This is a genomic window from Streptomyces lacaronensis (assembly GCF_047337785.1).
GTDB lineage: Bacteria > Actinomycetota > Actinomycetes > Streptomycetales > Streptomycetaceae > Streptomyces > Streptomyces lycopersici.
The window spans coordinates 4,897,008-4,954,678 of the sequence record NZ_JBLHDK010000003.1; the positions used below are offsets into that span (position 1 = coordinate 4,897,008).

A 57,671-nucleotide genomic window follows, 5' to 3' on the forward strand; every position below is an offset into this window, starting at 1 on the left:
CGCCCGTCGAGCGATTTCATCGAGGGGGATGTGCGCCCCGCACTCGACGATCACCTCTCGGGCGGCCGCGACAATGCGCTCCCGGTTGCGCAGGGCGTCCGCGCGCAGCCGGGGCTGCGCGGACTTCGCGGTCATCGTGTCGGCGGCCATCACAGCACTCCCTTCTGCGTACGGCTTCCACGCGTACGGTTCTCCGTGGCCGGTGCCGGCGGCTTGGCGGCGGCGCCACGCCCCGGCCTTGACGTTCGAGCTTCAACTTTTCCGGGGAGTGAGTCCCCGTTTATGCGGTCACTCGGTTTAAACGGGGAATGAGTCCCCGGAATTTCTGCGTCCGCAGGTGACCTGCCTCACACTTGCCCGGCATCCCCGCCGCCCGGACGGAGCAGGCCATTCCACCGTTCGGCGGCACCCCACGGGCGCCCCGGTCCGCGCCGTCACACCGTGGTCGGCAATGGACCAGACGCATGGGACCACCCGCCCCCGGATACGAATACGCCGGCCCCGCAGAGGCAGCGCGTTCGCCACCGCCGCCGTGCTCACGGTGGCGGTGGTCGCCCCGGCGGCGGCCCCGCGTCCCGAGCCCCCCGCACCCCCCGGGCTGGCCCCGGCGCCCTCCGCGCGCCCGGCCTTCGGCTCGCTGGCACCCTGCGCCCTCGCCTCAGGATCCGGGCTCCAGATGGCCGAGGGCATACCCACCGGCCGCGGCTACAGCCGCAGCACCGGCACCGTCCATGCCCTCAACCTCATGATCGACTTCCCCGATGTCCGTGGCCAGGGCACCGCCCGCCAGCGCTTCGAGGAGTTCTTCCCGCAGACCTCCCGGTGGTTCGCGCAGAGCTCGTACGGGCGGCTGGACTACCGCCCCGAGATGCCGATCACCCACTGGCTGCGGATGCCGCGCCCGTTCCACGCGTACGGCATCAAGCGCGGCAGCCCCTTCGACCCGGGCTATCGCAAACTCGTCGCCGACATCGCAAAGTCCGCCGACCCCAAGGTGGACTTCCGCCGCTACGACCTGGTGAACGTCCTGGTCACCCCGAACGCCGGGCCGCCGGCCGCGCATGCCGTGCTGTCCGTCACCTACGCCGACAACCAGCACGCCCCGACCGCCGACGGCGTTCCGCTGGCCAATGTCTCCTTCGTCTACAGCCGCCAGGACGACGGCTCCGGCTCGCTGCGCCGCACCGGCTTCCGCGTCCTGCCCCATGAGAACGGCCATGTCTTCGGGCTGCCCGACCTCTATACCCATGGCGGCGGCGACAAGGCGGGCCACTGGGATGTGATGTCCGAGGACTGGGGGCCCGGCAACGACCTGCTGGCCTGGCACAAGTGGAAGCTGGGCTGGCTCGGCCCGCGGCAGATCGCGTGCGCCGCCCGCTCCGGGGTCTTCGCCCACACCCTGTCCCCGCTGAGCCGCACGGAGGGGACCAAGCTGGTCTTCGTCCCCGTCTCGCCGTCCACCGGCTACGCGATCGAGGCGCGGGCGACCGGCGGCAACGACGAGGCCATATGCAAGCCCGGGGTCCTGATCTCCTGGGTGGACACCGGTGTCGACTCCGGCGGTGGCCCCGTCACCATCGTGGACTCCACCCCCCACGGCCGCGGCTGCACCCGGGAGCGCAATGTCCACCCCGGACTCAGCGACGCGGCCTACGCGCCCGGCGAGACCTTCGACACCGCGGCGAACGGCATACGGATCCGCGTCCGGGTCACCGGCCGGGACGCGGCCGGTGACTACGGCGTCGAGATCACACGTCGTGCCAGTGGCGGCGCCCGAGGCTGATCAGCAGCAGCTGTTTGCGCGCGGTGGCGGCCACCCGCCGCTCGTCCGCGGCCTCGGGATGATCGGCCTGTGCCTCCAGGAACGCCGTCGCCGTCATCACCATGTGGTCCACATACATCTCCGCAAGCATCCGGACATCTTCCGGTGGCCAGGATTCCGCCGGGAGCTGCCGGCAGAACGCGGTGGCCACCTCGTCCGCGAATCGGTCCAGCTCGGCGGCTATGGCCTGGCGCACCGGGCGCACCCCGCCATGCCGCTCACGTGCGATGAAGCGGATATGCGCGGGGTAGCGGCGGACATGCTCGGCGACCGCGCCGACGGTGGCCTCGATCCGCTCCTCGTCACCGTCCTGACCGGCGAGGATGGCGCCGATCATGTGGTGCAGGCTGCTCAGGCACTCCTCGACCAGCGCGACTCCGAGATCGCTCAGATCCCGGAAGTGCCGGTAGAACGCGGCCGGTGCCACCCCCACCGCCCGCGTGACCTCGCGCAGCCCCAAGCTGCTCAGGCTCTGGTCCTCCAGCAGCCCCAACGCGGCGTCCATCAGCGCGCGCCGGGTCTTCTCCTTTTGGGCCTGCCGGACCCCGGACGTGTGACTCATATCATTCAGTAAACAGCCGTTCGCTGAATTTTTCCAGGGCCCTGCGGGGTACTCTAGATCTCAGTGAACAGTTGTGATTCCAACTGTTCACCCAACAATTACCATCCGCACGCCAACCGCATCCGGATCGTCACTTCGAGAGAGGCACACATGCTCTTCATCGTCGCGGCACTCGCCCTGATGGGGGTTCTTCTGGGGGCGGCGGCGCACACTCCGCTCCCCCTGTTCCTCGCCGCCGCGGGCGCCATCGGCGCCTGGCTGCTGATCTTCTTCATCCGCGAACGCACCGGGCAGAAGGGGAGCTGAGACCCATGGCACTCACCGCACCGTCCCGCACCTCACCGGTCCGGGCGCGCCGGGACGCCGACGGCATGGCCGTCGCCTCCTTCGTGCTCGGTCTGATCGGTCTGCTGCTGTTCAACGCGGTCTTCGGGCCCTGCGCGATCGTCCTCGGGACGCTCGCCATCGCCCGGGACACCCGCCGCAGGGGCCGCGCGCTGCTCGGACTCACCCTCGGCATCGCCGATGTGGTCCTGCTGATCGTCCTGCTGACGCTGAATCACTCCGTCTTCTGGCAGTTCGGCGGCTGACCCGCCCGGCGGTCCACCGGCAGCACACCGCCGGCGGCCCACCACGGCACACCTCCCCGCGCGGCCCTTCCACTCAGTGGAAGGGCCGTTGCCCGTGCGTGACGGGCGTCACCACGCTGGCACGCATGACCGCCTTCGCGAAAAACCAGTGGTACGTCGCCGCCTACGGCCGCGAAATCGGCCGCGAGCTGCTGGGGCGCACCATCCTCGACGAGCCCATCGCCTTCTACCGCGCCGAGTCCGACGACAAGGTCATCGCGCTCGCCGACCGCTGTGTGCACCGGCGCTATCCGCTCACCGCCGGCCGTCTCGACGGCGACACGGTCGTCTGCGGCTACCACGGCTTCACCTACGACACCGGCGGCACCTGTGTGTTCGTACCGGGCCAGAAACGCGTCCCGCGCACCGCCCGGGTCCGCTCCTACCCCGTCGTCGAGCAGGACTCGCTGGTGTGGGTGTGGATCGGGGACCCGGCGCTCGCCGACCCCGGCGCGGTGCCGCGCGCCCCCTGGCTGGCCGATCCGCGCTGGACGACGGTGGGCGGCATGGAGCCGATCGACGCCGACTACGGCCTGCTCGTGGACAATCTGCTGGACCTCTCCCACGAGACGTATCTGCACGGCGGCTACATCGGCACCCCCGAGGTCGCCGAGACCCCGATCACCACGGAGGTCGACGAGGGCGCGGGCGTCGTGCGGGTCAGCCGGCACATGGACGACGCCGAGTGCCCGCCCTTCTACGCCCGCTCCACCGGCATCGAGGGCCGCATCACCCGCTGGCAGGACATCGAGTACCACGCGCCCTGTCTGTATCTGCTGCACAGCCGGATCGCCCCGGTCGGGGTACTGCCGGAGCCGGACGGCTCCGATCCGAACGCCTTCCATGTGGAGATCACCTACGCCATCACCCCGTCCACCGACCGCCATGTGTACGACTTCTGGGCCGTCTCACGGGACTTCGCACAGGACGACGAGGAGGTGTCCACCTTCCTCCACGACCTCAACCGGACCGTGGTGCTCCAGGACGTGGCGGCGCTGAACGTGCTCCAGAAGGCGCTGGACACCGAGCGCGAGGGCTACCAGGAGCTCAGTATCAACATCGACACCGGCGGACTGGCCGCGCGCCGCATCCTCGCCCGCCTCGCCGCCGAAGGGGAGAAGACCGCGCCGGTGGTGGCTGCGAAATGAAGCGCGAGCAGCGCGCAGCGCCTCCGTCAGCGCCTCCGTTGAGGGTGGCGGCGGGCGACGGTTGGGCGGCGGGCGACGGGCGGGCGAGCGGCACGCCCACGGCCGAGGTGTACCGGATCGACTGGCTGCCCGGCACCGATGTGCTGCACGGGGTCTGCCACTGCGGCGCCGAGCGCAGCGCGGAGGACCCGGTCGAGCTGTGGGAGTGGATGCTCGCCCATCCCAGTGGACATCACCCGAGCGGACACCGTCCCAGCGGGCACCATCCCACCGGTCCCCCTGAACACCAGCCCAACGGCCACGGTAAGGAGCCCCGTTCATGAACCCCGGCGGCGAGTACGAGGACACCCTGCTCGTGGCCCGCAGGGAGGAGGTGGCCTCGGACGTGGTGGCGCTGACACTGCGCCACCCGGCGGGCCGTGACCTCCCCGCCTGGGAGCCCGGCGCCCATCTCGACCTCGTCCTCGACGCGGGCCCGACCCGGCGGTACTCGCGGCAGTACTCGCTGTGCGGCGACCCCGCCGACCGCGCCTCCTGGCGCATCGCGGTGCTCCGCGCCCCCGCCGGGCGCGGCGGCTCCGCCCACGTGCACGACACCCTCGCCGAGGGCAGCACGGTGCGGGTGCGCGGGCCGCGCAACCACTTCGCGCTGCGCCCGGCGGCCCGCTATCTCTTCGTCGCGGGCGGCATCGGCATCACGCCCCTCCTCCCCATGACGGCCGCCGCCGAGGCCGCGGGCGCCGACTGGCGGCTCCTCTACGGCGGGCGCACCCGCGCCTCGATGGCCTTCGCGGACGAGCTCGCCTCCGCCTACGGCGACAAGGTGCGCCTGGTGCCTCAGGACGAGGAGGGGCTGCTCGACCTCGCGCCGTACCTCACCGCGCCGTATCTCACCGCCCCGGCCGGTCCCGGCACCCTGGTCTACTGCTGCGGCCCCGAGCCACTGCTCCAGGCCGCCGAGGAGGCGTGCCGCGACTGGCCGGAGGGGTCCCTGCGCACCGAGCGGTTCCAGCCCCGTACGGACGACGCGGGCACCGAATCGGGCGGCCGGGCCTTCGAGTTGGTGCTCACCCGCTCCGGGCTGACCCTCACCGTGGAGCCGGAGCGCAGCGTGCTGCGCACGGTCGAGGCGGCGGGGGTACCGGTTTTGTACTCCTGTGAAGAGGGCACCTGTGGGACGTGTGAGACGGACGTCGTCGAGGGGGAGGTGGACCATCACGACTCCGTGCTCACCGACGAGGAGCGGGCCTCGGGCGAGACGATGATGATCTGCGTCTCACGCTGCCATGGCCCGCGATTGGTGCTGGACCTGTGAATCCGCCCTGAACGGCCGTATGAGCCCCTCGATGTGAGGTTCGGAACGACCCCACCCACTGGACAAACAGGTTGGTTAGGCTAACCTAACTACGTCCTCGGGTTGCCGTCCCGTGACCACGCCCCTGTATGCATCGAGAGAGAGCACCTTCATGCGCCAGGCCAGAGCACTCCCCCTCTCCCGCCGCGGTCTGCTCACCGCTGGCGGCGCCCTCGGACTCGGAGCCCTGGTCACCGCCTGCGGGGACAACGGCGGTTCGGGCTCCGGCGGCCACGACGGCGGCGGCTCCTGGTCGTTCACCGATGACCGCAAGAAGAAGATCAGCCTCGACAGCCGGCCGCAGCACATCGTCGCCTACATCGCCGCGGCGGCCGCGCTCTACGACTTCGGCATCGAGAAGCAGATCACGGGCGTCTTCGGCCCGACCACACTGAAGAACGGCAAGCCGGACGTCCAGGCGGGCGACTTCCCCGTGGACCAGGCCACGTCCCTGGGCAACACCTGGGGGCAGTTCAACGTCGAGAAGTACGCCTCGCTCAGCCCCGATCTGCTGATCACCAACATGTACGACCCGGGCGCGCTCTTCTACATCCCGGACGACAGCAAGAAGAAGATCCTGCAACTGGCCCCCTGCGCCGCCATCTCCACCGGCCGGATCTCCATGCTCGAGCCCATCAAGCGCTACGCCGCACTGGCCGAGGCACTCGGCGCCGATCCGAAGGCCAAGAAGGTCACCGACGCCAAGGCGCGGTTCGAGAAGGCCGCCGAGACCCTGCGCAAAACCGTCAAATCGCACAAGATCAAGGTCATGGCCTGCTCCGCCAGCGCCGATCTCTTCTATGTCTCCGACCCGAAGGTCAATGCCGACCTGATCTACTTCAGCGAGCTCGGCGTCGACTTCGTCATCCCGGAAAAGCCCGACAAGGGCGGCTACTTCGAGAGCCTCAGCTGGGAGAACGCCGACAAGTACGACGCCGATGTGCTCTTCCTCGACAACCGCACCGCGACCCTCCAGCCCAAGGCCCTGGCCTCCAAGCCGACCTGGTCCAAGCTGACCGCGGTCAAGGCAGGTCAGATCACCCCCTGGAGCAGCGAGCCGCGCTTCTCGTACGCCGGCGCCGCCCCCCTCGTGGAATCCCTCACCAAGGCCATCCAGGACGCGAAGAAGGTCAGCTGACGGTCAGTCGACCGGCTGGCCCCGGCCTCCCCACGGCAAGCGAAGGGAAGACCCCCCTCCCATGACCACCGCAGCCATCAAAACCGCCACCACCACCGCCATCCCGTTCCGGTTCTTCGACGCGCGGGTCGTACGGACCCGCTCGCTCGGGCCCTCCATGGCGCGGATCACCTTCGGCGGCACCTGTCTGAAGGACTTCACCAGCGGAGGCCGCGACCAGCGCTTCAAACTCTTCCTGCCGCACCCCGGCCAGACCGCCCCGGTGGTGCCGGTCGAGGCCGGGGACGGCTGGTTCACCACCTGGCGGGCGATGGACCCGGCCGAACGCGGCATCATGCGCTCGTACACGGTGCGCCAACAGCGCCGCGACCCCGACGAGATCGACGTGGACTTCGCGCTCCACCACGACAGCGGCCCGGCCGCCCGCTGGGCCGCGCGCGCCGAGGCCGGCGACCGCGTCACCCTGCTGGGCCCGGTCGTGGAGGACAACGGCGGGGTGGACTTCCGGCCGCCGTCCGGGACCGACTGGGTGCTGATCACCGGCGACGAGACCGCGCTGCCCGCCATCGCGGGCATCCTCGAATGGCTGCCCGCCGCCTTCCCCGTCAAGGTGTGGCTCGAGGTCCAGCACGCCGAGGACATCCAGGAACTGCGCACCGAGGCGAAAGCCGAGATCACCTGGCTGGTCCGGGACGCCGTGGCCCCCGGCACCCCGCGCTCCGCCCTGCTGCTCAACGCGGTGGGCGCCGCCGAGCTGCCCCACGGCACGCCGTACGCCTGGATCGCGGGCGAGGCGGGAACGGTCAAGGCGCTGCGCCGCCACCTGGTGCGCGAGCGCGACTTCGACCGTAAGGCCGTCACCTTCACCGGCTACTGGCGCTTGGGCGCCTGTGAGGAGCAGCTCGTCGAGGAGGCCGTGTCGGGCACCGGCCCCGCGACCGACGACTGACCCCCGTCGCCGTGCCCGCTCGCCATCCCCACAGCCGCGACCCACAGCTGAATCCACGACCGTGTCGCACAGCTGAACCCACAACCGTGTCGCACAACTGAATCCATTTGAAGGACCGCAGAGAACCGACCGCTGGACGCCAGGCGGCCGACCTCTCGGCGCGCCCCCGCGCGCCCTGCCGCCACGTCCAGCGCCCCCGCACGCCCACCAGGCCATCAGGCCGTCAGGCCACGGGCCGCCCCTCCCCCACCCAGCCGCATGCCCGCGCCTTCCGCACGCCCGCATGCTCGTTCCAGAAGGGACTGACCGTGAGTTTCCTCGCGCAGACCGCTGAGGACCCGTCGCCGGAGCCGATACCCGGGGCGGCGGATGGCAGGGCCCACCTCTTCAACGGCCGTACGGCGGAACGCTATCGGCGCTCCGTGACCGACGGCGTCGGCCTGGTGGCCGCCACCGTCGCCCGCGCCGAGCGCCCCTTCACCGGCATCACCCCCGCCGAACTCGCCCCCGAGATCTCCGGAATCGACCTGGAGCGCCCGCTCGGCGACCCGGACGCCGCACTAGAGGAGCTGGAGAGGGTCTACCTCAAGGACGCCGTCTACTTCCACCACCCGCGCTATCTCGCCCACCTCAACTGCCCCGTGGTGATCCCCGCGCTGCTGGGCGAGGCCGTCCTCTCCGCCGTCAACTCCTCGCTCGACACCTGGGACCAGAGCGCCGGCGGCACCCTGATCGAGCGCCGGCTGATCGACTGGACCGCCGAGCGCATCGGCCTCGGAGAGGCCGCGGACGGCATCTTCACCAGCGGCGGCACCCAGTCCAATCTCCAGGCGATGCTGCTCGCCCGCGACGAGGCGTGCACCCTGGTCGAGAAGGAGGCCACCGCCGCCGGCGAGACGATCGCCAAATCCGCGATCCTGCCCCGGCTGCGCATCCTCACCTCCCAGGTCAGCCACTTCTCCGTCCAGAAGGCCGCCGCCATCCTGGGGCTCGGCTACGAGGCCGTCATCCCGGTCCCCTGCGACCAGGACCGCCGGATGCGGACCGTCTCCCTCGCCCATGAGCTGGACCGCTGCCGCCGCGAGGGTCTGATCGTCATGGCCGTCGTGGCCACCGCGGGCACCACCGACTTCGGCTCCATCGACCCGCTGCCCGAGATCGCCGAGTTGTGCGCCCGGCACGGCACCTGGCTGCACGTGGACGCCGCGTACGGCTGCGGACTGCTGGCCTCCCCCACCCGCCGCCACCTCCTGGACGGCATCGAGCGCGCCGACTCGGTGACCGTGGACTACCACAAGTCCTTCTTCCAGCCGGTCAGCTCCAGCGCCGTCCTGGTCCGCGACCGCGACACGCTGAGCCACGCCACGTACCACGCGGACTATCTCAACCCCGAGCGCAGCGCCCGGAACCTGATCCCCAACCAGGTGGACAAGTCCCTCCAGACCACCCGCCGCTTCGACGCGCTCAAGCTCTGGCTGACGCTGCGGATCATGGGCGCGGACGCCATCGGGGCGCTCTTCGACGAGGTGGTGGAGCGGGCCGCCGAGGCATGGGCCCTGCTCGACACCGATCCGCGCTACGAGGTGGTCACCGAGCCCCAGCTGTCCACGCTGGTCTTCCGCTACGTACCGCCGTCCGACGGGCGGTGCGACCCGGACCTCGTCGACCGCGCCAATCTGCACGCCCGGGACGCGCTGGCCGCCTCCGGTGCGGCGGTCGTCGCCGGAACCGTCGTCGACGGCCGTCACCACCTCAAGTTCACCCTGCTCAACCCCGAGACCTCGCTGAGCGACATCGCGTATGTCCTCGAGCTGCTGGCCGAACACGCCGGTCAGTACCTGGCCCTCCATATCGAGCCCGAGTTCGGCGGCCCCCGCCACTCGCGCGCCAGTTGAGCCCCTTCACCCCGCCGGAGACCCTCGTGCCCACCCCGCACACCCACGACTTCATCGCGGTCGGGCTCGGCCCCTACAACCTGGGCCTTGCCTGCCTCACCGAGCCGATCGACGAACTCCACGGACTGTTCCTGGAGAGCAAGCCCGACTTCGACTGGCATCCGGGCATGCTGCTGGACGGCGTCACCCTCCAGACCCCGTTCATGGCCGACCTGGTGACCCTGGCCGACCCCACCTCCCCGTACTCCTTCCTCAGCTACCTCAAGGAATCGGGGCGGCTGTACTCCTTCTACATCCGCGAGATCTTCTATCCGCTGCGCGCCGAGTACAACGACTACTGCCGCTGGGCCGCCGCGAAACTCCCGTCCGTCCGCTTCGGCCACCAGGTGACGAGCGTCGAGTACGACGAGGCCGACGGCCTCTACACGGTGCGCGCCCTGCGTGCCGCAAGCGGCGAGACCACCACCCACCGCGCCCGCCATCTGGTGCTGGGCACCGGCACCCCGCCGTATCTGCCCGAGGTGTGCCGGGGCCTGGGCGGCGATCTGCTGCACAACACGGACTACCTGGAGAACAAGCAGGCACTCCAGTCCAAGGAGTCCATCACCGTCGTCGGCAGCGGCCAGAGCGCCGCCGAGATCTACCAGGACCTGCTCTCCGATATCGACACTCACGGCTACCGGCTGAACTGGGTGACCCGCTCCCCGCGCTTCTTCCCGCTGGAGTACACCAAACTCACCCTGGAGATGACCTCGCCCGAGTACGTGGACTACTTCCACGCGCTCCCCGAGGACACCCGCTACCGGCTGGAAGGCGAGCAGAAGGGCCTGTTCAAGGGGATCGACGCCGACCTCATCAACGGCATCTTCGACCTCCTGTACCAGAAGAGCGTCAGCGGCCCGGTGCCCACACGGCTGCTGACCAACACCGCGCTCACCGACGCGGCGTACGACGAGCAGTCCGCCACGTACACCCTCGGGCTGCGCCATACGGAGCAGGAGCGGAACTTCTCGCTCACCACCCAGGGGCTCGTCCTGGCCACCGGCTACCGCTACCAGGTGCCCGCCTTCCTGGACCCGGTGCGCGACCGCATCCGCTGGGACCGCCACGGCCGCTTCGACGTCGCCCGCAACTACAGCATCGACACCACCGGGCGCGGCATCTTCCTCCAGAACGGCGCCACCCACGCCCACAGCCTGACCTCCCCGGACCTGGGCATGGGCCCGTACCGCAACTCGTGGATCATCCGTGAGCTGCTGGGACGGGAACATTATCCGGTGGAGAAGTCCATCGCCTTCCAGGAGTTCGGCGCACCGGAAGGAGCCGTGTCATGACGCCTCCGCCGATCTTCGAGCACAAGGACGCGCGCCTGGGCGCCTTCGCGCTGCGCGCCCTGGACCCGGCGGCCGACGCCGAGCTGCTGCACGGCTGGGTGACCCACCCCAAGGCGTCCTACTGGATGATGCTGGAGGCGGACGTGGCGGAGGTCGCCGCCGAGTACCGCAGGATCCACGAGCATCCGCACCACGAGGCGTTCATCGGCCTGCACGAGGGGCGCCCGGCGTTCCTGGCCGAGCGCTACGACCCGTCGCGGGTGGAACTCGCCGGTCTCTACCCCGCCCGGCCCGGCGACGTCGGCATGCACTTCCTGTGCGCGCCGACCGGCACCCCGGTGCACGGTTTCACCCTCGCCGTGATCAACGCCGTCATGGAGTTCTGCTTCTCCGATCCGCACGTCCGGCGCGTCGTCGTCGAGCCCGATGTGCGCAACGACGCGGTACACGCGCTCAACGCGGCCGTCGGCTTCGAGATCGTCGAGCAGATCGCCAAACCCGAGAAGGACGCGTACCTCAGCATCTGCACCCGAGAGCGGTTCGAGGCCGCGCGCACCGCACTGGCCGCCGATGCGGCACGGACCGCGCGGACCGACCGAGCTGACCGCGACGCCCGCACCGACGACGACCGGAACGACGACGACCGGAACGACGACGACCGGAACAAACGGACCGCCCGCGACGCCCAAGGAGTGACCCGATGAGCCCCCGCGACGCCGTCGCCCACCTCACCCCCGACCTGTGGGACCGGGCAGGCCGCCTCCTCATCCGCAAGGCGCTCGCCGAGTTCACCCATGAGCGCCTGCTCGCGCCCGAGCTCGGCCCCGACGGCCGCTACGCCGTGACCAGCGACGACGGGGCGGTGACCTACCGCTTCGCCGCCCGGGTCCTCTCGCTGGACCACTGGCTGGTCGAGGCGGACAGCATCACCCGCCACGACCGGACCGGCGCCGAACTCCCCCTGGACGCGCTGGACTTCTTCATCGAGCTGCGCGGGCGGCTCGGCCTGAGCGAGGACATCCTCCCCGTCTACCTCGAGGAGATCAGCTCCACCCTCTCCGGGACGGCCTTCAAACTGGCCGGCCGGCCGGAGGCCGCCGCCCAGCTGGCCAAATCCGGCTTCCAGGAGATCGAGACGGGGATGACCGAGGGCCACCCCTGCTTCGTCGCCAACAACGGCCGCCTCGGCTTCGGCATCCACGAATACCTCTCGTACGCCCCCGAGACCGCGAGCCCCGTCCACCTGATCTGGCTCGCCGCCCGCCGCGATCGCTCCACGTTCACCTCCTCCGCGGACCTGGACTACGACGCCCTGATCCACTCCGAACTGAGCGAGGAGACCCGGACCCGCTTCGCGCAGACCCTCACCGACCTCGGCCTGGACCCGGCCGACTACCACCTGCTGCCGGTGCACCCGTGGCAGTGGTGGAACAAGCTGTCGGTCAGCTTCGCCGCCGAGGTCGCCCGGCAGCACCTGGTGTGCCTGGGCCCCGGCGACGACGAGTACCTGGCCCAGCAGTCGATCCGGACGTTCTTCAACGCAAGCGACCCGTCCAAGCACTATGTGAAGACCGCGCTGTCGGTGCTGAACATGGGCTTCATGCGGGGCCTGTCGGCGGCGTACATGGAGGCGACACCGGCCATCAACGACTGGCTCGCGTCCCTGATCGCCTCGGACGAGACCTTCCAATCGAAGGGCTTCTCCATCATCCGAGAACGAGCCGCCATCGGCTACCACCACCGCCAGTACGAGACGGCCACGGCGAAGGGTTCGCCGTACCGCAAAATGCTGGCGGCCCTGTGGCGCGAGAGCCCCGTCCCGTCCCTGGAACCCGGCCAGCGCCTGGCCACCATGGCCTCCCTCCTCCACACCGACCCCGACGGCGCCTCCTTCGTCAGCGCCCTCATCGAGGAATCCGGCCTCACCCCAGCCACGTGGCTACGCCGCTACCTGGACGCCTACCTCACCCCGGTGCTGCACAGCTTCTACGCCTACGACCTGGTCTTCATGCCGCACGGCGAGAACGTCATCCTGGTGATCGAGGACGGCGCCGTCCAGCGCGTTATCTTCAAGGACATCGCCGAGGAGATCGCCGTCATGGACCCCACCGCGGTCCTCCCCCCGACCGTGGAACGCATCCGCGTCGACGTCCCCGAGGACAAGAAACTCCTCTCGATCTTCACGGACGTCTTCGACTGCTTCCTGCGCTTCCTCAACGGCATCCTCGTCAGCGAGGGCCTCCTGGAGGAAGACACCTTCTGGCAGACGGTCGCCGACTGCGTCCTGTCCTACCAGCACTCGGCCCCCCACCTCGCGGACAAATTCGCCCAGTACGACATGTTCGCCGAGGACTTCGCCCTCTCCTGCCTCAACCGCCTCCAGCTCCGCAACAACCGCGAAATGGTAGACCTCCAGGACCCGGCCGGCGCCCTCCAGCTGATCGGCACGCTGAAGAACCCGATCGCGGCGTTCGGGACGGGGGGCTGAAGCGGCCGGTGGCCCTTCGGACCAGGGCTCCGGGCCGGGCATCCCGGGGCCCGGGCCTTCGGCGGCCCGGGGCACCCGAAACGATCCAAGTGCACGACCCGCTACACTGTGGCGGTGCGACGCGGCGGCACCACCATGCCGCCCTGACGCCGGGCCTCCGTAGCTCAGGGGATAGAGCACCGCTCTCCTAAAGCGGGTGTCGCAGGTTCGAATCCTGCCGGGGGCACCAGCCAAAACGCCCCGAGCCGATCATGGCCCGGGGCGTTTGACATCCACTTCTGACATCAACGGCAGCGGTCAGCCAGAGCCGCCACCAGGGCCGGGACGCCGCTTGAGCAGCCGGTCCATGTGGCTGATGGCCTCCCGCTGGGTGTCCTGGACGACGTGCGTATACACGTCCATGGTGATGCTGATCTGGCTGTGCCCCAGGATCTCCATCACGACACGGGGAGCGACCCCGGCGGCTGTCAGCAAAGTGGCGCAGCCGTGCCGGGCGTCGTGCAGCCGGATCACCCGGAGCCCGGCGCTCTCAGCAACTCGGGTGAAGGAGCGGTAGATGTTGCGCGGCTCGACCGGGCGCCCGGTGCGGGTGCTGAAGACGTGCCCGCTGCCCTCCCACTTCTCCCCCGCACGTTCCCGGATCTGCGTCTGCCGCATCCGGTGCCAGCGCAGCGGAGCAACGCACATGGCGGGCAGCGGGACGGCTCGACAGCGCCGCCCTTTGGGGTCGTCGTACAGCACTCCGCGCCGCCGCTGCGTCTGCTGGCGGATGTAGAGCACGCGCTTCTCCAGCGTTGAACGTGGGAAAGGCAGCAGACCACTGGTCGCCAGGTTCGGCGGCATTCCGCTGCGACGGCAGAAAAACGCGGTCATCACCGACCGCCACCCGGGTCGGCTCACCTACCCCTGCCGGGAACTGATCGACCGGCTCCAACGGGGTAAATGCGAGCGCTGCCAGCACACGGGCGAGGTGGAAGTCCACCACACCCGTAACCTGAAGGAACTCGATCGGGCCGAACCCGCCCAGTGGAGACGCGTCATGGCCAAACGGCGCCGCAAGGCCATCGTGGTCTGCGCCGACTGCCACGACCACATCCACCACCGGGAATCCTCCCCACTCACGCAGTAGTCACCGGAGAGCCGGATGCCCGGAAAGCGGGCCCGTCCGGTTCGGAGGGAGGCCGCGCGGAAAAGGACCAGGACACCTGACACCTCGCCGCGCGGCCGACCCTACCCAGGCCGCCAAGGGCCAGGTCGGCCTCGACGATTACCAGGTCCGCAACTGGACCGCATGGCACCGGCACATCACGCTCGCCATGCTCGCCCTGGCTTTCCTGACTGCCGTCGCCGCCAGCGCGGCCCCGGACCGGCCCACCGACTCGCACCACCCCGCCCGCAGCAGCGATCCGATCCCGTTGACCGTCCCGGAGATCCGCCACCTGCTCGCCGCTGTCCTCAACCCACCGGCCGTGACCGCGACCAGACTGCTGCACTGGTCCAGCTGGCGCAGACGCCACCAGGCAACAGCTCGTCGCAGTCACTATCAACGGCGGTCCCTCGACGAACCTGCTGGGTAGATCACGAAACCGCACTGGAGTACTAGAGGGTGTCCGAGAAGCTCCGGTCAGAGCGTTCTTGCGGGTCAGAGCGGCCTTCCGACGGGGCGTGGCAGGAGCATCACGGCGGGCAGGTGGATCGCGGTCTCCCGGCCGGCGGAACCGGCGGCCGTACGAGCCGGGCTTCCGATTGAACCGCCGTCGGCACACGCCCGTTGGTACTGGAGACCGACTGTCCATCGCAAGTGGAGGACCTGGGCAATCCTGGCGTTCCCGTATCGCCGCCGGCTTCGCCATCGGTGCCGCCGTCGTCACCATTCCCCTGACCACGGGCACCGTCCGCCGATGACCCTGTTCCCCCGCTCCGCCCGGTCGCCGGCGGCTATGACTCGTATGCGGAGTGCATGGCGGACGGGGCGTCGTGGGATCCGGAGTGGGACTACTTCGAGTGCGCCAAGCAGCCGAGCGGCAACTACACGCTGTTCGCGCGGTAGGCGCCCCCGCACGGCAGTGACGTGCTTCTTCTGCCCGTCTCCGGACCGGAGGCGGGCAGAAGTTCGTCGGACGCCGACGCGGACGTCGGCGGGCCGTGGCGGTTACCCGGTCGGAGCGCGCCGCAAGTGAGCAGGCCATGATCGGCTGGGCAGCACTCCGAGACCCTGATCCACGCGTAGTCCCGATGCGAAGGCAGCGGCCCCTGTCCCTCGCGCGGGGGACAGGCCCCGCCTCGTGAGGGACGGGCACGGCGCCTGATGAGGGACAAGACCCGGCTCTGTTTGTCACCGGGATGCCTATGAGGCGACACTGCCCCAGGTATCCGAGTGCTGGGAGCCAGGAAAATATGGACGCATCCGACCGAGCGACGCCTTCGCCGGCGACCCCTCCGCTGCGCTTCGCCGTGCTGGGGCGAGTCAGAGCATGGCGAGGCGCCGTGGAGCTGGAGCTCGGTTCGCCACAGCAGCGGGTGGTGCTGGCCGCGCTGCTGCTGCGCAGGGGGCGGCCGGTCACGGTGGCCGAGCTGGTCGACGCGGTCTGGGGCGAGGAACCGCCGAACGCCGCCGTGTCCGTGCTGCGCACCTACGTGTCACGGCTGCGCAAGGTGCTGCAGCCCGGCCCGCGCGCTCCCGACGCCCCGCAGATAGTGATCTCGATCACGGACGGCTATTTGATCCACATCCCCGAGGGCGGCCTGGACCTGGACGTGTTCGAACGGCGGGTCGCCAAGGCGCAGAAGCTGCGCGCCGAGGGCGCGCTCCCGGCGGCCGGACAGCTGCTGCACTCCGCGCTGGAGGCGTGGGAGGGGGCGCCGCTGGCCGGGCTCCCAGGGCCGCTGGCCGAGGTCGAGCGCTCCCGGCTGGCCGAGGAGCGGCTGCTCGCGCTGGAGACCCGCCTGGAGATCGACGTCGAGGTCGGGTGCCTGAGCGAGGCGATCCCCGCGCTGGTCGCGCTGAGCGGTGAGCATCCGCTGCGGGAGCGGCTGAGTCGATTGCTCATGCTCGCGCTGTACCGGTCGGGCCGGCAGGCCGAGGCACTGGCGGTCTACCGCAGGACCCGCGGCACCCTGGTGTCGGAGCTGGGCGTCGAGCCCAGCGCGTCGCTGCGCGAGTTGCACGAGCGCATTCTGGCGGCCGACCCCTCATTGATCTCGTCGGCCTCGGCCCCGGTCCCGGATTCGGCAGCACCCCCCGGACCCGCACCCGTCCAAGCGCAGGCCACGGCACAGGCCACGGTCCTGGAACCGTCCCCGCAGCAGGATTCCAAGGCCGCCGCCCTCACGGCCAGGCCCGCACAACTCCCCGCCGACCTGCCCAACTTCAGCGGGCGCCAGGGCGAACTCGGGCAGGTCCTGGACCTCGCGGAGGACATCCCGTCGGGCACGCGCACCACGGTGATCTGCGGCATGGCGGGCATCGGCAAGACGACGCTGGCCGTGCACTGGGCGCACCGGATCGCCCACCAGTACCCCGACGGACAGCTCTACATCAACCTGCGCGGCTTCGACCCGACCGGCTCCGTCGTCGCTCCGGCGGAGGCCGTCCGGATCTTCCTCAACGCCCTCGGCGTCCCCCCGCGGTCGGTTCCGGACTCGCTGGACGCCCAGGCGGCTCTCTACCGCAGCCTGCTCGCCGGCCGCCGGATGCTGATTGTCCTCGACAACGCCCGCGACACCGAGCAGGTACGCCCGCTGCTGCCCGGCACTCCGGGCTGCCTGGCCATCGTGACGAGCCGCAGCCAGCTCGCCGGGCTGATCGCCAACGATGGCGCGCAGCCGCTGACGCTCGGTCCCCTGACATCCGCCGAGGCGCACGACTTCCTGGCCCGCCGCATCGGCGCTGCGCGGCTCGCCGCCGAGCCCGGCGCCGTCGACGAGATCATCGAGTGCTGCGGGCGGCTGCCCCTGGCCCTCGCCGTCGTCGCGGCACGGGCCGCGACGAACCCCGCGTTCGGGCTGGAGACCGTCGCCAGGGAGTTGCGCGAGTGCCAGGGCAACCTCGACGCGCTCACCGGCGGCGACCCCACCTCGGACGTACGCACCGTCTTCTCCTGGTCCTACGAGTCCCTCTCGGCACCCGCCGCGCGCCTCTTCCGCCTGCTGGGCCTGCACTCCGGGCCCCACATCTCCGCGCAGGCCGCTGCGGTGCTCGCCGGGCTCCCACCGCGCGAGGGCCGCGTCCTGCTCGCGGAGATCACCCGGGGCAACCTGCTCGACGAGTACGCACCGGGGCGGTACGTCCTGCACGACCTGCTGCGCGTCTACGCCGTCGAACGCGTCGCCGCCGAAGAGCCGGCGGCGGAGCGGGCGGCGGCCGTCGAGCGGCTGATCCACTGGTACCTGCACGCGGCGGACGCCGTCTACGTCCACCTCGCCCCGCGCCATCGCCCGCTGCCTCTCGAACCCCTGCCCGCGGAGTGCGAGCGCATGACGTTCACCTCGCGCGAGCAGGCCCTGCGGTGGTGCGAGACCGAGCGCCCCAACTTCGTCACCACCGTGCACCAGGCCGCCGAATCGCGTCGGCCCGACCTCGCGTGGCAACTGACCGCGTCCCTGTGGGGGTTCACCTTCCTCGGCGGCGACCTGCACGACTGGCTCAACGTGGCGCGGACCTCGCTGGAGGGCGCGATCGAGGCCGGCGACCGCAGGGGCGAGGCATGGGGCCTCACCGAAGTGGCCGCCGCGCTCACGGCGATGGGCCGTCTCGACGAGTCCATCGAGAACTACCGCGCGGCGATGCTGCTCTATCAGCGGATCGGGGACACCTACGGCAGCTCCCAGGCCGTGAGCGGCCTCGGCGTCGCCTATCTGCACTCGGGGCAACTCGACGAGGCCGTCAACTTGCTCAATCGCTCGCTGGCGCTCTCCCGCGCGAACCACGACGACTGGGCCGAGGCCATCGCCCTGGCGCATCTGGGCGACGCCTGCCAGCAGCTGGGCCGGGACGAGGAGGCCATCGCGTACCTGCGGCACGGACTGCAGCTCCTGCAGACCACCGGCAATTGCTGGTTCGAGGGCTCCACGCTCGCCGTGCTCGGCACCGTCCTGCACCGGCGCCGCCACCTCGACGAGGCTCTGGAGCGCTACCAGGAGGCGCTGGAGGTCCTCAGAGACGTCGGCAATCCCTGGGGCGAGGGCGACACGCTCAGCAACCTCGGCGATGCCCTCCTCGAAGCGGGCCGCCCGGAAGAGGCCCACGCTCGATGGCAGCAGGCGTTGGCGCTCTTCGAGGAGACCGGCCGTCCCGGCGCCGAGGCCATCCGCGACAGGCTCCACCGCCTGGAGACAGGCGAGTCGGCCCCGGGGCCGGCACCGCCCCTGCACCGGACCGCCGGCGTACGGCCCGCGCCGCGCGATTGAACCGTCCCGCGCGCTGCCCTGTTGTGACCGGCACCGGAAGGAAGGGCGGGGATGTCCGCCGAGCCGTGTCACGCCGCCGATGAGTACTGCTCGCTCGGCTCCTCGCCGGTCCTCTCGCGCTCGTCGGCGCCCGGGACCTCGTCGGTGTCCATCCGCGGCCGGTAGTCGTCGACGACGAGATCGCGCGCCACCCTGAACAGCCACGGCCACAGCGGTCGCCCCGACGTCAGGTCCTGGGTGCGCCAGCAGCGCAGCAGAGCCTCCTGCACCACGTCCTCGGCCCTGTGCCGGTCTCCGCCCAGCAGCCGTACGGCGTAGCTGTACAGCAGGCCCGCCTGCTCTTCGTAGAGCGCACGGATCGTGCGCTCCTTGTCGGTCATCTCGGTCATCGCTCCTGATGAGGAGCGCATCACGACCCAGCTCACGTGCAGTTCCCCCTTGTTCCGGTGGTCAAGAGGGAGTCTCGCGAGTGGGGTTCCACGCGACATTGACGTGTGATTGACGGGCGAAGCAACGGGTTCCGCTTCCCGTGGGCCTGCCGGGCGTGGGCGCCGGAAGCGGAAGCCCCGCGAAAGAATCGGTTCTGACCTGCTCTCTTGCATCTCCGACTGCCTCGGATCCGCTCGCCGGAGGCGCAGCGGGGCGTGTATACGGTGATTGACGCGGCTCCACGGCGCCGCCGCGCAGGCGGATGAAAGGCGCGCGGCACCGTCGTCCGCAGGTCCGGTTCTCACCTTCCGGAAATCCCGGAGAACGACGAGAAGGTGAATTCCACGGGAATCGCGGAAGAATGCGGTGAGGCCCTGGAAGTGCGAAAAAGAGATGCTCGGGGAGGGGTGAACCAATTGCCTGTCCCGGCCGTCATGCCTGGCGAAAGAGACCCCGACTTCCTCCTGGAGGTTATGCAATGTCCTCTCGCCTTGGTGGCCGCAGGACGCGCCGCGCACTGTCGGTGCTCGCGCCCGTTCTCGGCATCGGCATCGCCGTTCCGATCGCCCTGACGGGGCAGGCAGGGGCTGCCGAGCCGACGGCCACCGCCGAGGTCAACGAGTACGGCTGGCACCTGACCTACAAGGCCGCCGCGGGGCAGGCCAACGAGGTGGCTGTCTCCCAGACGTACACCGACGACCGCGCGAAGTTCCGTTACGTCATCGACGACTCGGTGCCCGTCGAGGCCGGGAACGGCTGCACCCACCCCGACAGCGCGGACAAGACGAAGATCTCCTGCACGGTCGAGGCCCCGGAGAGCCAGTCCCCGCTCAACTCCATGGAGATGGACCTCGGCGACGGCGACGACACGGTCGCCTTCGACAACGCCACCGACCAGGTCTTCTACTTCAACGACGTCGAGCTGGGCGACGGCGAGGACCACTGGACCAGCGACCCCGACCGGGAGGTCGACGGCAGCCACGTCCGCGGCGGCGCCGGCGAGGACACCCTCAAGGTCGGCGCCTACGCGCTCGCCGGGGGAGGGGACGACAACGACGTTCTCTACGCCGACGGCGGGGACGAGATCGTGGATGGCGGCGCGGGCGACGACGAGCTGCACGGCGGCGCGGGCGTCCAGATCCTGCGCGCCGACGACGGCGACGACACCGTCGAGGGCGGTGCCGGCGAGGACGAGATGTACGGCGGTAAGGGCGACGACGAGCTGCGCGGCGACGAGGGCGACGACCGCATGTGGGGCAACAGCGGCGACGACAAGCTCTACGGCGGTCCCGGCACGGACGAGATCTCCGGCGGCCCCGGCAGCAATGTGATCGTCCAGGACTGACGGACCGAAAGGGCGACGGCCGCCACCGCCGCGAATTCCCCTGCCCCGGAATACCGCCGGAGCAGGGGAATTCTGCCAGCCGTAGCCGTAGTCCCCGTGCGGCGTGACTTCGCGGAATTCCTCTCTGACATCTGCCCGTGGCCGGGCGAGGGGCAGGGCACGTTCGCCACACGATCCTGTGGCCGCCGATCCATTGGATGCTGGGCCGCCGGCCTCACTCGCCCTGCGCGCCGAGCGCCGCCTGAAGCTCTCTGCGGTCCTGGATACCCAGCTTGCGGTAGGCGCTGGTGAGGTCGCAGCCTACCTCCGTCTGGTCCCACTACCCGAAAGGCACTCGGCCGGCCTGTGCCGTTCGAACCCATCGCCCCTGGTCAGGATGCGTATCTGTACTCGTTGATCACACCCGAATAGTCGCCGAGGATCACGTGGCCTTCGCCTACCGTGTCCTGGCTCCCGCGACTTCCCCGCGATGGAGGCCGGTCGGCGAGTTCCGACGGTGGCGAATGAACCGCTGCGCGATTCTCCACGTTGTGGGTGGCGTTACAGAGGACGCGTTCACCTCGTCCCGCCACGGAACATGCCCTTTGCCGCCCGCGCCGTGCTTCTGCCGTCGACCGGCGGCCTGACCAGGCACAGAAAGCATCTATTCAATGGTCAATCTTGGACAGATAGTCGACGACTGCCTTCCGTTCGGCGGTCTGGGCGACTCCGCGCCCGCCGCGGCCTGGCCGCGCACGGACGGCGGTACGAACGCGTGAAATCCAGAATCGATCCGCTGACCGTCGCGGCGATGGCGGTCAATGTGGTCGCCTTCGCGGCCACCGCCCCTCTCACCGCCGTCGCTTCCGCCTCGCCGCTCGCCATGGCCTTCTGGCGCAACGCCCTGGGCTTCGTCACACTCGGGCCGTTCCTGCTGCTACTGCGCCGCCGCGAGGTGGTGCGTATCACGCGCGGCGAGCGCGGCCTGCTGCGCCGGGCGCAGTGGCGGCCTCTGGCGTTCGGGTTCCTCGCCTCCACGTCGATCGCTGTCCACTTCGCGACCTTCATGATGAGCGCGCAGATGACCTCGATCGCCATGTCCACGGCGCTAGTGAACACCACACCGGTCTGGCAGGCCCTCATCGCCGCGGGTCTGGGCGTTCGGGTCTCCGGCAAATCCTGGGCGGGTCTGACGCTCGCCGTAGTGGGAGTGGTTGCGGCCTCGGGTCTCGACGTACAGTCCGGTGGCACGGAGCTGATGGGCGATCTGCTCGCCGTCGCCGGAGGCATGGCTCAGGCCGGGTACAACGCCTTGAGTGAAAAGGCGCGCACGGATATCAGCACTCCTTTGTATTCGACGGTCGCCTCGCTGGTCTGCGGGGTGGAGCTCCTCGCCGTCTGCTGGCTGGCCGACGCCCCGCTCACGGGTTTGGACACATCTACGAAACTGTCGCTGCTCGGGCTGCTCCTCCTGCCTCAGCTCCTGGGCCTCGGCGCACTGAACTTCACGCTCGGCAGGGCATCGGCGACGACGGTAAGCGCCGTCCTCCTGCTGGAGGCTCCGGTGGCCGCGCTCGGCGCATGGTGGCTGATGGGGCAGAGCATCAAGCTCGCGTCCGTCCCGGGTCTCCTGCTGATCATCGTCGGCGTCGCCATCGTCGTAACAAGCGGCGGCGGCAAGCGGACCGAGCCACGGCAAGGCAAACACCGCAAAGATGTGCCGCCGTACCCGGCCCACACCCCGTACACACCACAACCGCCCTTCACGACCGGCGAATCCACCGCCGGTGAGCGCGAACACGACACGCCGGTTCCAGTTTTCGCGGCTACGCGGCCGACACCGCCACAGCCACAGCCGCTCGGGCACCACGCCAAACGGGACCCGAGAGTGCAATGGGCAGGACTCGGCCAGGACGACAGTCCGACGATCACGCTCACCGCTCACGGAGCCGGAGCGTTCGGAACCATGTTCGCGAGCAGACCTCATGCGGAGGAAGCGAGGGCGGCTTTCGACGACCCCACCGAGACATGACCGGACCGTGGTCGGTGGCCGTGATCACCAAACAGGTGTGGTCCCCACCGAATGTCACGTGGGCTCATGTCCGGCGTCGGAGCCGACTCCGGACATGAGCCCCTCCCCGGAAGGACACCGTGAAGACCGAGATCACCGGTGCTGACTGGCTCGCGCTGCTGCCGGAAGGCTTCGCCGTCGAGTTGCCCGGCAATGAACTCACCCGTGCAGACCGTACAGGGGAGTGTCGTCGACGCCCGGTTGCAGCGCAGCTACCTGGTGCGCCGTGCCGACCCGTGCGCCTACGCCCACCAGGAGCACGCTGTCGCCGTACGCGACGAGTACGACCAACGCGAGCAACATGACCAGCACGGGGGGCGCGGAAGTCGTCGAAGAATCCGTAGGCGCCGACCGGGAGGCCGTCATCGGTTCGTTCGACGGTGCGGTTGCCGTAGAGACTGTTCAGCAGCCAAGGCTGCTTGCGGGGGCTGAAGTCGCGGACCATGGAGGCCCCTTGGGCGACCCCATACGTGGCCACGGCGAGCTGCCCGGTATCCCGGAATCCGGCGTGCGAATCGGGCCGGAACGGTGTCCTTCATATGCTGTTTCCACAAGTGCACCAGAGAGAATTCGGTGACCAGGAACTTCTGTTCCCCTTCATGGGGAGAAAACCGCGTACCCAGCCCGCGGAGAGGTTCCGCCACTCGTTGAAGGACACGCTGCCGGGCTCCGAGTTGAAGTTCGCCCCCCAGTACACCTTCGGGAGTCCGCGGCGTTGATCGCGTGACACGAACTCTTGGCATCGCTTCCCCGTTTCCCTACCCGGCCAGGACTCCATCGGACTCATCGTTTGTTCGGCAGAGGCACGAGGAAGCGATGGTCGCGCACCTGATGCTCAGAACGGAATGTCCTCTCGAGAGAGCAGGCCCGCACGACGCCACTTCTCTATCCGGTCCATGAGTTCCACGTAAACGCTGAACGCGCTTGAGCCCCATACGGCAGAGAGCCGATCAGCGGCTGCTTGGGGGTCTCCCCCCTGCTCACACAGTGCAACCCACATGACTGTATCGTCTGGCCCGCACCACGTCCGCGCCGTGGGCGTCGCAAGCATCATTGCCCCGCTCTCCAGAATTTCCAGCTCAACCTCTGAGCAGGGTCGGAACTTCGACATGAACTTCATTTCTTGGTTCTCTTTCATCGAGTAGCCCTCCAGACGAGGCCGGACAACTCCAACTCGAAACGGCCAGGTTGACGCTGCCCTCGTCGCGCCCGGTGACCTCCACCCCTATGAATGCGGGCTTGGCGCAGCGACCGTGGGTGGCGAAGCCGCGGGGGTGTGTGCGGTCAGTGACGTGGCGGCGATCAAGTCGTCCTTGACCGCCTCGCATTCCGCGTCCCCACGTGAGGGGAGGGTGCGCTCATGAATTCGCCTCTCGCAGAAGCTACAGGTCGGCGGCGGCTTGGCTCGGCATAGTGGGAAGGAGGACGCTCACCAGTTGCGGCATGCGGACGCCCGGTCAGGGCACGGCCGTACATGGTGGCCTCTGCGTACGCCGTAACGCCTCAGCAGGAGAGATTGTCCCCGGGGGCGACGCCGAGGATCTGCGTGAAGCGGTGGTAGGAGTCCACGCGGCTCTGTACCTGGGCGGGGTTCCCGCCGCCGCATTCCAGGCTGCCGTTGATGGAGCGGATCGTCTGGCCGAAGCCGGCCTGGTTGACCATGGCGTCGTGCGGGGTCATGGTGCCGGCACCGGACTGGGTGTTCCAGTACCACAGGCCGGTCTTCCAGGCCACCGCCGCGTCGTTCTGCACCAGCCCGGGGTTGCCGAGCAGGTCGATACCCAACGCGTCGCCCGCCGCCTTGTAGTTGTAGTTCCAGCTCAGCTGGATCGGGCCGCGGCCGTAGTAGGCGTCCTGTCCCGCAGGGCAGCCATAGGGCTGGCCGGGGTCGCAGTATCCGGGGTAATTGGCTTTGTTCTGCTCGACGACGTGCACCATGCCGCCGGTCTCATGGCCGACGTCAGCAAGGAAGGCGGCGGCCTCCTGCTTCCGGACGGTATCGCTGCCGGTGGTAGCGAATCCGGGGTAGGCGTTCAACGCCGAGATCAGCCCATCGTAGGTGTAGAAGGAATTCCGGTTCGGGAACATCTCGTTGAACTGCTTCTCGCTCACGACGAAGCCCGCGTTCGGCTTCCGCGTCCGGGGAACGGAGTCACTCGGCTTCCGCGTCCGGGGAACGACATGGGCGGGTGTGTGCCGTGCCCCCGCGAGGGCAGTCCATTTCTGGTTCGCGGTACCCGCACAGGTCCAGATCTGCAAGCGTGTCCAGTTGGCGCTGTTGTTGTCACGCACGTCCAGGCATTTGTCCGCGGCCGGGTTGACGATGTCGTGGGCCTCGGTGACCACCCACTGCTGGCCGGGGCCGCCGTTGCAGTCCCACAACTGGACCGGCGTCCCGTCGGCGGTACCCCCACCGAGAACGTCCAGACACTTGCCGAGTACCCGCAGGGTCCCGTCACCTGGGTTGGACACCCGCTGGGCGCCGGTGCCGTTACAGTCGAAAAGCTGGACAGCGGTGCCGTTGTCCCTCTTCGCTTCCGCCACGTCGAGGCACTTGCCGGCCAGGCCGGTGACCGGCCCCTGAGACGCGGAGGCGCCGGACGCCGGGAGAAGCTTCTCGGGTGCGCCGCCGAACAACGTGACGGCGACGGCCGCCGCGACGGCGCCCGTCGCGAGAGCGACACGGGCGAACTGTCTGGGGAAGTGCCACCTGAGGCGGGGGGTGGTGGACATCATGGACTCACTCCTCGGTCCTGCCGTGAAGGCTGGGGCGGATCCGCGGGCGAAAGCGCCCCCTTGTTGCCTGACGCAGGTTCTACGGCCGTGAGGCATAAACGGTTCTGTGGCGTCGTCAAGTCGCCGGGCTCGTCCTGTACTCGCGGAACCCCCACCGTCGGGTCGGCGAGACGAACAGATCGTCGAAACCGGCGGCGTAGTCATCCAACAGCCCGGGCTCCGGTGGACACGGACGACGCGCTGTCATCTCGCCCCCTCGAACTCCGCCGCCCACAGCGGCGGGGGTGCCGCTGAGGACACCAGCCGAGGCGGTCGGCTTCGGACGGCCGAGGGGCTTCCGCGACGGTGGGGTGGTGGCCGCCCATTGAACCGCTCTCAGTGTCCATCCGTTCGTTCTCCACAGGTGGCCGCTCCGCGCGATGGAGCGGCTCGGTGGGAGGTGCTGTGAGCCACCTACGCCCCGGGTCTCCTGGGCGCACACCGCTTCCGAGTCGAGGGGAATGACATGGCACTGTTCGAGCATCCGTTCGTTGCGGCTGGTTCAGCCCGTCCGCCTGTAGGTGACACGGGGCGGATGATGCAGATGATGACCGGCTACTGGGTCACCCAGGTGGTGCGGACCGCGGCCGAGTTGCGCATCGCCGACCATCTCCACCCGGATGGGGCCACCGCGGCCGAGGTGGCAGCGGCGGAGTCGCTGGACCCCGACTCGACGTTCCGGTTCCTGCGAGCGTGCGCCTCGCTCGGCCTGGCCACATCGACGGACGGGAAACGGTTCGAGAGCACGTCCCTGCTCGACACCTTGCGTACCGACGAGCCCGGTTCCCTGCGTGATCTGGCGCTGTGGGGCGGTGCCGAATCGCACTGGCTGCCCTGGGGGCGGCTCGCCGACGCGATACGCACCGGCACCACCCCGGCGCGGGCCGCCCTCGGCGCGCCGTTCTTCGACTGGCTCGCCACCCGCCCCGGGGAGGCAGAGGTCTTCACCAACTCCATGACCGCCATGACACACAATCTGGCCCATCAGCTGGCCGATGTGATCGACATCAAGGACGCCGAGGTCGCCGTGGATGTCGGCGGCGCCGGCGGAAACCTCGTCCAGACCCTGATGCGGCGGCATCCGGGACTGACCGGGATGGTGCTCGACCTGCCACACGCGGGCACCGAAGCGGACGCCTCCGCCGAGAGTCTCGGCGTCACGGACCGGTTCGCCTTCGTGGGCGGCGACTTCTTCGATCAGGTGCCGACCGGCGATCTGCACCTGCTGAAATTCGTCCTCCACGACTGGGACGACGATGCCTGCGTACGAATCCTGCGCAACTGCCGGAAGGCGCTCCGGCCCGGCGGACGGGTGCTGGTGATGGAGCTGCTGATCGACGAGGTCGGCAAGCCGGGTCTGGAACCACTGATGGATCTGAACATGATGGCACTGTCGACCGGACGGGAACGCAGCGCCGAGGAGTTCGAGGCCCTGTTCCACCGAGCCGGGCTGGAACTCGTCAAGGTGTCGTCCTCCGCGTCCCTGGTCTCCGTGCTGGAGGCCGCGCCCGTATGACGTAAAGGTTGTCCCTTCCGGTTGGCCAGTGAAGACCATGGCAAAGCAGACACGCAGCCTGCGGACAGCAGGGACATGTACACAGTCCACACCATGTTCCGGCGTGAGTTCGACCGCTGCTGACCCAAGTTGGCAAGCCGGGGGGGCACAGGACGTGGCACCCATCGTTTCGGTGACGGCGTCCCGAGGAGAAGAGGGTGCTCCCCCTCATCGACCGGTATTTGACCGCCGATGAGTGGGCCGAGGTCGGCAACAAGGGGCTGGGCGACGTTCTCCGCGCGAAGATTCCCGTGCTGTTCGGAATGATGCTGCGGGATGCCTCCGACGACCACCGCGCACCGTTCAAGGAAGCCGTCACCCCTCCAGTATTCGCGGTGATGTCCAGGGTCGGCCCGATCGTCTTGAAGTGATACCAGCGCAAAGTCTTTGCCGCTCGGTGACACTTTTCTGGTACATAGTAAGGAGCCATGGGCATGAAAATTGGTATAGGACTGCCCAATCAGGTGCGCGAGATGGACCCGGCGATCATCCCCACATGGGCCACACGGGCCGAGAAGGCAGGATTCTCGTCGCTCGGAACTATCGGCCACATTGCGTACCCGGGCCTCATGGACACCGTCGCACTCGCCGCCGCGGCCGGCGCCACCAGCACGATTGGGCTGATCAGCCATATCATGGCCGCACCGATGTGGCCGGCGGTGCTCCTGGCGAAGGAAGTAGCCGGTATCGACGCGGTATCCGGCAACCGTCTCACTCTTGGCATCAGCGTCGGCAGCCGTTCCGACGACTTTCTCGTGGACGGGCTGGGGCCACGCGGCAGGGGCAAGCGGCTCGACCGCGATCTTAAGGTCTACCGGAGCATCTGGCGCGGAGAGACGGTCGGAGGCGCTTCGAATCCCCTGGTGCCCGCCGGCACACGCAGTGTGCCCCTGATGTTCGGCGGCGGGTCTCCCGCCTCCTTCGAGCGCATGGCACGCTGGGGTGAGGGATACATCGGCCCGTCGGCGCCCGTGGGGATGGCCGCCCAGATGTTTGACGCGGCCGGATCCGCGTGGAAGAAGGCAGGCCGCGAAGGATCCCCGCGGCTTGTCGCCATCGCGTACTACGTTTTCAGCGATGTCGCGCAGGGACGGGCCAACGTACAGCACTACTACAGAGCCTCCGGCCAACAGACCATAGACATCGTCGACAGTGGCATCTGCGCTGGGCCCGACGCGGTGCGCGACGCGGTGAAGGCTTACTCGGAACTCGGAGTTGACGAGATCATCTTCACCCCGGCGCTCGCCGACACCCATGAGGTGGGACGGCTCGCCGAAGTCGTCCTCTGAGCTTCGTGGGTCCCTGGTGGGCGGAGGAGATACGCGTAAAAGCCGCCACTTCATGACAGAGGGCGGTTGGTGTGGCGTCGCTGGAGCGGACGGCGTATCCGAGATTCAAGCGGTCGTTCTGCTCCGCTACCTGTCGGACTCGCAGCTGCGGGAACAAATCACCAGGGCGACGAACAAGGCCGAGGCATACAACGGGTACACGAAGTGGCTGCACTTCGGCGGAGACGGCTACCTGCGCTCCCGCGATCCCGAACTCCAGGAGAAAGCCGTCAAGTTCCTCGACCTGATGGCCAACAGCATCATCTTCTCCACCACCGTCGACATGACCGACGCACTACGCCAGATGGCCGCCCAAGGCTGGGAGGTGAACCCCGACGACATCGCCGCGCTCAGCCCGCACCGCAGGGACAACGTGCTGCGCTTCGGCGACTACATCACCGACCAACTCCACGTACCCCCACCCGCCTACAATCCAGCCCTATTTGCTACCACGTAGAAATCGTGGCTGAAGGACAGGTCCTTCGCCATCGTTCCTGTCCCCCGCCCTGCCAGCTGAAACACGCGGCTGGATATGCTTTGAGCAAGAAGAAGGAATTAAGGATGATAATTTCGGTTCGGCCGCCCGAGGAGACCATTGTGCGATACCGCGCGTCAGGGGTATGGCGCGAGGACACGGTGGTCGAGGACGTTTTCCAATGGGCTGCGCAGACTCCTGATGCGCCTGCGGTTCTGGCATTTCAGGAGCGGGATGGGTTGATCACGCTGACCTACCGGGAGCTGGCCGACTGGGTGGAACGGTTCACTGCTGCGCTGGCCGAACTGGGCATCGGGGCGCGTGACGTGGTGGCCATCCAATTGCCCAACTGGTGGCAGGCGCTGGCGCTGGAGCTGGCCTGCTGGCGCCGAGGCGCGGTGTTGGCCTCGGTGATGACCACGATCCGCAGCCGCGAACTGGAGCGGATCCTGGCAAGTGTGCAGGCCCGCGTGTTCATCACCACGGATGTATGGCAGGGCCACGCCTACGCCGCTGCGGTGGCCGAAATGGCGCCTCGGCTGCCGGCCCTCCAGCACCGGGTGGTGCTCGGCCAAGTGGCGGAAGACGGCGAGATCGATTTCGTTAATTTCTTTCAGGAGCCGTCGCGCTCCGCCCCGGTCACCCGTGCAACGGATCCCAACGCGGTGGCGACGGTGCTGTTCACCTCCGGCACCACCGGCGAGCCCAAAGGGATACTGTCCACGTTGAACAACTGGTTCGCCTCTATTTCTCCCATGCTGCCCAGCGACGGGACGAAGTTGCACCGGTACACACCCCAGTCATTGATGCATGCACTCGGATTGGCGTCCGTCTCACTGTCATTGGTCACCGGTGGCACCACGCTACTGGTCGACCAATGGGAGCCTCGGAGCGTTGCCCGACTACTGGCCGAGACCGGAATCGAGCAAGTGATCCTGGTCCCCCTGTTCCTGAACGAGCTCCTTGCCGCCATACGCAAGGACGACATCCGGCTGCCTCAGCTTCGCGAACTCACCGTAGCGGGCACCGCGATCTCACCCAAGCTAGTGACCGAAACGGCCGAGGTACTGGGTCTCCCCGTGCTGGCGCTGTGGGGAATGACCGAGGGAGGACTCATCCTCACCAGCCACGACGACCCGCCAAACTGGGCCGCACACAGTATCGGCCGCCCCGGCGTCGGCACCCAGGCCGAGCTGCGCCCGTTGAGCAAGGAGGCACAGGTCAACGAGGAGAACCCCGGCCGGCTCATGATCCGCGGCGCCGCAGTCTGCCTGGGCACCATGGGACGCGACAGCGGGACACTGCGGGTGCTGGCCGACCACGACGCGGGCTGGTACGACACCGGAGATCTCGCCGTCCCTGATGGACGAGGCGGATATCAGCTGGTCGGACGGGCCTCCGACCGGATCGGCGGCGCATTCATGATCCCGGTCGCCGACGTGGAGGACGCACTACACGCTCATGCTGACATCACCGACGTCGCTGTCGTCGGACATAAGGACAACCTCGAAGGGTGCGCGGTAATCGTGAGCACCGCACCGGTCACCCTGAACGACGTGCACTCCTACCTCTCCGACCTCGGCATGACCGAGTGGTACTGGCCGACCCGGGTGGAGCAGGTCGAGGCGCTACCGCGTAATCACATGGGCAAAGTGGAAAAGGCCAAACTGCGCGTCTGGCTCGCTGGCCGAGCCCAACCGTCGACCCCTGCCTGACTGACCTGCGGCCTGCCGGCTGGTGTGGGACCAGCACGGCTGGACGCCAAGAGCCGCGCGCCTTCAGACGTCACGCTGCGTATTCACCGTCAATGCGTCGACCCGACGCAACAGGCTTCGGGGCTTTGGAGGAGATACGTGCGGTAGCGCCCGGGGCATGCCCCGGGCGCTACCGCACGTATCTCCTCCAAAGCCCTCCCTTAGGTAGTGCTGCCAGAACGCACCCGGACAGCTCGTCACCCTGGGGTATTGGCCGAAGCGTTGAGCTGATCGCGTACGGGGAAAGGTGAAGCCCCTGGTAGACGGGTTGTCGCCCAAAAGCAACCTGTCGCGCTGAGCTTGGTGTGCTTATCCACCCGCCGCGAGTCCGATGCCCTTCCAGGGAACGACAACAGGCCCGGCCCCACCAACAGTTCAATCAGAAGCCCGGGTTTTCAGAGCCTCCATTGCCGCCCCGTCTCGGGACCTCGAAGCCCATCGCCCGGCGCGCTGGCAGTTCCTTGAGCCGCACCCAGCGTGTGCTCGGCGGCGATTCACAGCGTGCCCGCGTCGGGCCGATCCACCGCGCGGCAGAGCCACGCTTCCACGACGCCCTCATGGGTGCGCGCGGCCCCCGAAGAGGCCGCAGCCAACTCCAGGGTGGGTGGCTCGCGGCTGCGGAGTCTCAGCAGTCCTGCCCGTCGCGCCATCCGTAGGTCTACAAGAATTGACGTGTAATCAATTGGGCTCAGCGGTGAAGCGGCTCCTTGATCGCCGAACGGAGGGGTTCCAACAACTGGTTGGCCTCCTTGATCCCGTTCGGAGAGCCGAGGTTCGGGATGCTGCGGTGCGGAAGTACTTCGAGTGGTCCGTCCGCGCAGCCCGCGAGGCGGTCTCCGAAGAGCACCAGGGCCAACCGTGACAGGTTACGCCTCGAGCCCCAGATCATCCCCATCGCTTCGGGCGCCTGGGCCCGGATCTCCCGCGCCCAGTTGCGCGTGTCCCTGTAGTGCTTCTCTCCTTCGCCCTCCAGCAGGTTGTTGTCTTGGCAAACGGCGGCGAGGGCGGCTCCGGAGCACAGCGAAACCAGTTTCAACTCGCACCGGGTCCGCCTGCCGGACGGCTCGCGCCACGGCTTTGCTCGCTGGGGACAGTCCATCCGTGTGGTCTCCGGTCATGACTTCATGATGACCCCACACCTGCCGGATTAAGACCTTGATCTGCGTTCCTGCCAGAATTCGCCCGCCAACCGCCCGGGGATCGCCCAGTACCGGCCTTCTCGCGATCACTCGCAATGGAGATCGCGAGCCTGCTCTTCACGGAGACCTGATCCCTTTGCTGCGATAGCTGCAGACAGGCGAATCATGGTACGGCGTTGCCAGCGGAACGGGTCCTGGCAACTCGAGGGAGTCGCGCCAGGACCCGTCCCGCCGAGAGAACCGCTCGGGGGTAGCGGTATCACCACTCACAACGGGCTGAGCGGCCAAGTGGTTCACAGCGCTCCCGACACCTCGATGCCGCTCTACGGCGAGATGACACCGACCGTGTTCCGTCTTGGTCAGCGACATCAAGGCACTGGCCAGCATGGTTCTCAACTACAGCATCCGCCGCGACATCAGTCCGTGGTGCCCCCTCGCCACCCGACTCGACAACTGCCGAGCCCCCGGTGACCGAATACCACTGCGACACCAGCGACAGGGGCAATCAGCTCTGGTGGTTCGACAAGCGCCCAGGGGGCACGTACTGGATCCGCAACCAGAAGGGCGACGAAATGAGCCTGGACGTGTCAAGGACGGACAAGAAGGGGCCCGGACGCCAAACTCACGCTCTTCACGTGCTGCGACCACGACGACCACCAGTGGCGCTTCGTGAAGAGGTGAGCCGACGTCGGCCAAGGGATCCGGTCCAAGTGAACCGTTCCCCGTGTCGCTTCGTCGTCGGAGGTGACGCACGCGGAGGAGCCGACACCTGTCCTTCCGCGGCCCGGTATGCCACGCCCGAACGCCGCTGCGGGCCTCAGAACCGCTCAGCGGTTGCAACTGATGTCGCGTCCGAACCACCACCAAAAGGAAGTCGTCATGAACGTCATCCCCCTCCGCCGCACTCGCGGCGTCCGCATCGCCGCCGTCTCGATGCTGGCCGTCGCCGCCCTGTCACTCACCGCGTGCAGCGGGGACGGGGACAGCGGCTCGCAGACCAGCGGCAAGGCCGACTCCACGGCCCCCGCCGCGAGTGGCAGCGAGATCAAGGGACAGGCCGGCAAGTCAGACAAGGACCCGCACTCGATCGACACAGGCCCGACGAAGACGCTCGACGACTGCGACATCAACAAGACGGACTTCGACGTCCAGAAGGTCCAGCGGCCTGTCAACCACATGCTGCTCAAGGCGACCAACACGTCCGCAGTGGAATGCAAGCTCGTGGGCTTCCCGACGCTGAAGCTGGGCAAGAACGCGCAGGCCGCCACCGCGGTGATCGAAGATAGCAGGCCGCAGTCCGTCAAGCTCCTCTCGCCGGGGGAGAGCGCGTACGCCGGGATCACCACCTCCGCGACCGATGGCTCGGGCGATGGGGGCAGGAATGTCGACTACCTCGAGGTGTCCATCGACGGCAACGAGGCCGGCAAGAGCGTCGATCTGCCCGGTGGCTCCGTCTACACCGACAACGGCGCACGGGTCACCTACTGGCTGGACACCCCGTCCCTCGCGCTCAACTGGTAACTCTCCCCTCCCCCGGCCGCTCTGGCGGCGTTGAACCGTTCGCCCGATGCGCCGTCGTGCCCGTGCAGCTCAGGCAGTGTCGTCCCCGCACCCGCGGGGGTAGCTCCGTGTGGCAGCGACTCTTCCTCTCCTCTCTCCGGGTCGTCCGTGCCCCGGGAGGCACCGCGCACGCGGAGGAGAAGGCCCACGATGGGCGCGGCGACGGGTGATCTCGTCGAGGAAGGCTGGTTGCCGGTTGTCGGAGTGGACGGTGCACGCCGTCCGGCACCCGTGGGTGACGCTCCCCACCGGCCACCCCGCCCCACGGACTCCGACGATGCCGGCGGCCCCGGCACCGGCCACGACCCCTTCGCCCTGCTGGGCTGGTGAGGAACATGCCCTATCTGTCGAAGATCGCTCTCAACCCGCGCCGGCTTCACCATCCCCACCGCGGCGGTCGCGCCACCCGCCCCCCGGCCTGAACACCGACGGCGTCTCCCCCTCCGCTCCGCCCGCCGTCACGCTGATCGTCGACGACATCCCGCGCTTCCGCAAACGCGCCGACGGCCCCCGGATCACCATCGCCACCTTCCGGGGACGGCCCCGCGTCACCGACCCCGACGCCCTGCTGACCGGCATCGGCCCCGCCAAGGGCTACGGTCAGGGCCTGCTCACCCTCGCCCCGCTCCCGGCGGAGACGGCGCGTCCTTGAGCGGTGGGCACGCTTACCTTCGGGTAGGTGTGAGCCGACACCGAAGTCGGGCGAATGAACCGATCGCGGGGAAAATCCGTGTCGTCCTTGAGCGTTGGTCCCGTACGACACGGAGGAGGACACCCCTATGCCGCCTCCCCCAGGCTTGAACAGCGGCCCAGTCTCCAAAACCGCGTCGAGAACGGGCTCCTGAGATTCCTGCGCAAGCTGCGTGACAAGAGGCAGACGAAGGAGGAGCAGCGCGAGGCAGAGGGGTTCAGCCGATCCGGCGTCCGGGGACTTGTGTACGACGCAGCCAGTATTGCCCTGAACGCGGCGCTCGATTACGCGCTGAAGAGGTTGGACGAGCGACTGGAGCGCAGGGGACAGGAACCCTGGAAGCCCCCTCAGGGCCGACAGGACGGGCTTGAGGTGCCGCCGCACGCTCAAGAGACGCGGCCACCCCTCAATCGGGCGCCCTACGGGCCGAGCCCGCAGTCGTCGGCGGCGCTCAACTCCGCCCTGTCGGCCACGCGGCAGTCAAGGGCGGGCCAGGCGACCCGCCGTAAGCCCGTGGCGTCCCAACAGCCAGCGGGCCCAGCCAATCAGCCAGCCGGAACTCCCCATCCCGCTGCTGCTCCGAGGACCCCACTCCCCCTTCTAGGGACTGTCTCCGGTTGTGATCAAGCCCCGGGGTGGGGGCCGGTCCGATAAGACTGTGCTGTGACGCGTGCGCAACTCACCGACCTTGAGTGGGAGTTCATCGAGCCGTTCCTGCCGGTCGGCAGGTTCGGCCCGTACCCCGAGCGGCTGCGTGAGCAGTTCGAGGGGGTGATCTGGCGGTTCCGCACCGGCAGCCAGTGGAGAGAGATGCCCGAGCGGTTCGGCGCCTGGCAGACCGTCTACAACCGCTTCATGCGATGGCGGGACGCGGGCGTCTTCCAGACCCTGCTGGACGAAGCGATCGCCGAGGCCGCCCGCAGGGACGAGATCGACATGTCCCTGGTCAGCGTGGACTCCACCACCACGCGGGCCCATCACGACGCCGCCGGCATGCGGGTCAGCGAACAGACTCTGGCCGCACTCGAGGAGGCAGCCTCGCAAAAGGGGGAGCATCGCAGGGACAAGGCGGGCAGGACGGCGAAACCGATCCGGTCCGGGCCGAACGCCGGCGCATCCGCTTACGACAGCGGGCCCGGCTGAAGGCCGCCCTGCTCGGACGGTCGCGCGGCGGGCTGACCAGCAAGATCCACCTGGCTGCCGACCGGCGGTGCCGGCCGATGGCGCTCCTTCTGACCGCCGGACAGGCCGCCGACAGCCCGCAGTTCATCCCGGTTCTGAGCAAGGTACGGGTCCGTCTGCCGGTCGGCCGTCCCCGCACCCGGCCGGCTGCCGTGGCCGGTGATAAGGCCTACTCCTCCCGCGCCAACCGAGCCAATCTGCGCAAACGCCGCATCAAGGCAGTCATCCCGGAGAAGAGGGACCAGGCCGCCAACCGCAGGAAGAAAGGCAGCCGGGGCGGCAGGCCCGTCACCCACAATGCCGATCTCTACCGCGACCGCAACACGGTCGAGCGGGCCATCAACAGGATGAAGGACTGGCGAGGCATCGCGACCCGCTACGACAAGACGCCCGAGAGCTACCTCGCCGGACTCCATCTCCGCGCAGCGACCATCTGGATCAGCAGCATCCTGAAAGCCCAATGATCACAACTGGAGACAGTCCCTAGTGGCTAGCGTCTTGGATGAGACTCCCAGGGCCGCCCCCCGTCCCAAGCGTGTTCCGCCAGCGACTTCGCCCGGCCGGCCAGAGGCCAATACCCATACCGCGCCCCCGTCCAACACCACATTGGCCCAAGCGGCGGCGGCGCACTCCCCGGTCCCATCTGGACCGGGGAGGTCGGCCAGCGCCCCGCCCGGGACGCGGCCACGGCCCGGGGTGCCACAGAAGAATCTGCACACCCCGAGGTGATCTTCGTACGGGGAACGTTGCCACGTCCTGTGGCCCCGGCTTGCCAACTCGGTCCAGCAGTGGTCATCCTCAACCGCAGCCTGACCAAGCCCTACTACAGACTCGTCCCGATTCTCGCGCCGATTGAACCGATCAGTTTCCTACACGTTGTTGTCCGTGGAGGGCCTCACAGAACCCGTGAGGCGCGAGTCCGTTTCGCGAACGCTGTACCGAGCCCGAGTGCTTCGCGAGCACACGGTGGCACTTCCGTACCGCCGTTGGCGACAGAAGGAGGGGCAGGAAAATTACCTGAAGCGGAATTTTACACCCCGGATCAATTGAATGGGATGACTGAACTTGAGGAATTGCGCGAATCAAACTACGGACGAGGCGCGAACAGTTACTTGAGGGTCGCGGATGATGCAACGAAAGAGTTGTCCACCGATGCCGCTTCTGCGGAAGGGTATTTCCGGGGGACTGGACGCAATTTGGACCGGCTCTATGAGGAACCTGTACCGGAAGGGCCGCGTGGGTTTGCACGAAGGGGACGTGGTAATCAGGTTCCGACTCGGCGGGAGGCTTACGAGATAAGGCTCGAAACGGCCGAGAGCGAACATGCCAAGGCCACGGATAAGTGGCTGCGAAGGGGGTTTCGATACGAGCGGACGATGGAAGGGATCCTGGACCGGGCTGGGGTGCCGCGCGGCAATCCCTCGGCGGAGTGGGCCATGGCGACCCAACCAGAGCAGACGTCTGGCCATTCGAATTCTTACTCGCAGTCCAGCGGGCAGCAGGGTTACCACCACTCAAGCAGTCACTGGCAACGGCGGGGCCTCTGAAACTCGTAGGCTCGATCGTGCATGAGGGTCCGTCGGCTTGCTAGCCTCGATCTTGCATGACGGTCCGCCGACGGAGTCGGTGGACCGTTTCGTTTTCGGTGGCTGGTGAAGGGCAGACCAGGGGCCCGGGTGTCGCCTCGGGTGGGCGTCGGGTTCCACTGCACCGGACTGTGCTGGTGTTCTCGTAGGGATGGGAAAGTTGCTGTTGAATCGGGGTTGGGTAGGAGGGCGAGCCGTTCGAGGGCGCCTGTGATCTCGCTGGTCCAGGGCCAGTGACGGGCAAGGCGGAGGATGCGGCGTCGGCCGGTGGTGACGAGCTGGGCGGCTGCGGAGAACAGGCGGAATCGCAGGCGGCGGGGTTCCCAGAGTCGGGCCTTGCTGGTGAGGGCGAGCGTGGGCATCCAGGCCAGCAGGTCGAGGGCGATCTGGACGATCTCGAGCCAGACCTTGTTCTGGGCTGTTGTGTGGAGGGGCAGGTTGCGCAGGCCGGTGGCCCGGGCGGCCCGGATCCGGTCCTCGGCCCGGGCCCGCAGCCGGTGACGGAGCTCGAGTGCGGCGATCGGCTGGTCAGGGGTGTTGGTCGCGAAGCACGTGATCCGCATGCCGTCCGCGTCCGTGATCCTCAACTGGGCGCCAGGATGGGGCCGTTCCTTGCGGACGATCAGTCGCATGCCCTTGGGCCGGCCGTTAAGGATCTTGCCGGTGAGTTCGGCGACCCAGGCCCCGTCACGGGCGCCGCCGTCGGTTTCGACGGCCGGGGCCCAGGCTGAGGCGGGGACCTTCAGCACGTGTTCGTGGATCGCTTCGGTGATCACCATGCCGACCGAGTAGGACAGCCACCGTCCTCGCTGGGCGAGCCAGGAGACGAAGTCGTGGGTGCCGCCCGCGGAGTCCGTGCGGATCAGGGTCTGCCGCCCTCGCCGGTAGTGCTTGGGCAGTTGGGCCAGGGCGAGCTGGGCGGTGATGATGTGGTCGGCTGCCGTGTTCGAGCCCGCGTTCCCCGGTCGGAGGAGGGCCACGACGGGCTCACCGGTTCCGCCCGGCCCGTGGTCGACGAAGGCCGTCAGCGGGTGATGGCCGTAGGTCTTCTTCCAGGTCGCGGCCGCGTCCTCCTTGTCGGAGTGGGCGATCACGAGGACGCCGTCGAGATACGACGCCGGCTACGCGAAACTCGGCTACGAGTTCAACACGGGAGTCATGGAAGCCGCGGCCGAGGGGTGGATCGAGAAGCCCGCTCCGCAGAAGCCGGACGCCGGGTGTGACTCGGCTGAGAGCAAAGCCGGGCCGGGCTGGCGCGCGCTGGGCACCATCGCCCCCGGCATGACCCACCCCTCGGGCCGCACCGACCTCGCCGACTTCGACGGCGACGGCCGCGACGACTACGTACGCGTCGACCAGAAGAACCACACGCTGGCGGATTCCAGCGATCATCGCAACACGTGGTCAGTGTTAGGCGGCCGTGAGGAGTGTATGCAGGCGCTCGGCTGGGGTTTCCCAGCCGGGCTTTTTGCGTGGGCGGCTGTTGAGTTCGGCAGCCACGGCGTTGAGGTGTTCGCGGGTGTGGACCGTTAGGTCGGTGTCCTTGGGTGCCTCTGTGTTTGTCAAGCTCGTTGGGGTGGTGACGTAGGCTCGGTTTCGGCGGGTCCGGGAAGTGACTTGTCCGAAGAGTCGGCCGTCGGGGTTGGGCCGGCCGCGCTGGATGCTGTAGTCGCCCCCCGGTTGTCCTCCTGGGCCCGTCGTCTGGGTGCGGCGGCGTTCGTCGGCGACCATCATGCGCCAGACGTGATCGGCGAGGCGGCGTATCAGGCAGCGTTGCGCTTCGCGGGGTGTCTTGCCTTCGGTGATTTTGGCCTGGTAATAGGTGTGGCCGCGGGTCCCGTGCATGCGGATCTGTGTGATGGCCACGGTGTGGGAGTGCCGCGTTGAGCTGGCGGTCGCCGCGCCTGGACAGACGGTGGCGTGCGCGCTCCGCGCTGGCGATCTCGATGGGTGCGGTGCCGGCGTACTGCGCGAACGCGCTGGCGGTCGGGAAGCGGGTGGGGTTTCCGGTCCGGCCCAGGAGGCGAGCGGCGGTCACGGCTCCGATGCCCGGCGTGTCGATCAGCTGGCTTTCGGATTCGGTGACCAGCGCGGCCATGGCTTTTGCGTTGTCCTTCAGCTTTACGTCCCATGTCCGGATCTCGGCGATCAGGTCAATGGCGGGGACGTGACGGGTGAGTTCGGCGGAGCCGACGGGGACGACCGTCTCCAGCAGATGCTCGGCCTTGGCCGCCGACAGGTCGCGCGGCGCCCCTCCAGGCAGGAGTGCCCGCAGGAGCGCGTGGAACTGGTTCACTGCGCGGACTCTGACCTGCGCGAGCTTGCTGCGCCGTTCGTCCAGCAGCGCCAGTACATCCGTTGAGCTCTCGGGCAGCACGGGTCGTGCGTCGCCTTGGTGAGCGGCGACGCATGCCGCTGCGGCGGCATCGATCCGGTCGTTCTTGCGGCCTGCGCCGCGGGAGAACTGACGGACGCGGGCGGTGGCGCTGGGCGGGACGTCAACGACCTGTTCTCCCCGGGCGAGCAGCCATGACGTCAGGTGGTGTCCCAGGCCCCTGGCGTTCTCGACAGCCCATCGCCGCTGGGGCCACTGGCGGGCCCAGTCCAGCATGCGCTGGTACTCCTGAAGCGTCACGTCGATGCGGATCGATGCGTGATCACGGTTTGTTCCGGGATCGACGGCCGTGGCTGTGTGGGTCGACTTGTGTGGATCGATACCGATCAGCATCATCGGCGGTCCCCTCGCCGTACGCGTGAACGCGGCCAGTCACGTACGAGTGAAAAGGGCCGCTTGTTGATGCGGTGAGTCCTGTTGCTCGGCACCCTGCTGCTGGTTGGTAAAGGGCGGCGGAGGGCAGCTGACGATGGTCTTGGACCCGCAACGCTGGTTGGAGATCCGCCGATTCCGTGCGCTGTTCGAATCCGGTGCGGTGACTCTGACGGAGATCGCCAAGGAGACGGGCCTGAACCGGAAGACGGTCCGCAAGTACCTGTCCGGGCAGGCCCCGGCCGCACCGCCGAGGAGGACGTCGAACGGCCAGCCGCGAAAGAAAGCGGTGGACGAGGTCGCACCACTGATCGATGCGATGCTGAAGGCGGAGATCCTCATCAAGGGTGCTGTGGTGCACGAGCGCTTGGTGAAGGACTACGGCTCCACCATCAACTACCAGCGGGTCAAGCTCTATCTCCACGAGGCCCGCCCCGGATCGCCGAGGACCGACAGGGCGCCACGGCGGTCCCGCACACCGCAACGGGCTCCGTGGGGAAACGGTTCAAAACGGCTCAACTCCGCTCCGCGACCGTACGCCGCCTCCGGCTCGGTGGACGGACGCTGAACCATTTCCCGCCCCCGGCCGTGGCGTGCGGCAGCGCCGTGATCCAGATCATGACAAGGCCACAACGGGAGGTGTGTTGATGGTGAATGGTGCGCGCGGGGTGGCGGCGATGAGTGTCGTTCACTTCGCGGCGGTGGCAGCCAGCGGCCAACGGTACCGGTCTGGCCGACGGCTCGGATTGAGGAACGGCCCAGCCACCGTCGGCGGCACTCAGCGGACGCGGAGTACGCGCAGCGTGGTCACGGCCGGGATCGTGTTCGTCTTCGGGCTGGTCGGAGTCACGGGACGGGCGCGGGAGCAGCGGCGGGGTCCCGTTCCGTGTCCGGTGCCCGTCCGTCCAGTCGGCGGAGTCTCCCCCGGATTTCCTCGACGTCCAGATGGTCGAACTCCTCGAAGACCGCGAGCGCCTGCCGCCAGCTGGCGCGGGCCGCCTCCGGGTCACCCGCGGCAAGGAGGGCGTCGCCGAGGTGGCCGAGGGTCTCGCCCTCGTTCCAGCGGTTGCCGCCGGCCCGGTACGCCGTGAGCGCCCGGCGGTAGTCGTCGATCGCGTCGTCGTAGCGGTGGAGCCGGTGGTGGATGGTGCCGAGGGTGTCGAGTGTGACGCCTTCGCCCCAGCGGTTGCCGCTGGCGCGCAGGACGGTCAACGCCTGCTCCACGTGGTCGATGGCCTCGTCGAAGCGGCCGAGCCGCTCGTAGGCCTCGCCCAGCATGGCCAGGGCGAGGCCCTCCCACAAGGCGTTGTGGAGAGCCCGGGCGAGGGCCAGCGCGCGGCGGAAGTATTCGGCGGCCTTGCCGGGGCGGCCGAGCTGAAGGTAGGCATTGCCCAGGGCGCTTAGGGCAACGGACCCGCCGTACGTCTCCCCGAGCTCCCGGCAAAGGGCCGTTGCCGTTCGGAGATGGTCGATGGCCTCGTCGAAGCGGCGCACCATCGTCAGGGCGATCCCCACGTCGGTGTGGCTCGATGCCTCGCCCGCGGGATCGTAGGCGGCGCGGACGGCGTCCAGTGCGGTCCCGGCAGTGTCGAGCCAGTCGTGCAGATGGCCGCGGAGCCAGAAGAACTCCGACATGGTGACGGCCAGCCGCCAGGCGAGGTCCGGGCGGGATGCGGCGGCCTGGTGCACCGCGGCGACCAGGTTGGGGCGTTCTACGTCACACCACGTGAGGGCCGTGTCGTGTTCGGTGAACGCCTGGGGGTGGCAGCCGGAGGGTGGTGTTCCGAGGGGGATCCGGCGGCAGCGATGAGGGATGAGGTGGGCGTAGGCGCCGTCGGTGGTATGCAGGTACCAGCACAGCAGCCGCTCCACGGCCTGATCCCGCTCCTGCGGTGTCTCTTCCGCGACCACGCGTTCCGCGGCGTATACATGCAGCAGGTCATGCAGGGTGTAGCGGCCCGGTGCGTGCTCGGTGAGCAGGTGGGCGCGGGTGAGTTCCCGGAGCAGGTCGCGGGTCTCGCCCAGGGGCAGTCCGGTGAGGGCGGCCGCGGCGGGTTGGGAGATGTCCGGGCCCGAGTGGAGGCCCAGCAGACGGAACAGCCGGGCGGCTGGGGCGGACAGGGCCTCGTACGAGGAGGAGAAGACGGCTCGTACGTCCGCGGCGAGCTCGCCCCCGTCGAACGCGTCGAGATTGTCCCGGCTGTCGCGCAGTTCCTCGGCGATGGCTTCGAGCGGGAAACCGGAGCGGGTGGCGGCACGGGCGGCGACGATGGCGAGGGCCAGCGGCAGCCGGGCGCAGCGCGCGATGATCTCGTCCATCGCCTCAGGTTCCGCCGCCGGCCGTGCGGCACCGATGCGGCGCACCAGGAAGTCATGAGCCTCGGCCGACGTCAGCGGGTTCAGCATCAGCGGACGCGCCCCCTCGTTGACGATGAGGCCGGTGAGCTGGTTGCGGCTGGTGACGATGACCAGGCATCCGGGGGAGCCCGGCAGCAGGGGACGGACCTGCTCGATATCGCGGGCATTGTCCAGGAGGATCAGCACCCGCCGGTCGGCGAGCAGGCTGCGGTACAGCGCCGCCTGGGCCTCGGGGGATGCGGGTATGCGCTGCGAGGGAACGCCCAGCGCGTTGAGGAAGACGCGGATGGCCTCCCCGTGTGCCATGGCCGGACCGGTCGGGTCGAAACCGCGCAGGTTGAGGTAGAGCTGCCCGTCGGGGTAGCGGTGGGCGGTCCGGTGAGCCCAGTGCACGGCCAAGGTGGTCTTGCCGATGCCCGCCATCCCGCCGATCGTGCTGATCAGTACCGTGGCCGGAGGCGTTCCGTTTTCGGACAACAGGGCCTCGGCCTGCCGCAGTTCGGCGTGACGGCCTGTGAAGGTGGGCAGATCGGCGGGTAGCTGTGCCGGGGAGGTCCCGTGCCCGGCGGCCGGTGGCGCCCACGACTCGGTACCCCTCTCCGGCGGGGAGGAATCCAGTGACGCGTCGGCCTCCAGGATGCGATTGTGCAGCTCCTGTAGCGGCGCGCCGGGTTCGATGCCCAGTTCGGCCACCAGGGTGCGTCGCGTCCTGCGGTAGGCCGCCAGCGCCTCGGCCTGCCGCCCGGACCGGTACAGCGCCAGCATGAGAAGTCGGCACAGCCGCTCCCGCAGCGGATGCTCACCGGTCAGCGCGGTCAGCTCGGCGATCACCTCACTGTGGTGCCCGAGCTGGACCTCGGTGTCCAGGCGGGTTTCCAGCGTGGTCAGCCGCTCCTCGGACAGCCGGGAACGCTCGGCCTCGGCCAGCGGGCCGGGGAGGCCCGCCAGCGGCGTCCCCTCCCACCCGTCGAGCGCGGCGCGCAGCAGCTCCGCGGCGGCCGGCACCTCACCCGCGGCGCGCAGCCGCTTCGCCTCGCCGACCCGCTGCTCGAACACGCCCAGGTCCACGGAGCATTCCGGGACACGGACCAGATATCCGTCCGCCGCCGAGACGACCACCCGCGGGGGCTCACCGGCGTCACGCCCCGGTTCCAGCACCTTGCGCAGCCGCGACGCATAGGTGCGCAGCACGGACACGGCCGCGGGCGGGGGCTCGTCGCCCCACACCGCGTCGACGAGCTCGGCGACCGTGACAGGACGCCCACGTCGCAGGAGCAGCGCTGCCAGCACCACTCGTTGCTGCGGCGAGCCCAGGTCCAGTTCACGTTCACCGAGCCATGCCCTGACCGGCCCCAGCACCGCGAAGCGCAGGGATTTCTCGCAGGCCGCATTCATAGACCCGCCGGCGCTTTCTCTCGCGCGGTCAGTGTGCCGCTAGCCGTGAGCGGCCTGCTTGTCATGAGCACATCGCCCGCAGCCGCGGCGCGGTCCCGCGGCTCGTGGTACTGCCGCACCGGCCGCAAGCCCCTGCCGGCGAGCGCGACGGTCCATCGGACGCTCCACGCCATGATCAACGCTCCTTGTGGTCCTGATCCGCCAACGCGGACGCGCCGACGGCCAACCAGCCACATCTGTGCCCCTGCGGCACAGCAGACGCCGACACGTCGCCGCGTCGCCACCCCGGGGTGGCGACGCGGCGACGTATGAAGGTCTCCGGCCATGGGCTCGCCGTGGCCCTGGGATGGGTCACGGCGCCGCCCGGATTGTCCTTCTTCGAGTGCGGCAGTACGGAGTCGTCGTCGCCGAGCTTCACGGCCGGGTACGAGGTGACCCAGCATGGCTCGGCGCCCGCATTCGACGCGGTGATCAGCAGGTGATCGCCCTGCTGCCCGGCGAACCGGTGCACCGCGGTCACCCGAATCCCGTCGCCGCGGCACTGCTGGACGTCGGCCGTCGCGTCCTTCCTCGCGACCTCGTCCGACCCGCCCGAGCCGGTCGCCGAGCGCGCGCCCTCCTTGGTGTCACCGCCGCTGTTGGCCTGCTCCGAGCCGCCCTTGTCGTCCCCGTCGGACGCCGACCGGCTCTGCGCGGCACCAGCGGCGACATCGCCGCCCGCCGCCTTCGAGTCGCCGTCGGCATCGCCGCAGGCGATCAGGCCCAGCGCCGGCGCGGCGGTGACGGCGGCCAGGGTGACGGTACGAATCCGGGAGGTACGCATGCTCGGGTTCTCGTTTGCCTTTCGTGCGGGAGGTTCCTTTGACCGCTCTCGCGGTGTGGACATCAATGTTCCCGAGGCCACTGACGTTCTGGAAACGTCTCACTCGCGTCCCGCAAACACACCGCGCGCGAACGAGTGAGGCCGAGGCGCAGGTGGCCTGGAGTTCCGCACCGTGGACCTGGGCCCGCGCGCCGCACCGGACAGTCTCATCTGCCTTATGGCCACCTCCCGGTGGGTGATGTCCTGGCCGCGACCGGCCCACGCCCTCACCCACGCGGACCATCCCCCAGAGCCGTGCCAGAGGCCCGCGGTCCGGGCCCGACGACCTACGATGCGTCCGACGGAACAGCCGAGTGGCGTCGGACGGTCCGAGGACCTGGGTGGTGATCGCGACCGGTGACTGGGCGATCGAGCACGTCTCCGTCGGCGGACGCTCCCGCTTCGCGGGTGGCGGCACCGCGGTCAGCCCAAGGCGGAGTGTGTCCTGGGCCCGAGCTGAGGACGAAGGGGAACACCCGTCTACGGGCCCGGTTCGCCGAGGTGAACTGCCGATCCTGCCCGGACCGTGCCGCGCGAAGGCCCTCGTAGCGGAGCTACCTGGGCTTTCGCGCGGTGCGGCGACGCGGCGCGCCGGGCGTCGCGACGCCGCGGAGATCCGTCGGTGGTGTGCCCGTCGCGGAAGGTGCGGGTCACCGCCGTCCAGTCGCCCGGACGGTCGGGTCCGTGCCAGGCCAGTTCCCGGGCAGCGTCGATGGGGGTGTGGGCATCGGGGCCGTACGCCCAGGTGCCGCGGCGCCGTTTGAGGGCCATCACGAACAGCAGTCCGGCGCCGTCCAGTTCACTTCGGAAATCGTCCTGGTCGCCGTAGGCACAGTCAGCCGCTACCGCGCGGAAGTCCACTCCGGCCTGGGTGGCCCGGCGGGCGAGTCCGGCAGCGATCTGCAGTTTCGTGGCGAAGCCCGGATCGCTGCGGCCCTTGGGGAAGTGGCGGGCGGGGGTGTAGGGCACGGCGTGCAGCGGATAGTACAGCCGCTCATCCGCCCACAATGTCGTGACCGTGACGACCCCGCTTCGGTCTTGCCGTATCGGCCCAGCCACTGCCGGCCCACGTTCGCCGTCGCGGTCCCGTCCTTCCGGTCACCGGAGTCGTCGATGACCAGCACCCCACCGGCATGCGGAGCGGTGCGTGGATCATCCAGTAACCGCTCAAGACGACGGGCGTTGATCCGCTCCGCTCCCAGGGGGATTCGGAGAGGAAGAACTGGAGCCGCTGCACTGCGGGGTGCTGGGCTCCCGCTACCGGCTCGGCCCCGGCCAGGCATGTCAGCGTTTTGTTCCGCTCCCGCGGCGCCAGCAGCCCCGTGAGGTACTGACGAAAACCCCGACGCTGAGCCAGGGAGTCAATCAGATCATCGAAGCCGACAGCGTACTGCTCCAGTAGTCCCGGAGCCGGCGGACACGGACGACGAGCGGTCATCACACACCCTGCTCATCCTTCTACTGCGGTCCCGACCCGATGTCAACAAACCACCGCTAGTGTCCTGCGCCGGAGATCCGTCGGCAGAAGCGGGCGAGGGAGTCGAGGATTTCTTCGGCTGTCTTGGTCCAGATGAACGGCCTGGGGTCTTCGTTCCAGTTCTTGACCCAGGCGCGGATGTCAGCTTCGAGGGCCTGGACGTTCTTGTGTGCGCCACGGCGGATCATCTGGTCGGCCAGGAAGCCAAACCATCGCTCGACCTGGTTGATCCAGGAGGAGCCGGTCGGGGTGAAGTGGAGCTGGAACCGTGGGTGTTTGCCAAGCCACGCCTTGATCGCGGGGGTTTTGTGGGTGCCGTAGTTGTCCACGATCAGGTGGACCTGCAGGTGCGCGGGCACCTCTTTGTCGATGCGGATCAGGAACTTCTTGAACTCCGCTGCCCGGTGCCTGCGGTGCAGGGCACTGATGACCTCGCCGGTTGCGACATCGAATGCGGCGAACAGGGTGGTCAGTCCGTTGCGGACGTAGTCATGGGTGCGTCGTTCGGGCATGCCCGGCATTATCGGCAGCACCGGCTGGGACCGGTCCAGCGCCTGGATCTGGGACTTCTCGTCCACCGAGAGAACCACCGCGCCCTCGGGCGGGTTGAAGTACAGGCCGACGACGTCGTAGACCTTCTCCACGAACAGCGGGTCCGTCGACAGCTTGAACGTGTCCGTCAGGTGCGGCTTGAGCTGGAACTTCCGCCAGATCCGGCCGACAGTGGACTTCGACAGACCACTCCGGTCCGCCATCGACTTCCGCGACCAGTGGGTGGCGTTCTTCGGGAACTCCTCCAACGTCGCGACCACGACCGCCTCCACCTGGTCGACGTCGATCGTGGGCGGCCGGCCCGGCCGGGGCTCGTCGGCCAAGCCGTCCAACCGGTCGGCCAGGAACCGCCGCCGCCACTTGCGGACCGTGTCCGCGGCCACCCGCAGATCCCGGGCGACCGCGACGATCGGCGGCACCTCCGGCCCTGCGCACGCCAGCACGATCCGCGCGCGCAGGGCCAACGCCTGGGCCGATGTCGCCCGCCGCGCCCACCGCTCCAACACCGCCCGCTCGTCATCGGACAGCAGCAACGGTTCCAGCTTCGGGCCCCGACGAGGAACTGACGCACCAGCAGCAGAAGTCATGCAACTACTAACGATCAACTACTGGCGCAGGACACTAGTAGGGCTTGGTCAGGTTCATTTGTCGGTGGGCCGGGGTCTCTATCTGCGGGGACCGCTGCTGGATGGGCAGCGCACATCGGTGGAGCCGATGGCGGCCCGGCTGGGCAAGGACGGCAAGGAGGATGGCCCCGGCGATCAGACCGACCGCCTTGATCATCGATGACACCGGCTGTGCGCCACGAGGCGCTGGGAATCGAGCGGGAGGGAGACCCCGCCGCTGGTCATCGCAGTCACCGGTTGAAGCGGGAGGCAGGTGGAACCCCGGGTTGGGGGTGACGCTAGTGCCGCATCAGGCAATGTTCGCCCTGTTCCCGACCTCGCGGAGGCGTTCGTCGGCGGCGTGCTTGTTCACCGGTCCGCCGGGCGGGGCAACTCGACGCGCTTCTCCTCGGAGAGCACGGACATTGAACTGTCTGGCCGTGAGATCCGTCGTAACTCGCGTCAGCGCTGTCGCCGTATGAAGGGAAGGCCAGTCGTGCCCGAAGCCAAGCCGGGAAAAATAACCAAGGAACCCACGGCCCAGCACCTGGAAAAGCAAGCCCGGAGGCAGGAGCGGGAACAGGAAAAGCTGGCCCGGAAAATGGTTTACGGCTCTCTCAGGCGGGCGATCCGGGACACCGCACAGGAATTTAAGGGGTTTTTGGAGAACCCCTTTGTGCTCAAGGATCCTCCTGAGCCCAAGATGTCGAAAGCCCACGAAGGGAAGCTGAATAACGTAGCGGAAAAGGGTGGCGAGAAAGCCGTCGTGAACGTCACACGCGAGGTGTTGTCGCGAATCGACAAACAAGGCAAGACACCCCTGTGGGGTGAAGTCCCTAAGAGGGAGACGCATCTGGTAGGAAATGACTGGGAGCACCAACTGCTACTGAATAAACTGCTGGACAAACAGGAGCAACTACTCAACGAACAGAAGAACGGCCCGCAGGCCAGCCGTCCACCAAGCTTCAATCTGCCCAAGCTTGGCACGCTGCCAGATCTGCCGCCGACTGGCGAAGCACTGCTAGCGGCACACGCCGAAGGAGTGGCGAACGCAGAAGCAGCGGCGGAAAAGCTCATCAAGGTCACGGAGGAAGGGAGGTCACAGTGGGAGGCACTCACTGCACGCTTTAGCCGGCCGAGCAGTGACGCGGCACCGAGGCAGGACAGTGAAGCACGCCCGGTGAGCCCTTTGGACCCGAATGCCAGTCGGCCGTCGAGTCGCCCACCCAGTCCTCTCGGCACTGCCTCGCCCCCTCTACGCCCGAGGCAATCAGCTGACGAGTGGGCCGAAAAGCAGACGAGGGAGCCGCCTGAACTAACCACAGCTTCGCCGTCTCACTTGCTCCCGCAGGGCACGGCTCACAATATGTCGAACTCTTCTCGCCCCTCTCCCCGAGGATCCCAGAGTGCGTCCCCCTCACAGCAGAAAACGTATGGGCCAGGCCATGTACCCCGCTGAGCCTTCTCCCACCTGCGCAACCGGCCGACGGCACTGGTTGGGGTGATGTCCCCGTTGTCCACCCGGAAATCGTGCTCACCTTCACCGCACCGTCCTTGGCCAGACGGACCGCGCCGGAGCGGTGTCGACTGGCAAGCGGCAAAAACCAGTGGCTCGGCGACCGGCCGCCCTGGCAGCCTTCGGCATCATGGACCCAGACGTGTGGAACGAACATGTGGCCCAGGGCTACGACGAGTTGTCCGTCCACATGTACACCCCTGAAGTCCTGGGCCCCACCGTCGACTTCCTCGAACGCCGCGCGGGTTACGGCCCGGCCCTGGAGTTCGCCGTAGGGACGGGACGCGTCGCACTTCCGCTGAGCGCGCGAGGTATTCGCGTGGCGGGGCTGGAGAAATCGGAGCCCATCGCCCGGGAGCTGCGCGGGAAACCCGGCGGCGGCGACGTGGACGTGACCATCGGCGACATGGCCACCGCGCGAGCTCCAGGCAAATTCAGCCTGGTCTACGTCGTCTAGCTTAGCTAGTGCCGCATCAAGCAACGTTCGCCCCGTGGCGATTGAACTCGCTCTGCCTTGCGGCAGGATGCGGTTGAGGCTTGTCAGGACCCGGGCTATGAGCGTCGTGCTGCTCGTGCCAGGTACTCCTGGGCCGTGGTCACGTTGGAGGCCAGGTTAGTGATCGAATCGAGCACCAGTCAGTGATCCATCCAGGGTTCGTACTCGGCCCGCCGCTGCTGAACTGCTTCCCAGGTCGGTTCCTCGAAGCCCACGATGCCCCGGGATCCTTGCAGAATGCTGCGAGATGTGCGAATCCCGGACGCAGTTGGAAGTCCATCACGTCCGGAAGCTCGCTGATCTCAACCGGCCTGGACGGCGAGAGAAACCGGCGTGGGTTCATCTCATGGCTATGCGACGGCGAAAGACCCTGGTGATCTGCCGACGCTGCTATGAAGACATTCACGCCGGGCGGCTCACCGCTCTTAAACGGACGTGATCACTGGAGAGCGGAATGCGGGGAATCACGCCCGTTCCGTTCGGGAAGGGGCCGTCGGAAAAGGACCCACGCCACGGGCACCTCGTCGGCGGCCTACATCACTCGGCGGTCGGGGTTGGGAAAACCGACACCCGATAAGGTGCACGGCGTCCCGTCCCCGACCCAACTCCTCAAGGACGGCGACGCCTCGGCCTGTGTGTCGCGGCAGTACACCGGCACCGCCGGCAAGGTCACCAGTTGCCAGGCGGGCGTGTCCTTACACCTGGCCTCGGACACCGCCTCAGTAATGTGCTGTGAATACCGCTGAACAACTTCACCACGTCGTCCTCCGGCTTGCTGCCGTGCTGGTGACAGTGGATCGTCGCCAACCTGACTGCTGCGGCTGCTGCGGCTGCTGCGGCTGCTGCGGCTGCTGCGGCTGCTGCGGCTGCTGCGGCTGCTGCCCAAGCATCATGCGTCGGCGTGGCCACGGACTGCTCCGGAGCCGCGAAATCTCGCCACACCCCCTCCGTCCGTCACCTGGCTGGTGCGGTCCGTATGTCTCAGCCCATCCGGGACCGGGAACCAGTGCGAGACCTCCCCGGCACCCCCACACTGGATCCACGCCACAAACGGTTCAATCGACACCGCCCGACGGCTCCGCCGGGCGGTGTCGCCGGGCACGGCTACTTGTTCCACCTCTTGTTCGTGTTGTTGACCTCCAGCTCCGCCGCCGTCAGGTCCACGTGCAGCGGGATTCCGGGGCGGCTGCCGACCTTGATGAGGAAGTTGCCGAGGCCGGGTGGGTCGGCTCGGCGGCCGTTGGTGGCATCCCAGGCGGGTGGGGTTGACCAGTCCACCAGGAGTCGTTTCTCCGCCTCTGTCAGCTCCACGACCTGGGCCAGTTGCGGCATCTCGACGGGCGGCAGGCCACCGCAGATCACCATGCCGGCGCGTTCCACGAAGCCCTTCGCCTTGGTGCGGTCCTCCTCCGTGGGGAGGGCCAGGAGGTCGTCGATGGAGTGGGTGATCATGGCCAGGCCCACTCCGCGCTGGCGGTCCAGGCGGGTGAGGGCGTTGACCCGGTCGACCAGGCCTCGGCCCGCTTGGAGGACGCGCCAGAGTTCGTCCATGACGAGGAAGTAGTTGCGCTGCGGCTCCAGTCCCGCGTCCGCGAGCGCGTGTGCCGCGGAGACCGCGCCGAACCCGTACGACCAGCAGGACAGCAGGGCCGCCGCCTGGAGCAGGACCTCACTGTCGTCGATGCCGCTGACGTCGAAGCAGACCGGGCGGTCCAGCTTCATCGCCTCCGTCGTCGGCTGGGCGAAGGTGCCGCCCAGGCGGCCCTCACCGAGCAACGCGGTCAGCGACGCCTCCAGGTCTTCCGTGATGTCCCGGTAGCGGCTCATGTCGCCTCGATCCAGGGCGACCGACCGTACAGCCTCCGGGGCGTCCTTGATGACCCGCACCAGGTCACCGAGGACCGGAACGCGGCCCGAGCGGTCCGAGCCCGAGCCGTGGCGGTCGGCCAGGACGTTCAGCGCCGTCGACAGGATCGTCTCCTCACGGTCCGTCGGCGGCGCCGAACGCAGGATGGTCACCAGGGCGGACACCATGTGGAGGCGACGGCCGTGGATCTCGGCGAGGAGCCGGCCGCGAGCGTCGCCGGTGAGCCGGCCCGCGGCCTGGAGGGATTCGCCGGGGTCCAGGACGTTGAGGTTGCCGCGGCCCCGGCCCAGGCTGATGACCTGCCCGCCGATCGCTCTGATCAGGTCCACGTAGTCGGGCTTGAGGTCACCGAAGATCAGCGGGTGGACACCGTAGCCGGAGAGGCCGAGTGCCATGCGCCGTACGACCGTCGACTTGCCGAGTCCCGGGCGGCCGAGCACGAACATGGACGGGTTGGCCAGCAGCCCCGTGCGCATGAACCATGACACGGGGTCGCAGCACACCGTGGCCCCGGAGTCCAGGTCACGACCGAGGGGTACCCCGACCATGGGGGTTCCGGCGCCCGCGCCGAACGGCCACAGGCCGCACACCTGTACCGAGGTGCCGCGCCACTCGGGCGCGGGGTCGACATAGCCGACCATGCCGCCACCGTGGCCGGGCCAGCCACGGGCGGTGGGGTGCGGCGGGCGGGGTTGCTTGGTCTTGCGTGCCATCGGGTTCTCCGTAAGTTGTCAGCCGACCGACGTCACATCGCGTCGCGTACCGTCTGCGGCAGGGCGGTGTGCAGCGGCAGGACCAGGCCCAGGGGCAGCGCCGCCGCGAACGCCGCCGACTGCGAGCCGTAGACGGGCCGCACCGCGATGCGGGCGGCGGGGGCCAGGTGGTCGACGGCCGCGGCGGCCTTCGGCAGCTCCTCGGCGGAGTTGACGGTCGCGGTGATCAGCATGCCGAAGCGGATCACGCCGTGTCCCTGGGCCTGTTCCTCGGTGGTCCTGCGCGCCGCGGTCACCTCCGCGTCGTCGCGCGCCTGGCCGATCTGCGACTGCTGGGCGCTGAACAGCGCGTTCTTGTAGTCCTGCTGGACGACGCGGGCGCTCTCGGCCCGGCTGTGCGGGCGGTACAGGAGGGTGACGCGCTTGCGGGCGATGTCGCGGTTGGGCTGTACCAGCCCGGTCAGGACGTTGGAGAACACCTCGCCCTGCGGGGCCTCCGTCATGGCCCAGGTCACGCTGAACGCCCCGTCGTGACGGTAGTGCGCCCACGCCTCCTGGGCCGCCATGGGACCGGCTTCGCTCCAGGTGAGCCCGGTGCCGCCGGTGGCCTGCGCCTCCTCGACGAGAGGCGCCACGGCCGGGTCGTAGGCGACGCGCACCGCCTCGGCGAGTTCGGTCGCGGTCATCGGTACGGCCGTGCCGGCGCCGGTCATGGACAGCCCGGCGGTCAGGCCCGGCAGGCGGGTGCCGATGTGCACCGCCATGTCCTCGGCGCTGCGGCGGGGAGAGCCCGGGCGGGCCGCGCCGGAGTACGTCAGCGCGATCCGCGTGGTGATCTGCGCCGAGCCCGCGAAATAGTCGGTCACCACCTCGTTCAGCATCGACGAGGCCAGGTCGGGAGCGTCGGGCGCGGTGTTGGCGGTGATCTCCTGCTGGAGCCGGACTCCGGAGTCGGGGGCGGTCTCCACGGTGACGCTCGCGGCGACGAGGCCGGGCTCGGCGCTCAGCGCGGACAGCCACTGGCCCCAGTGGGCCACCCAGGTGTCGACCTGCCGCTCGTCGACGAGGGCGGCTCCGTCGGGGTTGCAGGAGATGACGACGGCGTGGTGGCCGGTCGCCGGAGTGGTGACCATGGCGAACGGGCGGCCGTAGCCGTCCCGCGCCTCGGTCAGCTTCGACGCGGCCGCCAGGCCGGGCAGTTCGCAGGTGCCGTACCCGGACCGGCCCAGCGGACCCGACCGGTACAGGTGGCCGCCGGACTTGGTGGTGCGCCACCAGGCCAGGCGGACCGCGCCGCGCTGCATCAGCGTGCGGCCGTGCCGGTCCTTCACCGCCAGCGGGGCCAGGAGCACGGCGAACGACATCGCCAGGCCCAGGGCGACCCAGATGGAGATCAGCGTGGCCAGCACCACGGCGATCATCCCGGCGAACAGCAGCATCGTCGCCCCGAGGGACAGACCACGCAGGCCGGAGCTGCGCGGCTTGCGGAAGTTGCCGTAGGTGCGCGGGGTGAGTTCTTCAGTGGCCACGGGGTGTCTCCTGCTGGTCGTCGGGATACTGCCGGACCGGCACCGGCAGCGGGGTCGCCGTCTCCTCCCGGTCCTCGGGCTGCGGCTCGGTGCTGTCCTTCGCCGTGGCGTCCTTCGCCGTGGCGTCCTTCGCCGCCGGCCGGGCGGGTGGGGTCATGGCACGCCCGCGGTCCGGCGTTCCACGGGCCCCGTCCGACGTCCCGCCCGTCCCGTCGGCGCCCCACGCGACCCTCGTGCCGCCCGCCCGTGCGCCGGTGGCCTCCCCGCTCACGGCGGCCCCCGCCACCGACCGGCCGGTGGCCAGGCCGCGCAGGTGCGGTACGGGCAGCGCCCCGGTGGCCGCGGCGGCCGGGCCGCCCGCCCCGGCGGACGCCTTCGCCGCACGGCCCGTGCCGGATACGGCCGCCTGGACGACCGGGGCGGCGAACCTCATCAGCGCGGGCAGGGTGAAGCAGGCGAGGACGATCAGCACGACCCCGGAGACCATGGAGACGACCTCGTCGTCCTGTTTCTGGCCGGTGATCGAGAAGGCGGCGGCGTACACGATGGCGGCGGCCGGTTTGTACAGCACGAAGGCGAGCAGCCAGCCCACGGACCTGCGGAACCAGACCCGTCCGGCGGGGGTGGAACTGGCCGCCGCCGACAGGGGCAGCGTGCCGGTGAGGATCACCAGCATGGCCATCCGCACGACCATCAGGGCGATCTGCGCCACGGTGGCGACGACCACCAGGATGGCCATGACGAGGACGAGGAACGACGAGTCCGTGCCGCCCAGGGCCAGCATGGCCGAGGTGCGTTTGTCGAACTCGGCCACGCAACTCGCGACCGGCTCCCCGGTGGCACTGGCCTGTCGGCACCCGGTGGACCTGTCGATGATCCAGACGCTGAACTTGTCCCCCGCCGAGGTCAGCAGGGAGACGGTGGCGACCCCGGCCGAGGAGACCACCACCAGGTTGAGCAGCCCCTGAAGAGCCTGCCGGGCCGGCTCGCCGCGGCGCTGCCAGGCGAGTTGCCCGGCCGCCACCAGCAGGCACAGTACGGCGGTGAACGAGGTGAACCACAGCGTGGAGCCGCGGAGGAACGCCACCGGTCCGGCGTCGTCGCCCAGATCGGGGCTGCCCAGGTTCATCCAGGCGCCGCCGAGCGCCTTGACGGTGATGCTCGCCGCCTTCGCGGCGCTCTCGGCGATGTCGTCGAACGCGCTGCCGCCGAGGTCGTCCGGGGACGTCCCCGTGCCGTCCCCCACGCAGTAGCCGCCCACCGAGGGAGCCACCCAGCCGAAGTCACAGCCCGCCATCACACACCTCCCCACTCGGCGTATCCGGCCAGGGAGTCGACGGGGGTGGCGGCGGCGGGGGCGGCCGGGTACTCCAGCCGCCAGTCGCCGCCCCGCCACAGCACCGTCGTGGTGGCGGCCTGCATCCGGCCGTCCGGGAACCGCCACACGGTCTGGATCACCGCCGTGGTGTCGTTGTACGTGACGAACTTGAATCCGGCGATCTGCCCGTGGGCGCCGCCGTCCCGGTCCGCGGACGCGCTCTCCTCCGCCTTCGTCCGCTCGGCGATGTACGCGTCGCGGCCCGCGCCGACGGTCTGGGTCAAGGTCACCTTCCGCCAGTCGTCGGCGGCCAGGTAGCGCACGCTGATCTGGCTGGTGGCCAGCAGGGCGCCGACGGGTGTGCGCGCGTAACAGCGCGCCACGTCCTCGCCGGCCACGGCCGGGCCCGCTGCCTTGGACGAGGGAAGGGCGACGGCGCCGTACAGGTCCCAGGTCACACCCCGGGGGGCGGCGGTGGGCACGTCCTGCCGCTCATCGGCCAGTCGGGGGCACGAGTCGTCGCCGTCGCCATCCCCCGGGGAGCGGGACGAAGGGGGGGCGACGGCGGCGCGGCCGGGGGACGGCCGAGAAGCGGTGGAGCTGTTGTCCTCGCCGGAGCCATCCGAGGCGGCGACGACCGCCCCCCCGATGACGGTCACGAAGCCGATGAACGCGGCGGCGAGGATGAAGCCGGTACGCAGCCACGGGCTGCGCGGCTCGTCGGACCCCGCGCGGGTGCCGGAGTCTGCCATGGTTCTTCCCCATCCTCATGGGTGGTTCGGTGTGGTGGTTGGCCGGACGGATGAGCGGCCTGTCTCGTCGGCGCCCGGGTCCGTCGGCGCCTACGTCCTGTCGGCGCCCAGGTCCCGTCGGCGCCTAGACGAGCGCGCCGACGATGCCCGAGGCGGAGCCGACGAGCAGGCACGCCCCCAGGACGAAGCCGAGTCCTCTGGCGTGTTCGCGGCCGCCTCCCCGGGAGTGGTCGACGGCCATCCGGGCGGCGACGCCGAAGATGCCCGCGACGCACAGGGCGGTGACGCTCCAGGCCACCCACTTCAGCACCGTCAGCAGGTCGCCTGCTCCGGGCGGTGCCTCACCCCCGCCGACGTCGGGTACGCCCGAGGGCTGCGGGGAGGCTGCGGTTATATGGGCCAGGTACGGGGAGGCGTCCGTCACGGCCGCCAACAAGCTGGACAACTCGATACCTTTCTAGGCGAGTTGGGTGAGTCGCTTCAGATCGCGCGCGAGGGCCACGCACTCCTTGGGCGGTTGCGGCAGATACGTCTCGCCGAGCCGCCAGGGCTCCACCCACGGGATTTCCCACAGCCGGGGCACGGCGCCGGAGACCAGCCGCACCCGGTCCCGCAGGATCCGGGGGCGTCGGCCCGGGGCGTCGGCCACGACGACCAGGCCCAGCAGGTCGACTCCGGTGACCATGCGTGAGGCCCACTGCTGAGCGGCGTTCTGCGCGGCTCCGAGGCCGTGCGCGCTGGAACGGGCGACCAGCACGACCGCCTCGGACTCCCCGGTGACCGGCCAGGCCCGGCCCGCGTCCCGGCCACCGGGCACGGCCAGCTCCAGCGTGCTGACACCGGCGCCGCCGTGCACGCCCAGCCACCACCACGCCAGCCCGTCGTCCGGCCGCGGTCGGGTGACGGGCAGTGCCCGCTCCGGCCGCGGGACTCCGGCGCCCTGAGGTGCCGCCGGGCCGGTGAGTCCGGTGGTCGTGCCTTGAACCGATTGCCGGGGTTTCCCGTTGGTGTCCCCCGGAGGGCCCGGCCGCAGCCAGGGATTGACCACCTGCGCATCCCCTGCCAAGGAACCTCCTTCGACCGCCGACACAACGAGCCGATCATATACATAAGTTGCTAATAATCCGCAAATATATATTTTGCAACTTAAGGAACATAAGGATTGATTCGCCCATGTCGGATCACAAGACTCTCCCGGAGGCCGCGGATCATGCGGGGTGCCACAGATGAACGGCCGCGCCGGCCGGGCGGGACCGGCGAGGCTGGTCACGGGATGCGCCGTCCTGGGGCTGGTCGGCTCCCTGGTCTGTCTGTCGGTGCTGGGGGCCGTGAGCCGGGAACAGGACTCCGCACCGGTGGGGTTCACCCCCGGGCTCAAACCCGGGCGCGTACCGCCCGAGTACGTGTCGTGGATCAAGCGCGCCGGCGAACTCTGCCCGGAGGTCAGCGCTCCGCTGGTGGCCGCGCAGATCGAGGCGGAGTCCGGCTGGAACCCCAAGGCCGTGAGCCCGGCCGACGCCCGGGGGCTGAGCCAGTTCATCCCCGCCACCTGGGCGACGTGGGGCGTGGACGCGGCCGGCAAGGACGGCGGTTCGCAACCGGACGGCACCGCCGACCCGTTCACCCCTGGTGACGCCATCATGACCCAGGCCCGCTACGACTGCGCGCTCGCGGACGAGGTCAAGGAGATGCGCATCGGCGGCGACCCCACCCGGTTGATGCTCGCCGCCTACAACGCGGGCCCCGCGGCGGTCAAGGAGTACAAAGGCGTGCCTCCGTACCCGGAGACCCAGAACTACGTCACCAGGATCATCACGGCGATGGCCCGGTACAGCGGCGGCCAACCGGGCGAGGCCGACGGCTCGTTCGGCAGCCGGGTGGTGGCCGGTGCCAAGAAATGGCTCGGCACCCCGTACTCGTGGGGCGGCGGCGGGCCGGAGGGCCCCGGGCGCGGATTCGCGCAGGGCGCGGACACGGTCGGGTTCGACTGCTCCAGCCTCGTGCAGTACGCGGTCTACCACGCCAGCGGCGGCGCGATCCTCCCGCCACGCGTCAGCCAGGCCCAGGTCACCTCCGGCAAGGCCGTACCCCGCGACGGCATACGGCCCGGCGACGTGATCGGGTTCCAGCTCGGCGACAGCTACGACCACATCGGCATCTACATCGGCCAGGGGCAGTTCATCCACGCGCCGAAGACCGGTGACGTAGTCAAGATCAGCAGCCTCGACGACCCCTACTACGCCGACAAGCCCCAGAAAGTGAGACGGTTCGGATGACGTCCTCCAGCCCGCGGGGTATCACCGCCGCGGCGGCGACGGTGCTCACGCTCACCCTCGCCGCGAGCGGGTGCGGTTCGGACATCAGCGGTGAAGGGCGCGCACGCTCGTCGACGCCGTCTCCCGCCGCGACCGGCACCGGCCCGTACCCGACCCCCTCCGCCTCCCGCACCGCCGCACCCGAATCCCCGAGTCCCCGGCCCACCGGCACGCCCCGGGGAGGCACACCCCGCCCCGGCGATGTCGAGCAGACCGACGCCGACGCGGTGAGCCGGGGCGCACTCACCGCACTGTGGACGTTCGACACCGCCGTCGACCGCGGTCCTCACGACGCCGAGTTGCGCGCGGTTGACGCGGGCTGGCTGACAAAAGCGTACGCGGACCGGCTGCGCTCGCGGCAACCCCAGTCGGTCCCCGGCGCCCAGTGGCAGGAGTGGGTCCGCCACCGTGCCTACGGCACCGTCGAGCTGGAGCAGGCCGAGGAGGCCGCCAAGCCCACCGACACCGGCACCGAGGCGTGGCGGCAGTGGACCGTCATCACCACCCCGTCGGGGCGCGATCAGTGGACCGGCCAGCCTGTCCCCGTCGCGG

At 69.0% G+C, this 57,671-nt stretch carries 44 protein-coding genes, 1 tRNA gene and 9 pseudogenes (2 of these 54 cut by a window edge); 34 read left to right on the forward strand and 20 right to left on the reverse strand.

Features of this window, described 5'->3' with window-relative positions; all coding sequences use genetic code 11:
* Nucleotides 1-150, reverse strand: partial view of a TetR/AcrR family transcriptional regulator gene (locus ACMTAK_RS20765; protein WP_413807613.1) — the beginning only. Its footprint begins 501 nt before the window's first position; only the first 150 of its 651 coding nucleotides appear in the window; its start codon is at nucleotides 148-150; its stop codon lies beyond the left edge, outside the window.
* Nucleotides 151-451: 301 nt separating this feature from the next.
* Here ACMTAK_RS20765 and ACMTAK_RS20770 point away from each other — a divergent pair, with 301 nt between their 5' ends.
* The gene (locus ACMTAK_RS20770) at nucleotides 452-1,783 is read left to right on the forward strand and encodes a M6 family metalloprotease domain-containing protein (protein WP_413807614.1); all 1,332 of its coding nucleotides are present in this window, start codon (nucleotides 452-454) and stop codon (nucleotides 1,781-1,783) included.
* On the opposite strand, the gene ACMTAK_RS20775 is transcribed toward ACMTAK_RS20770, so the two are convergent.
* Complete coding sequence (locus ACMTAK_RS20775) at nucleotides 1,749-2,384, reverse strand: TetR family transcriptional regulator (protein ID WP_413807615.1); 636 nt, start codon at nucleotides 2,382-2,384, stop codon at nucleotides 1,749-1,751. The two genes, ACMTAK_RS20770 and ACMTAK_RS20775, sit on opposite strands and share 35 nt — an antisense overlap.
* Before the next feature lie 150 nt (nucleotides 2,385-2,534).
* On the opposite strand from ACMTAK_RS20775, the gene ACMTAK_RS20780 reads away from it, so the two are divergent.
* The 12 genes from ACMTAK_RS20780 (at nucleotide 2,535) to ACMTAK_RS20835 (ending at nucleotide 13,548) form a co-directional block, all read left to right on the forward strand.
* A complete protein-coding gene (locus ACMTAK_RS20780) occupies nucleotides 2,535-2,690 on the forward strand; it encodes a hypothetical protein (RefSeq protein ID WP_165556265.1) in 156 nt (51 codons plus the stop codon).
* A 5-nt stretch (nucleotides 2,691-2,695) separates the two neighbouring features.
* Nucleotides 2,696-2,974 carry a DUF4190 domain-containing protein gene (locus ACMTAK_RS20785; RefSeq protein ID WP_020868993.1) on the forward strand — a complete coding sequence of 93 codons (279 nt, stop codon included), beginning with the start codon at nucleotides 2,696-2,698 and terminating at the stop codon, nucleotides 2,972-2,974.
* 125 nt (nucleotides 2,975-3,099) lie between these two features.
* Nucleotides 3,100-4,161 carry a Rieske 2Fe-2S domain-containing protein gene (locus ACMTAK_RS20790; RefSeq protein ID WP_198273164.1) on the forward strand — a complete coding sequence of 354 codons (1,062 nt, stop codon included), beginning with the start codon at nucleotides 3,100-3,102 and terminating at the stop codon, nucleotides 4,159-4,161.
* Between the two features lie 107 nt (nucleotides 4,162-4,268).
* Nucleotides 4,269-4,484, forward strand: coding sequence for a hypothetical protein (locus ACMTAK_RS20795; protein ID WP_413812954.1), 216 nt, complete (start codon nucleotides 4,269-4,271; stop codon nucleotides 4,482-4,484).
* Nucleotides 4,481-5,476 (forward strand): PDR/VanB family oxidoreductase, encoded by a 996-nt coding sequence (locus tag ACMTAK_RS20800; RefSeq protein WP_413807616.1) that lies wholly within the window; start codon nucleotides 4,481-4,483, stop codon nucleotides 5,474-5,476. The genes ACMTAK_RS20795 and ACMTAK_RS20800 overlap by 4 nt, the downstream gene beginning before the upstream one ends.
* A 151-nt stretch (nucleotides 5,477-5,627) precedes the next feature.
* Nucleotides 5,628-6,653, forward strand: coding sequence for an ABC transporter substrate-binding protein (locus ACMTAK_RS20805; protein ID WP_413807617.1), 1,026 nt, complete (start codon nucleotides 5,628-5,630; stop codon nucleotides 6,651-6,653).
* A gap of 61 nt (nucleotides 6,654-6,714) precedes the next feature.
* Nucleotides 6,715-7,602, forward strand: a complete 888-nt coding sequence (locus tag ACMTAK_RS20810; RefSeq protein WP_413807618.1) for a siderophore-interacting protein — start codon at nucleotides 6,715-6,717, stop codon at nucleotides 7,600-7,602.
* 308 nt (nucleotides 7,603-7,910) lie between these two features.
* On the forward strand, nucleotides 7,911-9,497 hold the full coding sequence (locus ACMTAK_RS20815; RefSeq protein ID WP_413807619.1) for a pyridoxal phosphate-dependent decarboxylase family protein: 1,587 nt from the start codon (nucleotides 7,911-7,913) through the stop codon (nucleotides 9,495-9,497).
* Between the two features lie 26 nt (nucleotides 9,498-9,523).
* Complete coding sequence (locus ACMTAK_RS20820) at nucleotides 9,524-10,831, forward strand: lysine N(6)-hydroxylase/L-ornithine N(5)-oxygenase family protein (RefSeq protein WP_413807620.1); 1,308 nt, start codon at nucleotides 9,524-9,526, stop codon at nucleotides 10,829-10,831.
* On the forward strand, nucleotides 10,828-11,535 hold the full coding sequence (locus tag ACMTAK_RS20825) for a GNAT family N-acetyltransferase (RefSeq protein WP_413807621.1): 708 nt from the start codon (nucleotides 10,828-10,830) through the stop codon (nucleotides 11,533-11,535). Before ACMTAK_RS20820 ends, ACMTAK_RS20825 begins: the two co-directional genes overlap by 4 nt.
* On the forward strand, nucleotides 11,532-13,319 hold the full coding sequence (locus ACMTAK_RS20830; RefSeq protein WP_413807622.1) for an IucA/IucC family protein: 1,788 nt from the start codon (nucleotides 11,532-11,534) through the stop codon (nucleotides 13,317-13,319). The genes ACMTAK_RS20825 and ACMTAK_RS20830 overlap by 4 nt, the downstream gene beginning before the upstream one ends.
* 153 nt (nucleotides 13,320-13,472) lie before the next feature.
* Nucleotides 13,473-13,548: transfer RNA gene (locus ACMTAK_RS20835), tRNA-Arg, on the forward strand.
* Nucleotides 13,549-13,616: 68 nt separating this feature from the next.
* Here ACMTAK_RS20835 and ACMTAK_RS20840 read toward each other — a convergent pair.
* Nucleotides 13,617-14,111: pseudogene (locus ACMTAK_RS20840) on the reverse strand (tyrosine-type recombinase/integrase); the annotation flags it as partial.
* 127 nt (nucleotides 14,112-14,238) lie between these two features.
* On the opposite strand from ACMTAK_RS20840, the gene ACMTAK_RS20845 reads away from it, so the two are divergent.
* The 3 genes and pseudogenes from ACMTAK_RS20845 (at nucleotide 14,239) to ACMTAK_RS20855 (ending at nucleotide 18,728) form a co-directional block, all read left to right on the forward strand.
* Complete coding sequence (locus tag ACMTAK_RS20845; protein ID WP_413812955.1) at nucleotides 14,239-14,448, forward strand: HNH endonuclease; 210 nt, start codon at nucleotides 14,239-14,241, stop codon at nucleotides 14,446-14,448.
* A gap of 106 nt (nucleotides 14,449-14,554) precedes the next feature.
* Nucleotides 14,555-14,896: pseudogene (locus ACMTAK_RS20850) on the forward strand (IS701 family transposase); the annotation flags it as partial.
* A 910-nt stretch (nucleotides 14,897-15,806) separates the two neighbouring features.
* A complete protein-coding gene (locus ACMTAK_RS20855) occupies nucleotides 15,807-18,728 on the forward strand; it encodes an AfsR/SARP family transcriptional regulator (protein ID WP_413807624.1) in 2,922 nt (973 codons plus the stop codon).
* Nucleotides 18,729-18,796: 68 nt separating this feature from the next.
* Here ACMTAK_RS20855 and ACMTAK_RS20860 read toward each other — a convergent pair whose 3' ends face one another.
* Nucleotides 18,797-19,117 carry a sigma factor gene (locus tag ACMTAK_RS20860; protein ID WP_413807625.1) on the reverse strand — a complete coding sequence of 107 codons (321 nt, stop codon included), beginning with the start codon at nucleotides 19,115-19,117 and terminating at the stop codon, nucleotides 18,797-18,799.
* A gap of 518 nt (nucleotides 19,118-19,635) precedes the next feature.
* Here ACMTAK_RS20860 and ACMTAK_RS20865 point away from each other — a divergent pair.
* Nucleotides 19,636-20,502 (forward strand): calcium-binding protein, encoded by an 867-nt coding sequence (locus ACMTAK_RS20865; RefSeq protein ID WP_413807626.1) that lies wholly within the window; start codon nucleotides 19,636-19,638, stop codon nucleotides 20,500-20,502.
* 754 nt (nucleotides 20,503-21,256) lie between these two features.
* On the forward strand, nucleotides 21,257-22,513 hold the full coding sequence (locus ACMTAK_RS20870) for a DMT family transporter (protein ID WP_413807627.1): 1,257 nt from the start codon (nucleotides 21,257-21,259) through the stop codon (nucleotides 22,511-22,513).
* Nucleotides 22,514-22,711: 198 nt separating this feature from the next.
* On the opposite strand, the gene ACMTAK_RS20875 is transcribed toward ACMTAK_RS20870, so the two are convergent.
* Nucleotides 22,712-22,855 carry a hypothetical protein gene (locus ACMTAK_RS20875; RefSeq protein ID WP_413807628.1) on the reverse strand — a complete coding sequence of 48 codons (144 nt, stop codon included), beginning with the start codon at nucleotides 22,853-22,855 and terminating at the stop codon, nucleotides 22,712-22,714.
* 1,200 nt (nucleotides 22,856-24,055) lie between these two features.
* The gene (locus tag ACMTAK_RS20880; protein ID WP_413807629.1) at nucleotides 24,056-25,288 is read right to left on the reverse strand and encodes a glycoside hydrolase family 19 protein; all 1,233 of its coding nucleotides are present in this window, start codon (nucleotides 25,286-25,288) and stop codon (nucleotides 24,056-24,058) included.
* 574 nt (nucleotides 25,289-25,862) lie between these two features.
* Here ACMTAK_RS20880 and ACMTAK_RS20885 point away from each other — a divergent pair.
* From ACMTAK_RS20885 to ACMTAK_RS20905, 5 genes are all read left to right on the forward strand, one after another.
* Nucleotides 25,863-26,843, forward strand: a complete 981-nt coding sequence (locus ACMTAK_RS20885) for a methyltransferase (RefSeq protein WP_413807630.1) — start codon at nucleotides 25,863-25,865, stop codon at nucleotides 26,841-26,843.
* Between the two features lie 197 nt (nucleotides 26,844-27,040).
* A complete protein-coding gene (locus ACMTAK_RS20890) occupies nucleotides 27,041-27,253 on the forward strand; it encodes a hypothetical protein (protein ID WP_413807631.1) in 213 nt (70 codons plus the stop codon).
* A gap of 63 nt (nucleotides 27,254-27,316) precedes the next feature.
* Nucleotides 27,317-28,171: an LLM class flavin-dependent oxidoreductase gene (locus tag ACMTAK_RS20895; protein ID WP_413807632.1), complete on the forward strand. Its 855-nt coding sequence runs from the start codon at nucleotides 27,317-27,319 to the stop codon at nucleotides 28,169-28,171.
* A 52-nt stretch (nucleotides 28,172-28,223) separates the two neighbouring features.
* Complete coding sequence (locus tag ACMTAK_RS20900; RefSeq protein ID WP_413807633.1) at nucleotides 28,224-28,667, forward strand: Tn3 family transposase; 444 nt, start codon at nucleotides 28,224-28,226, stop codon at nucleotides 28,665-28,667.
* Between the two features lie 80 nt (nucleotides 28,668-28,747).
* Nucleotides 28,748-30,400, forward strand: coding sequence for an AMP-binding protein (locus ACMTAK_RS20905; RefSeq protein ID WP_413807634.1), 1,653 nt, complete (start codon nucleotides 28,748-28,750; stop codon nucleotides 30,398-30,400).
* 727 nt (nucleotides 30,401-31,127) lie between these two features.
* Here ACMTAK_RS20905 and ACMTAK_RS20910 read toward each other — a convergent pair.
* The gene (locus ACMTAK_RS20910; RefSeq protein WP_413807635.1) at nucleotides 31,128-31,475 is read right to left on the reverse strand and encodes a hypothetical protein; all 348 of its coding nucleotides are present in this window, start codon (nucleotides 31,473-31,475) and stop codon (nucleotides 31,128-31,130) included.
* A gap of 982 nt (nucleotides 31,476-32,457) precedes the next feature.
* Here ACMTAK_RS20910 and ACMTAK_RS20915 point away from each other — a divergent pair.
* From ACMTAK_RS20915 to ACMTAK_RS20925, 3 genes and pseudogenes are all read left to right on the forward strand, one after another.
* A complete protein-coding gene (locus ACMTAK_RS20915; protein ID WP_413807636.1) occupies nucleotides 32,458-33,099 on the forward strand; it encodes a DUF4232 domain-containing protein in 642 nt (213 codons plus the stop codon).
* A gap of 316 nt (nucleotides 33,100-33,415) precedes the next feature.
* Nucleotides 33,416-33,790: a type I-E CRISPR-associated protein Cas6/Cse3/CasE gene (locus ACMTAK_RS20920; RefSeq protein ID WP_413807637.1), complete on the forward strand. Its 375-nt coding sequence runs from the start codon at nucleotides 33,416-33,418 to the stop codon at nucleotides 33,788-33,790.
* Between the two features lie 702 nt (nucleotides 33,791-34,492).
* Nucleotides 34,493-35,475 (forward strand): annotated as a pseudogene (locus ACMTAK_RS20925) (IS5 family transposase).
* Between the two features lie 1,295 nt (nucleotides 35,476-36,770).
* Here ACMTAK_RS20925 and ACMTAK_RS20930 read toward each other — a convergent pair.
* The 3 pseudogenes from ACMTAK_RS20930 to ACMTAK_RS20940 form a co-directional block, all read right to left on the reverse strand.
* Nucleotides 36,771-37,706: pseudogene (locus tag ACMTAK_RS20930) on the reverse strand (IS1380 family transposase); the annotation flags it as partial.
* Between the two features lie 301 nt (nucleotides 37,707-38,007).
* Nucleotides 38,008-38,142: pseudogene (locus tag ACMTAK_RS20935) on the reverse strand (IS30 family transposase); the annotation flags it as partial.
* A gap of 388 nt (nucleotides 38,143-38,530) precedes the next feature.
* Nucleotides 38,531-39,328, reverse strand: a pseudogene (locus ACMTAK_RS20940) (IS110 family transposase); the annotation flags it as partial.
* Nucleotides 39,329-39,461: 133 nt separating this feature from the next.
* Between ACMTAK_RS20940 and ACMTAK_RS20945 the strand changes: the two are divergent.
* Nucleotides 39,462-39,932: a hypothetical protein gene (locus ACMTAK_RS20945; protein WP_461773815.1), complete on the forward strand. Its 471-nt coding sequence runs from the start codon at nucleotides 39,462-39,464 to the stop codon at nucleotides 39,930-39,932.
* A 278-nt stretch (nucleotides 39,933-40,210) separates the two neighbouring features.
* Here the strand turns inward: ACMTAK_RS20945 and ACMTAK_RS20950 are convergent, their stop codons facing one another.
* The 4 genes and pseudogenes from ACMTAK_RS20950 to ACMTAK_RS20965 form a co-directional block, all read right to left on the reverse strand.
* Nucleotides 40,211-43,117, reverse strand: coding sequence for an AfsR/SARP family transcriptional regulator (locus ACMTAK_RS20950; protein WP_413807638.1), 2,907 nt, complete (start codon nucleotides 43,115-43,117; stop codon nucleotides 40,211-40,213).
* A 175-nt stretch (nucleotides 43,118-43,292) separates the two neighbouring features.
* Entirely contained in the window at nucleotides 43,293-43,940 is a 648-nt protein-coding gene (locus ACMTAK_RS20955) for a DUF4232 domain-containing protein (RefSeq protein ID WP_413807639.1), read from the reverse strand.
* Nucleotides 43,941-44,603: 663 nt separating this feature from the next.
* A pseudogene (locus ACMTAK_RS20960) lies at nucleotides 44,604-45,417 on the reverse strand (IS701 family transposase); the annotation flags it as partial.
* A gap of 56 nt (nucleotides 45,418-45,473) precedes the next feature.
* Nucleotides 45,474-46,595, reverse strand: a complete 1,122-nt coding sequence (locus ACMTAK_RS20965; RefSeq protein ID WP_413807640.1) for an IS630 family transposase — start codon at nucleotides 46,593-46,595, stop codon at nucleotides 45,474-45,476.
* A 73-nt stretch (nucleotides 46,596-46,668) separates the two neighbouring features.
* On the opposite strand from ACMTAK_RS20965, the pseudogene ACMTAK_RS52675 reads away from it, so the two are divergent.
* The 5 genes and pseudogenes from ACMTAK_RS52675 to ACMTAK_RS20990 form a co-directional block, all read left to right on the forward strand.
* Nucleotides 46,669-46,804 (forward strand): annotated as a pseudogene (locus tag ACMTAK_RS52675) (IS701 family transposase); the annotation flags it as partial.
* A 305-nt stretch (nucleotides 46,805-47,109) separates the two neighbouring features.
* Nucleotides 47,110-48,072: a hypothetical protein gene (locus ACMTAK_RS20975; RefSeq protein ID WP_413807642.1), complete on the forward strand. Its 963-nt coding sequence runs from the start codon at nucleotides 47,110-47,112 to the stop codon at nucleotides 48,070-48,072.
* Between the two features lie 187 nt (nucleotides 48,073-48,259).
* On the forward strand, nucleotides 48,260-48,586 hold the full coding sequence (locus tag ACMTAK_RS20980) for a hypothetical protein (RefSeq protein WP_413807643.1): 327 nt from the start codon (nucleotides 48,260-48,262) through the stop codon (nucleotides 48,584-48,586).
* 286 nt (nucleotides 48,587-48,872) lie between these two features.
* A complete protein-coding gene (locus tag ACMTAK_RS20985; RefSeq protein WP_413807644.1) occupies nucleotides 48,873-49,064 on the forward strand; it encodes an HNH endonuclease in 192 nt (63 codons plus the stop codon).
* A 160-nt stretch (nucleotides 49,065-49,224) separates the two neighbouring features.
* Nucleotides 49,225-49,347: pseudogene (locus ACMTAK_RS20990) on the forward strand (transposase); the annotation flags it as partial.
* A gap of 382 nt (nucleotides 49,348-49,729) precedes the next feature.
* On the opposite strand, the gene ACMTAK_RS20995 reads toward ACMTAK_RS20990, so the two are convergent.
* The 6 genes from ACMTAK_RS20995 to ACMTAK_RS21020 form a co-directional block, all read right to left on the reverse strand.
* Nucleotides 49,730-51,205: an ATP/GTP-binding protein gene (locus ACMTAK_RS20995; RefSeq protein WP_413807645.1), complete on the reverse strand. Its 1,476-nt coding sequence runs from the start codon at nucleotides 51,203-51,205 to the stop codon at nucleotides 49,730-49,732.
* Between the two features lie 32 nt (nucleotides 51,206-51,237).
* Entirely contained in the window at nucleotides 51,238-52,734 is a 1,497-nt protein-coding gene (locus ACMTAK_RS21000; RefSeq protein WP_413807646.1) for an SCO6880 family protein, read from the reverse strand.
* Nucleotides 52,724-54,031 (reverse strand): hypothetical protein, encoded by a 1,308-nt coding sequence (locus ACMTAK_RS21005; protein ID WP_413807647.1) that lies wholly within the window; start codon nucleotides 54,029-54,031, stop codon nucleotides 52,724-52,726. Before ACMTAK_RS21005 ends, ACMTAK_RS21000 begins: the two co-directional genes overlap by 11 nt.
* A complete protein-coding gene (locus ACMTAK_RS21010) occupies nucleotides 54,031-54,804 on the reverse strand; it encodes a hypothetical protein (RefSeq protein WP_413807648.1) in 774 nt (257 codons plus the stop codon). The genes ACMTAK_RS21005 and ACMTAK_RS21010 overlap by 1 nt, the downstream gene beginning before the upstream one ends.
* Before the next feature lie 124 nt (nucleotides 54,805-54,928).
* Nucleotides 54,929-55,249 (reverse strand): hypothetical protein, encoded by a 321-nt coding sequence (locus ACMTAK_RS21015; protein ID WP_413807649.1) that lies wholly within the window; start codon nucleotides 55,247-55,249, stop codon nucleotides 54,929-54,931.
* A gap of 12 nt (nucleotides 55,250-55,261) precedes the next feature.
* Nucleotides 55,262-55,870: a DUF6668 family protein gene (locus ACMTAK_RS21020; protein ID WP_413807650.1), complete on the reverse strand. Its 609-nt coding sequence runs from the start codon at nucleotides 55,868-55,870 to the stop codon at nucleotides 55,262-55,264.
* A gap of 160 nt (nucleotides 55,871-56,030) precedes the next feature.
* Between ACMTAK_RS21020 and ACMTAK_RS21025 the strand changes: the two genes are divergently transcribed.
* Both ACMTAK_RS21025 and ACMTAK_RS21030 read left to right on the forward strand, forming a co-directional pair.
* Entirely contained in the window at nucleotides 56,031-57,080 is a 1,050-nt protein-coding gene (locus ACMTAK_RS21025; RefSeq protein WP_413807651.1) for a C40 family peptidase, read from the forward strand.
* Nucleotides 57,077-57,671 carry the 5' portion of a hypothetical protein gene (locus ACMTAK_RS21030; protein ID WP_413807652.1) on the forward strand. It continues 68 nt past the right edge of the window, so only the first 595 of its 663 coding nucleotides appear in the window; it begins with the start codon at nucleotides 57,077-57,079; its stop codon lies off the right edge, out of view. The genes ACMTAK_RS21025 and ACMTAK_RS21030 overlap by 4 nt, the downstream gene beginning before the upstream one ends.

Bases quoted from the DNA above. Each gene is read 5' to 3' on its own strand.
- ACMTAK_RS21025 (WP_413807651.1), top strand. From the start codon at position 56,031: ATGAACGGCCGCGCCGGCCGGGCGGGACCGGCGAGGCTGGTCACGGGA.
- ACMTAK_RS21005 (WP_413807647.1), bottom strand. From the start codon at position 54,031: ATGGCGGGCTGTGACTTCGGCTGGGTGGCTCCCTCGGTGGGCGGCTAC.
- ACMTAK_RS20860 (WP_413807625.1), bottom strand. From the start codon at position 19,117: ATGACCGAGATGACCGACAAGGAGCGCACGATCCGTGCGCTCTACGAA.
- ACMTAK_RS21010 (WP_413807648.1), bottom strand. From the start codon at position 54,804: ATGGCAGACTCCGGCACCCGCGCGGGGTCCGACGAGCCGCGCAGCCCG.
- ACMTAK_RS20985 (WP_413807644.1), top strand. From the start codon at position 48,873: ATGTGCGAATCCCGGACGCAGTTGGAAGTCCATCACGTCCGGAAGCTC.
- ACMTAK_RS20880 (WP_413807629.1), bottom strand. From the start codon at position 25,288: ATGATGTCCACCACCCCCCGCCTCAGGTGGCACTTCCCCAGACAGTTC.
- ACMTAK_RS20780 (WP_165556265.1), top strand. From the start codon at position 2,535: ATGCTCTTCATCGTCGCGGCACTCGCCCTGATGGGGGTTCTTCTGGGG.
- ACMTAK_RS20865 (WP_413807626.1), top strand. From the start codon at position 19,636: ATGTCCTCTCGCCTTGGTGGCCGCAGGACGCGCCGCGCACTGTCGGTG.
- ACMTAK_RS20950 (WP_413807638.1), bottom strand. From the start codon at position 43,117: ATGAATGCGGCCTGCGAGAAATCCCTGCGCTTCGCGGTGCTGGGGCCG.
- ACMTAK_RS20800 (WP_413807616.1), top strand. From the start codon at position 4,481: ATGAACCCCGGCGGCGAGTACGAGGACACCCTGCTCGTGGCCCGCAGG.
- ACMTAK_RS20775 (WP_413807615.1), bottom strand. From the start codon at position 2,384: ATGAGTCACACGTCCGGGGTCCGGCAGGCCCAAAAGGAGAAGACCCGG.
- ACMTAK_RS20900 (WP_413807633.1), top strand. From the start codon at position 28,224: ATGACAGAGGGCGGTTGGTGTGGCGTCGCTGGAGCGGACGGCGTATCC.
- ACMTAK_RS20980 (WP_413807643.1), top strand. From the start codon at position 48,260: ATGGACCCAGACGTGTGGAACGAACATGTGGCCCAGGGCTACGACGAG.
- ACMTAK_RS20810 (WP_413807618.1), top strand. From the start codon at position 6,715: ATGACCACCGCAGCCATCAAAACCGCCACCACCACCGCCATCCCGTTC.
- ACMTAK_RS20825 (WP_413807621.1), top strand. From the start codon at position 10,828: ATGACGCCTCCGCCGATCTTCGAGCACAAGGACGCGCGCCTGGGCGCC.
- ACMTAK_RS20805 (WP_413807617.1), top strand. From the start codon at position 5,628: ATGCGCCAGGCCAGAGCACTCCCCCTCTCCCGCCGCGGTCTGCTCACC.
- ACMTAK_RS20790 (WP_198273164.1), top strand. From the start codon at position 3,100: ATGACCGCCTTCGCGAAAAACCAGTGGTACGTCGCCGCCTACGGCCGC.
- ACMTAK_RS20830 (WP_413807622.1), top strand. From the start codon at position 11,532: ATGAGCCCCCGCGACGCCGTCGCCCACCTCACCCCCGACCTGTGGGAC.
- ACMTAK_RS20965 (WP_413807640.1), bottom strand. From the start codon at position 46,595: ATGACTTCTGCTGCTGGTGCGTCAGTTCCTCGTCGGGGCCCGAAGCTG.
- ACMTAK_RS20770 (WP_413807614.1), top strand. From the start codon at position 452: ATGGACCAGACGCATGGGACCACCCGCCCCCGGATACGAATACGCCGG.
- ACMTAK_RS20885 (WP_413807630.1), top strand. From the start codon at position 25,863: ATGATGCAGATGATGACCGGCTACTGGGTCACCCAGGTGGTGCGGACC.
- ACMTAK_RS20920 (WP_413807637.1), top strand. From the start codon at position 33,416: ATGCCGGCGGCCCCGGCACCGGCCACGACCCCTTCGCCCTGCTGGGCT.
- ACMTAK_RS20895 (WP_413807632.1), top strand. From the start codon at position 27,317: ATGAAAATTGGTATAGGACTGCCCAATCAGGTGCGCGAGATGGACCCG.
- ACMTAK_RS20995 (WP_413807645.1), bottom strand. From the start codon at position 51,205: ATGGCACGCAAGACCAAGCAACCCCGCCCGCCGCACCCCACCGCCCGT.
- ACMTAK_RS20955 (WP_413807639.1), bottom strand. From the start codon at position 43,940: ATGCGTACCTCCCGGATTCGTACCGTCACCCTGGCCGCCGTCACCGCC.
- ACMTAK_RS20875 (WP_413807628.1), bottom strand. From the start codon at position 22,855: ATGTTGCTCGCGTTGGTCGTACTCGTCGCGTACGGCGACAGCGTGCTC.
- ACMTAK_RS20785 (WP_020868993.1), top strand. From the start codon at position 2,696: ATGGCACTCACCGCACCGTCCCGCACCTCACCGGTCCGGGCGCGCCGG.
- ACMTAK_RS20915 (WP_413807636.1), top strand. From the start codon at position 32,458: ATGAACGTCATCCCCCTCCGCCGCACTCGCGGCGTCCGCATCGCCGCC.
- ACMTAK_RS20945 (WP_461773815.1), top strand. From the start codon at position 39,462: ATGGTCTTGGACCCGCAACGCTGGTTGGAGATCCGCCGATTCCGTGCG.